General features: G+C 59.1%; 40 protein-coding genes and 1 riboswitch (1 of these 41 running past the window's edge). Of the genes, 16 read left to right on the top strand and 24 right to left on the bottom strand.

The features are described from left to right. From HMPREF2779_RS02510 to sdhC, 6 genes are all read right to left on the bottom strand, one after another. Positions 1 to 3296, bottom strand: partial view of an ornithinee aminotransferase gene (locus HMPREF2779_RS02510; RefSeq protein ID WP_070686222.1) — the 5' portion only. Its footprint begins 580 nt before the window's first position; the window shows 3296 of its 3876 coding nt (coding positions 1-3296); the start codon lies at positions 3294 to 3296; the stop codon falls past the left edge of the window. A 248-nt stretch (positions 3297 to 3544) separates the two neighbouring features. Continuing rightward, complete coding sequence (locus HMPREF2779_RS02505; RefSeq protein WP_070686220.1) at positions 3545 to 4795, bottom strand: amidohydrolase; 1251 nt, start codon at positions 4793 to 4795, stop codon at positions 3545 to 3547. 240 nt (positions 4796 to 5035) lie between these two features. Continuing rightward, positions 5036 to 5824, bottom strand: coding sequence for a succinate dehydrogenase iron-sulfur subunit (locus HMPREF2779_RS02500; protein WP_005508960.1), 789 nt, complete (start codon positions 5822 to 5824; stop codon positions 5036 to 5038). 1 nt (position 5825) lies between these two features. Beyond that, complete coding sequence (sdhA, locus tag HMPREF2779_RS02495) at positions 5826 to 7589, bottom strand: succinate dehydrogenase flavoprotein subunit (RefSeq protein WP_105360748.1); 1764 nt, start codon at positions 7587 to 7589, stop codon at positions 5826 to 5828. Between the two features lie 51 nt (positions 7590 to 7640). Continuing rightward, positions 7641 to 8126, bottom strand: coding sequence for a succinate dehydrogenase hydrophobic membrane anchor subunit (locus HMPREF2779_RS02490; protein ID WP_049338686.1), 486 nt, complete (start codon positions 8124 to 8126; stop codon positions 7641 to 7643). Positions 8127 to 8129: 3 nt separating this feature from the next. Then, entirely contained in the window at positions 8130 to 8588 is a 459-nt protein-coding gene (sdhC, locus tag HMPREF2779_RS02485; protein ID WP_005506819.1) for a succinate dehydrogenase, cytochrome b556 subunit, read from the bottom strand. A 346-nt stretch (positions 8589 to 8934) separates the two neighbouring features. Here sdhC and HMPREF2779_RS02480 point away from each other — a divergent pair, with 346 nt between their 5' ends. Beyond that, complete coding sequence (locus tag HMPREF2779_RS02480) at positions 8935 to 10044, top strand: mannose-1-phosphate guanylyltransferase (protein WP_105360747.1); 1110 nt, start codon at positions 8935 to 8937, stop codon at positions 10042 to 10044. A gap of 314 nt (positions 10045 to 10358) precedes the next feature. Continuing rightward, positions 10359 to 11786, top strand: coding sequence for a hypothetical protein (locus HMPREF2779_RS02475; RefSeq protein ID WP_233992218.1), 1428 nt, complete (start codon positions 10359 to 10361; stop codon positions 11784 to 11786). Between the two features lie 104 nt (positions 11787 to 11890). Here HMPREF2779_RS02475 and HMPREF2779_RS02470 read toward each other — a convergent pair whose 3' ends face one another. The 3 genes from HMPREF2779_RS02470 to HMPREF2779_RS02460 form a co-directional block, all read right to left on the bottom strand. Then, positions 11891 to 12469 carry a 2'-5' RNA ligase family protein gene (locus tag HMPREF2779_RS02470; RefSeq protein WP_070686214.1) on the bottom strand — a complete coding sequence of 193 codons (579 nt, stop codon included), beginning with the start codon at positions 12467 to 12469 and terminating at the stop codon, positions 11891 to 11893. Between the two features lie 51 nt (positions 12470 to 12520). Next, on the bottom strand, positions 12521 to 13585 hold the full coding sequence (gene trpS, locus HMPREF2779_RS02465) for a tryptophan--tRNA ligase (RefSeq protein WP_070686212.1): 1065 nt from the start codon (positions 13583 to 13585) through the stop codon (positions 12521 to 12523). An 86-nt stretch (positions 13586 to 13671) separates the two neighbouring features. Then, on the bottom strand, positions 13672 to 14547 hold the full coding sequence (locus HMPREF2779_RS02460) for an exodeoxyribonuclease III (RefSeq protein ID WP_070686210.1): 876 nt from the start codon (positions 14545 to 14547) through the stop codon (positions 13672 to 13674). A gap of 80 nt (positions 14548 to 14627) precedes the next feature. On the opposite strand from HMPREF2779_RS02460, the gene HMPREF2779_RS02455 reads away from it, so the two are divergent. After that, a complete protein-coding gene (locus HMPREF2779_RS02455; protein WP_070686208.1) occupies positions 14628 to 15461 on the top strand; it encodes a GntR family transcriptional regulator in 834 nt (277 codons plus the stop codon). Between the two features lie 104 nt (positions 15462 to 15565). On the opposite strand, the gene HMPREF2779_RS02450 is transcribed toward HMPREF2779_RS02455, so the two are convergent. The 5 genes from HMPREF2779_RS02450 to purN form a co-directional block, all read right to left on the bottom strand. Continuing rightward, on the bottom strand, positions 15566 to 16444 hold the full coding sequence (locus HMPREF2779_RS02450; RefSeq protein ID WP_005508973.1) for a bifunctional methylenetetrahydrofolate dehydrogenase/methenyltetrahydrofolate cyclohydrolase: 879 nt from the start codon (positions 16442 to 16444) through the stop codon (positions 15566 to 15568). Positions 16445 to 16649: 205 nt separating this feature from the next. Next, positions 16650 to 17924, bottom strand: a complete 1275-nt coding sequence (gene glyA / locus HMPREF2779_RS02445; RefSeq protein WP_070686204.1) for a serine hydroxymethyltransferase — start codon at positions 17922 to 17924, stop codon at positions 16650 to 16652. Between the two features lie 289 nt (positions 17925 to 18213). Further along, positions 18214 to 18795: a TetR/AcrR family transcriptional regulator gene (locus HMPREF2779_RS02440; protein ID WP_070686202.1), complete on the bottom strand. Its 582-nt coding sequence runs from the start codon at positions 18793 to 18795 to the stop codon at positions 18214 to 18216. 225 nt (positions 18796 to 19020) lie between these two features. Then, the gene (gene purH / locus HMPREF2779_RS02435; RefSeq protein ID WP_105360745.1) at positions 19021 to 20631 is read right to left on the bottom strand and encodes a bifunctional phosphoribosylaminoimidazolecarboxamide formyltransferase/IMP cyclohydrolase; all 1611 of its coding nucleotides are present in this window, start codon (positions 20629 to 20631) and stop codon (positions 19021 to 19023) included. Between the two features lie 217 nt (positions 20632 to 20848). Continuing rightward, positions 20849 to 21415 carry a phosphoribosylglycinamide formyltransferase gene (purN, locus tag HMPREF2779_RS02430; RefSeq protein ID WP_233992266.1) on the bottom strand — a complete coding sequence of 189 codons (567 nt, stop codon included), beginning with the start codon at positions 21413 to 21415 and terminating at the stop codon, positions 20849 to 20851. A gap of 224 nt (positions 21416 to 21639) precedes the next feature. Between purN and HMPREF2779_RS02425 the strand changes: the two genes are divergently transcribed. After that, positions 21640 to 22230 carry a 4-hydroxyphenylpyruvate dioxygenase gene (locus HMPREF2779_RS02425; protein WP_105360743.1) on the top strand — a complete coding sequence of 197 codons (591 nt, stop codon included), beginning with the start codon at positions 21640 to 21642 and terminating at the stop codon, positions 22228 to 22230. 12 nt (positions 22231 to 22242) lie between these two features. Here HMPREF2779_RS02425 and HMPREF2779_RS02420 read toward each other — a convergent pair whose 3' ends face one another. The 3 genes from HMPREF2779_RS02420 to HMPREF2779_RS02410 form a co-directional block, all read right to left on the bottom strand. Beyond that, positions 22243 to 24669: a cell division protein PerM gene (locus tag HMPREF2779_RS02420; RefSeq protein WP_233992210.1), complete on the bottom strand. Its 2427-nt coding sequence runs from the start codon at positions 24667 to 24669 to the stop codon at positions 22243 to 22245. A gap of 156 nt (positions 24670 to 24825) precedes the next feature. Beyond that, positions 24826 to 25260 (bottom strand): PIN domain-containing protein, encoded by a 435-nt coding sequence (locus HMPREF2779_RS02415; protein WP_105360741.1) that lies wholly within the window; start codon positions 25258 to 25260, stop codon positions 24826 to 24828. Positions 25261 to 25270: 10 nt separating this feature from the next. Next, positions 25271 to 25498 (bottom strand): nuclease PIN, encoded by a 228-nt coding sequence (locus tag HMPREF2779_RS02410; RefSeq protein WP_105360740.1) that lies wholly within the window; start codon positions 25496 to 25498, stop codon positions 25271 to 25273. Between the two features lie 35 nt (positions 25499 to 25533). After that, positions 25534 to 25668, bottom strand: a riboswitch (SAM riboswitch). A gap of 254 nt (positions 25669 to 25922) precedes the next feature. On the opposite strand from HMPREF2779_RS02410, the gene HMPREF2779_RS02405 reads away from it, so the two are divergent. Together HMPREF2779_RS02405 and HMPREF2779_RS02400 are read left to right on the top strand one after the other, a co-directional pair. Then, the gene (locus HMPREF2779_RS02405) at positions 25923 to 30074 is read left to right on the top strand and encodes a DEAD/DEAH box helicase (RefSeq protein ID WP_105360739.1); all 4152 of its coding nucleotides are present in this window, start codon (positions 25923 to 25925) and stop codon (positions 30072 to 30074) included. Positions 30075 to 30269: 195 nt separating this feature from the next. Beyond that, positions 30270 to 31106: an aldo/keto reductase gene (locus HMPREF2779_RS02400; RefSeq protein ID WP_105360738.1), complete on the top strand. Its 837-nt coding sequence runs from the start codon at positions 30270 to 30272 to the stop codon at positions 31104 to 31106. Positions 31107 to 31272: 166 nt separating this feature from the next. Here HMPREF2779_RS02400 and HMPREF2779_RS02395 read toward each other — a convergent pair whose 3' ends face one another. After that, positions 31273 to 33807, bottom strand: a complete 2535-nt coding sequence (locus tag HMPREF2779_RS02395) for a helix-hairpin-helix domain-containing protein (protein WP_199774550.1) — start codon at positions 33805 to 33807, stop codon at positions 31273 to 31275. A 412-nt stretch (positions 33808 to 34219) separates the two neighbouring features. On the opposite strand from HMPREF2779_RS02395, the gene HMPREF2779_RS02390 reads away from it, so the two are divergent. Then, positions 34220 to 35809 (top strand): dehydrogenase, encoded by a 1590-nt coding sequence (locus HMPREF2779_RS02390; protein ID WP_105360737.1) that lies wholly within the window; start codon positions 34220 to 34222, stop codon positions 35807 to 35809. Positions 35810 to 35954: 145 nt separating this feature from the next. On the opposite strand, the gene HMPREF2779_RS02385 is transcribed toward HMPREF2779_RS02390, so the two are convergent. Together HMPREF2779_RS02385 and HMPREF2779_RS02380 are read right to left on the bottom strand one after the other, a co-directional pair. Beyond that, positions 35955 to 37430, bottom strand: coding sequence for an amino acid permease (locus tag HMPREF2779_RS02385; RefSeq protein WP_105360736.1), 1476 nt, complete (start codon positions 37428 to 37430; stop codon positions 35955 to 35957). 460 nt (positions 37431 to 37890) lie between these two features. Continuing rightward, positions 37891 to 39357, bottom strand: coding sequence for an amino acid permease (locus tag HMPREF2779_RS02380; RefSeq protein WP_105360735.1), 1467 nt, complete (start codon positions 39355 to 39357; stop codon positions 37891 to 37893). A gap of 515 nt (positions 39358 to 39872) precedes the next feature. Between HMPREF2779_RS02380 and HMPREF2779_RS02375 the strand changes: the two genes are divergently transcribed. Continuing rightward, the gene (locus HMPREF2779_RS02375; protein WP_070600570.1) at positions 39873 to 40271 is read left to right on the top strand and encodes a hypothetical protein; all 399 of its coding nucleotides are present in this window, start codon (positions 39873 to 39875) and stop codon (positions 40269 to 40271) included. Positions 40272 to 40507: 236 nt separating this feature from the next. Further along, positions 40508 to 41314: a tRNA (guanosine(46)-N7)-methyltransferase TrmB gene (gene trmB, locus HMPREF2779_RS02370; protein WP_105360734.1), complete on the top strand. Its 807-nt coding sequence runs from the start codon at positions 40508 to 40510 to the stop codon at positions 41312 to 41314. A gap of 280 nt (positions 41315 to 41594) precedes the next feature. Here trmB and HMPREF2779_RS02365 read toward each other — a convergent pair whose 3' ends face one another. The 4 genes from HMPREF2779_RS02365 to dnaK form a co-directional block, all read right to left on the bottom strand. Next, entirely contained in the window at positions 41595 to 42101 is a 507-nt protein-coding gene (locus HMPREF2779_RS02365) for a heat shock protein transcriptional repressor HspR (protein WP_105360733.1), read from the bottom strand. A gap of 3 nt (positions 42102 to 42104) precedes the next feature. Continuing rightward, positions 42105 to 43097 (bottom strand): DnaJ domain-containing protein, encoded by a 993-nt coding sequence (locus HMPREF2779_RS02360; RefSeq protein ID WP_105360732.1) that lies wholly within the window; start codon positions 43095 to 43097, stop codon positions 42105 to 42107. Positions 43098 to 43439: 342 nt separating this feature from the next. Beyond that, a complete protein-coding gene (locus tag HMPREF2779_RS02355) occupies positions 43440 to 44018 on the bottom strand; it encodes a nucleotide exchange factor GrpE (RefSeq protein ID WP_070686168.1) in 579 nt (192 codons plus the stop codon). A 2-nt stretch (positions 44019 to 44020) separates the two neighbouring features. Continuing rightward, on the bottom strand, positions 44021 to 45853 hold the full coding sequence (gene dnaK, locus HMPREF2779_RS02350; protein WP_105360731.1) for a molecular chaperone DnaK: 1833 nt from the start codon (positions 45851 to 45853) through the stop codon (positions 44021 to 44023). A gap of 672 nt (positions 45854 to 46525) precedes the next feature. On the opposite strand from dnaK, the gene HMPREF2779_RS08945 reads away from it, so the two are divergent. The 7 genes from HMPREF2779_RS08945 to HMPREF2779_RS02320 all read left to right on the top strand — a co-directional run bounded on the left by HMPREF2779_RS08945 (position 46526) and on the right by HMPREF2779_RS02320 (position 57523). Next, the gene (locus HMPREF2779_RS08945) at positions 46526 to 47917 is read left to right on the top strand and encodes a hypothetical protein (RefSeq protein WP_158676574.1); all 1392 of its coding nucleotides are present in this window, start codon (positions 46526 to 46528) and stop codon (positions 47915 to 47917) included. A gap of 274 nt (positions 47918 to 48191) precedes the next feature. After that, positions 48192 to 49682 (top strand): pentapeptide repeat-containing protein, encoded by a 1491-nt coding sequence (locus tag HMPREF2779_RS02345; protein WP_233992209.1) that lies wholly within the window; start codon positions 48192 to 48194, stop codon positions 49680 to 49682. Positions 49683 to 50474: 792 nt separating this feature from the next. Then, positions 50475 to 52685 carry a pentapeptide repeat-containing protein gene (locus HMPREF2779_RS09110; protein WP_233992208.1) on the top strand — a complete coding sequence of 737 codons (2211 nt, stop codon included), beginning with the start codon at positions 50475 to 50477 and terminating at the stop codon, positions 52683 to 52685. 128 nt (positions 52686 to 52813) lie between these two features. Further along, positions 52814 to 54574 (top strand): pentapeptide repeat-containing protein, encoded by a 1761-nt coding sequence (locus tag HMPREF2779_RS02335; RefSeq protein WP_105360728.1) that lies wholly within the window; start codon positions 52814 to 52816, stop codon positions 54572 to 54574. A gap of 201 nt (positions 54575 to 54775) precedes the next feature. Further along, positions 54776 to 55267, top strand: a complete 492-nt coding sequence (locus HMPREF2779_RS02330; protein WP_105360727.1) for a low molecular weight protein-tyrosine-phosphatase — start codon at positions 54776 to 54778, stop codon at positions 55265 to 55267. After that, complete coding sequence (locus HMPREF2779_RS02325; protein ID WP_105360726.1) at positions 55264 to 55932, top strand: nucleoside/nucleotide kinase family protein; 669 nt, start codon at positions 55264 to 55266, stop codon at positions 55930 to 55932. Before HMPREF2779_RS02330 ends, HMPREF2779_RS02325 begins: the two co-directional genes overlap by 4 nt. A gap of 322 nt (positions 55933 to 56254) precedes the next feature. Further along, complete coding sequence (locus tag HMPREF2779_RS02320; RefSeq protein WP_105360725.1) at positions 56255 to 57523, top strand: multidrug effflux MFS transporter; 1269 nt, start codon at positions 56255 to 56257, stop codon at positions 57521 to 57523. Positions 57524 to 57671: the final 148 nt, after the last annotated feature.

The raw sequence follows: 57671 nt of genomic DNA, 5'->3' as shown, positions 1-57671 counted from the left end.
GAGGAGATACCTGCCGGGGTGCTCTCCTGCAGGGCAACCGGGATGGTCCCCACAGCGGGTGCCGCATCTGCAACCGGTGCTGCAGGGGTAGCCTGAGCGGTGGCCTCGGAGGCGGATGCAACCGTTGCGGGAGCCTCAGCAATCTTGGCTGCGGGGGTCACCTCAACGGTCTTGAGCTCAGCAACCTTCTCAGCGGGCTCTTCCTGAACGCCAGCAGCCTTTGCCTCGGTAGCCTTCGCAGCAGCACCGGCGGTACCCACTGCGGCAGCTGCAGCAAGAGCACCAGCCAAGCCGGGAGCCACAGATGCACTCTCAGCGGCAGGCTCAACGTCTACGAGGGCAGGTTCCTCGGCCGGCGCTTCAGCGGAAGCAGCGGAGGTTTCCTTCTCGGGCAGCAGTTCAGAGTCGTCCAGGAACGCGGGCAGGGCGGGCTCTTCGGCGCTCTCTGCGACCGGCTCATCTGCAGCTGCTTCAACGGGCTGGGTGCGATCCAGGGTGAAGGACTCTGCAACCACGGGGGCGGCAGCCTTCTGCTCCTCGACAGCCGAAGCTTCCTCAGCAGGTGCTTCCTCAACAGCTACGGGGGCTGCGGCTTCCTCAGCGTCCAGCTTCTTCTGAGCGTTGGCAACGATGGTAGCCAAGGCGGCTTCCATATCTTCGCCAGACTCATCAGACTCCAGGGCAGAGGTCTCAGAAATATCAGATGCTTCGGCTGCGAGCTCTTCAGCCTGCGCAGTTTCAGACTCTACGGTAGCCGCGCCGAAGACAGGGTCATTCTCGTAGTCGTACTCGAACTCAGCTTCAAGCGGCGCAAACTCAGTCTGGACAGGCTCGTCAGAAGCTTCAACAGCCTCCTCTACGTCTTCCTTCTCCTGCGCAGCAGCGGCAGAACCAGCCACAGCGGTACCGGCAGCGGCAAGACCAGCAGCGGTCAGCAGACCCGAAGAGGTACCCTCTTCAGCAGTCTCAACTACAGGCTCTTCAGCGGCTTCAACAGTAGCCTCAGCCTCATTTGCAGCCTGCTTCTTGGCGAGTTCCGCCTCAAGCTCACGCTCAATAGCTTCACGTTCAGCCTCAACCGAGTCGACGCTCTGAGCAGCAGCTTCCTGAGGCTCATCCTGCGAGGTAGCCTCAGTGGTCGCAACGGGCTTAGCCTCGACAGCGGAGCCTTCCAGCAGGAAGATTTCGCCGGTAGTCTGACCGTCCACAGCACCCAGGTAGGATGCGTGAACCTCCAGACTGTCGCCCAGACGCGGCTTCAGAGAGACAGCCGCCCGGTTCCAGGTTGCGCCGGCCTGCTGAGCCTCGGTGTACAGCGCCGCAACGGGTGCGAACCAGTCAACACCGGGCACGACAATGCCGGTTTCAACCTCACGGCCGCGGTGCAGCAGACGGTAGTGCATATCCTCATCAACCTGGCGCAGTTCCAGGCTCATGGTGCCCGAACCACGGGTGCGCATGAGCTCCGCCAGGCTGTAGAGAGCGCGTTCCTTGGGCAGAACGGGCAGGGTTGCAGCGCCCTCAACGGGCTCACTCAGGATGATGGATTCAGCAACCAGTTCAGCTTCATCTTCGCTGAGCTTCTGCTCAGTTTCCTTCAGCTCAGCAACGGACTCTTCACGAGCAGCGGATTCGTGCTTCTCTGCTTCCTTCTTATCGATGCCCTCTGCGGTCAGAGCGATGCCTTGAGAGGTACCCTTTTCGGTCTTCTCCTCAGCCTTTTCAGCCTTTGCGGCAGAGGCAACGGCAACTGCAGCAACCACAGGGGCGGCAGCAGCGGCAAGCGCAGGAGCTACAGAGAAGCTCTTGGCGGGCTCGTCTTCTTCAGAAGCAGTAGCCTCAGCCACGAGGTTCTCAACTTCAGAGTCCTCAACCTCGGTAGCGGTTGCTACCGGTGCGGGGGTCTTCTCTTCGGCTTCTACCACAGCGGTTTCTTCCGTAGCGGAGGCATCGAAGATCAGCTCGGCGGTGTTCTCCTCTTCGGCGTCGAAGTCTTCAGCCTCGGGGGTCTCCGCTTCGAGTGCATCAGAGACAGATACGGAGCCCTTCTCATCAACAGCCACAGTAGCCATCTGCTCAGTCTCAGCGTTGTTTTCTTCCTCAGTAAGTTCAGATGCCAGCAGCTCGGGCGCCTCAACGACGGCCTCAATCGGCTCTTCCTCAACGGCGGCAACAGGCTCATCAGCTTCTGCTACAGCAGCGGTGAGGTCAGCGGTTTCTTCAGCTTCAGCAGCCTCAAAAATTTCGGGTGCATCGGCAGTAGCCTCGGCATCCTCGGTAGCCTCAGTAATCTCTGAAACCCCGGTAGCTTCAGCGGAGTCTGCTACCTCATCAGCAGTAGCTTCTTCAGCGACTACCTCATCGGCAGCAACCTCGCTGAAAGTCTCTTCTTCGCTGTCGAGGGTGATGCCCAGTCGAGCAGCGTAGGCGGCAGCCAGATTGTCCAGACCGGCGTTCTGCGTCTCGGTGACAGCGGCTCCGGTGCCGTTAGCCTTCAGGTCTTCTGCGGTCAGGGAGTCCTCAGCACCTGCGGATGCGTCCTCAGCTGCAGATGCAGATTGAGCGTTCTCAGACTTGTTCTCGGTAGCTTCTACAACAGCGTCGGCAACCTCAAGCTCTTCGCTATCCTCTGCCTCGTCTGCAGTCGCTTCAGCAATCTCAGCGACCTCAGCGGCAGTATCTTCGGTGTTCTGGGCACGCAGAGCACGCAGGTGCTCCTCAAACTGGGAACGTGCCTCCGCTGCAACGTCCTTAGACTCCTGCACCTCGACAGATGCGTCCTCAGCTTCAGCCTCTTCGTCATCGCGCAGGAACGCGGGGGTAGCGGGCTGAGCAGCCTCAGCAACCGGGGCGGCGTCTTCTTCAACGTCCTGGTCCTCAGCTACCTGCTCGGCCTCAACAGGCTCCTCAGATTCCTGAGGGAAAACGCCAAGCGCAGCCAACAAGCTACGACGCTCCTGCTCCTCAGCCTGTTCCTCAGTCAGCTCATCAGTAGCGGAAGATTCTTCAACCTTCTCATCGCCGTGCAAGAGGGCACGCTTGAGGTCCTCAACAGCGCGGTGCTCTTCGTTCTGCTCTTCGTCGTGGTTCTGGTTCTGGTGGCGTGCGCTTTCAGACTTCACGAAGCGGCGCAGGGAGTCCTCCCACTGCTGCTGTTCCATAATCTTCTGACTCAGTCGCGCGCTCGTAGGAGCGTCTTCGCTTGCCTGTTCCTTCTGGACCCTAACAGTTTCGGCGCTCTGTTCTTCGCGCGACTGCTCATCCAACTTCTTCTTGCCGATTCCAAAGAAGCTCATTGGGTGTCCTCCTCCGGCGTGCGCCGTGTGATGATGCGCCATCTCCTTCAACCTCCGCAGGTGTGTGGGCACGGGGTCGGGAACATGGCGCAGATGTCCTCATAATCCTTTTAATTCTATCGCGTGCATAGAGTTTCACCCCGCTACTCGGTGAGAGGTAACGGGGTGAAACTTGTACAGTTTTCAAGGCTTAACGCGGCTATAGAGTTGTGCCTTCAAGACTGCAGCATATGCTTTCGAAAAGCTCTCTAGCGTGCCTCATCGCGGATGGGGTTCGCCGCCTTCGCAGCCTTCGCCAACTCAAAACGGACAGCGCGCAATGCGGTTGCCGCCATAACACGCACACCAATGCCGATCGCCTGCTCGCTCGGGGCGTAATCGCCCTGATGCAGATCATAGGTGGGGTCACCGAGGGCACGGGTACCCAGACGGAACATGGATCCGGGAACTTCCTGCAGCATCCAGGCGAAGTCTTCGCCGCCCATGGACTGCTCAACCAGCACAATGGAGTCTTCGCCCAGCTCGGCGCGAGCCGCGTTCTCCAGCATGGTGGTTTCCAGGTCGGTGTTGACGACCGGGGGCACACCGCGGATGTGCTCCACGCGCGCGTTCACGCCGAAAGGTACAGCGACCTGCTCGATGACTTCATCCAGCATATTGCCTGCCTGACGCCAAACCTCAACATCCAGGCAACGCATGGTGCCCGCCAGGTAGCCCTCGGCAGGGATAGCGTTGGGAGCAACACCAGCACTGACCTGACCCCAGGCGACCAGCACGCCCGAACGCACGTCGGTACGGCGGGTCAACACGGCGGGAACCTGCACAGCAATCTGGCTCATGGCGTAGATGAGGTCCTCGGTCAGGTGCGGGCGGGAAGTGTGGCCGCCGTGACCGCTCAGGTGAATCTTGATGGTGTCGGATGCGCTAGTAATCGCACCGATACGGGTACCAATCTGGCCCAGGTCCACCTTCGGGTCGCAGTGCAGGGCAAAGGCGCGCGGAATGTCCTGCAGCAGGCCCTGCGAAATCATCTGCACGGCGCCGCCGGGCAGCTGTTCCTCAGCGGGCTGGAAGAGAATACGGACGCTACGGCCCAGCGGGGTCTTCTCGTTCAGCTCGTGCAGTGCCAGCGCCACACCGAGCATGACGGTCTGGTGAATATCGTGGCCGCAGGCGTGCATCACGCCGGGCACGGTAGAAGCGTAAGGCAGATCGGTCTGCTCAACAATGGGCAGAGCGTCAATATCGGCGCGCAGAGCCACGGCAAAGGGGCCGTTCCCGATATCTACGTAGCAGCCGGTGCCTTCGCAGGCGACGGGGTTCATGCCGGCTTCTCGCAGTCGGTTCATGAGGCGCTCAGTAGTCGCCACTTCGCGGAAGGAAAGTTCCGGGTTGGCGTGCACTTCGCGGCGGAACTGCACGAGGGTACCCATCGTGCGCTCCACCCAGTCGTCGAAGACGGGGGTGGACAAATCGTAGCGAGAATTAGCGAAAACCATACACAGTAGAATAACGCCGTCCGCCGGGGTTTACCTACCCGTTGACCCTTTCTGACAGCCCTCGAGAATATCTATGACTTTATGACAGATTGTGAAGAGTACTCCTGCCCGCCGAAGCCCCGAAAATGCTCTGCCCCCACGAATTCCGGTCCTTTTCTGTTAAAAAGATTCAAGCCGCCACCCGGTATGGGTGACGGCTTGAATCGTCAATGCTGTATCTGCTGATACCGCGTACTCAGATTAGAGCGAGCGGCTCAGGATTGCCTGCTTCACCTCGGCAATAGCCTTGGTAATCTGGATGCCACGGGGGCAAGCCTCGGTGCAGTTGAAGGTGGTACGGCAACGCCATACGCCTTCCTTGTCGTTGAGGATCTCCAGACGCAGGTCGCCTGCATCATCGCGCGAGTCGAAGATGAAGCGGTGTGCGTTCACGATAGCGGAGGGGCCGAAGTACTGACCGTCGGTCCAGAAGACCGGGCAGGATGAGGTACATGCTGCACAGAGGATGCACTTGGTGGTGTCATCGAAACGTGCACGGTCCTCAATGGTCTGCAGACGCTCACGCTCAGGCTCGTTCGAATCGTTGATGAAGAACGGCATGATTTCGCGGTATGCCTGGAAGAAGGGCTCCATGTCAACGATGAGGTCCTTTTCGCAGGGCAGACCCTTGATAGGCTCAACGGTAATCGGCTTGGTCAGGTCAAGGTCCTTCAGCAGGGTCTTGCAAGCCAGGCGGTTACGGCCGTTGATGCGCATAGCGTCCGAGCCACAGATGCCGTGTGCGCAGGAGCGGCGGAAGGAGACGGAACCGTCTACTTCCCACTTGATCTTGTGCAGAGCATCCAGCACGCGGTCGGTGCGGTACATGGTCAGCGGGAATTCATCCCAGTACGCCTCGGAGGAAACTTCCGGGTTGTAGCGACGAATCTTGATGACCACATCGTACGTGGGGATGGAGTCGGAGTCGCCGCCGGTCATACCCTCAAACAGCTTGACGGATTCCGGTTCGGGGAGTTCGTTTTCAGCCATTTTAGTACTTACGCTCCTTCGGCTCGTAGCGGGTGTAGACAACGGGCTTGGTTTCGAATCGCAGACCCTTGACACCCTCAAACTCGGATTCGGGATCGAGGTAGACCATCGAATGCTCCATGAAGTTGACGTCGTCACGCTTCGGGAAGTCCTCGCGGTAGTGACCACCACGGGATTCCTTACGGTGCAGTGCGCCAACGGACATGACCTTTGCCAGCTCGATCAGGAAGCCGAGCTCAACAGCCTCAAGCAGGTCGAGGTTGAAGCGCTTGCCCTTGTCCTGGATAGCGATGTTCTTGTAGCGCTCTTCCAGTTCAGCAATAGTTGCCAGTGCTGCGCGGATGGTCTCGTCGGTACGGAACACCTGCATGTCAGCTTCCATAGCCTTCTGCAGGTCTGCGCGGATAGCGCCGACCTTCTCGGTGCCCTTACCTTCGAGGATGCCGTTGAGCATGTTGAGAACGCGATCTGCTGCGTCGTCCGGAACCGGTACGAACTCAGCGGATGCTGCGTACTCTGCTGCCTTGCGGCCTGCACGCTTACCGAACACATTGATGTCCAGCAGGGAGTTGGTGCCCAGACGGTTTGCACCGTGGACGGACACACAAGCAACCTCACCAGCTGCGTAGAGTCCGGGGATGGTCTCTTCGCTGTTGCGGTAGACCTCGGTCTCGTTGTTGGTGGGGATACCGCCCATTGCGTAGTGCGCGGTGGGGAACACCGGGATGGGCTGGTGGTGCGGTTCCACTGCCAGGTAGGTACGAGCGAACTCGGTAATGTCCGGCAGCTTCTCGTCGATGTGGGAGGGCTCCAGGTGAGTCAGGTCCAGCAGCACGTAGTCCTTGTGGGGACCGCAACCGCGGCCTTCGCGCACCTCGTTTGCCATTGCACGTGCCACGATATCGCGGGGTGCGAGGTCCTTAATGGTGGGTGCGTAGCGCTCCATGAAGCGCTCACCGTCAGCATTACGGAGAATACCACCTTCACCACGAGCACCCTCGGTGACGAGAATGCCCAGACCAGCCAGGCCGGTCGGGTGGAACTGAACGAACTCCATGTCCTCCAGGGGCAGGCCTGCACGCAATGCGATAGCCATGCCGTCACCGGTGAGGGTGTGTGCGTTGGAGGTGGTCTTGAAGATCTTGCCACAGCCGCCGGATGCGAAAATCACGGACTTAGCCTGGAAGACGTGGACCTCGCCGGTTGCCAGGTCGTAGGAGACGACGCCGGCGGGGCGGGGCTTACCCTCTTCGTCCTTGACCAGGATCAGGTCGAGAACGTAGAACTCGTTGTAGAACTCCACGTTGTGTCGAACGCAGTTCTGGTAGAGGGTCTGCAGAATCATGTGGCCGGTACGGTCAGCTGCGTAGCATGCGCGGCGCACAGCAGCCTTACCGTGGTCACGGGTGTGACCGCCGAAGCGGCGCTGGTCAATGCGGCCTTCGGGGGTTCGGTTGAAGGGGAGACCCATCTTTTCCAGGTCGAGCACAGCGTCAATAGCTTCCTTAGCCATGATTTCTGCTGCATCCTGGTCAACCAGGTAGTCGCCACCCTTGACGGTGTCAAAGGTGTGCCACTCCCAGTTGTCCTCTTCAACGTTTGCCAGAGCGGCGCACATGCCACCCTGTGCCGCACCGGTGTGGGAGCGGGTGGGGTATAGCTTGGTCAGTACCGCGGTGCGAACTCGCTGACCGGCCTCAATGGCGGCACGCATACCTGCGCCGCCGGCACCGACGATCACTACATCGTACTTATGTACCTGCATGATGTTCTTTCTGTGTTTTAGATGTTTTCGTTTGTCTCGGATACGTCGCCGTTAGCGTGCCGAGCAGAAGCTGGGGAGCAGTTCAGCCGCTGCGCCGGAGGGGCAGGGGTCGAACGCGAAGATGGTGAGGGTACCAATCAGCAGGACAAATGCGCATGCTGCGAAGAGGATGATCTTCAGCCAAACGCGCAGGCGGTCCTTCTCAGCGTAGTCATCGATGATGACGCGGATGCCGTTTGCACCGTGCAGCATAGCCAGCCAGAGCAGCAGCAGATCCCAGACCTGCCAGAAGGGGTTCGCCCACTTGCCGCCCACGAAGCCGAAGTCGATGGCGTGGATACCGTCGCCGACCATGAGGTTGGAGAAGAGGTGGCCGAAAATCAGCACGACGAGTACAACGCCAGACAGGCGCATACCGAGCCAAGCGAACATCTCAAAGTTGTTGCGCTTGGAGGAGGAGCGGTTGTACTTTACGCCGTCGATGCGGTTGTCACGCAGACGGGGTACATAGGTGCGGGGCTTGAGCGGAGTAGCCATTGTTTAGTGACCTCCCATGTGCGAGAAAACGATCGGCAGGTGACGTGCGGCGAAGCCAGCAACGGTAATTGCCCAGAGGAAAAGCACAACCCAAAGAATCTTGATGTGCGTGTAGGTTGCCTTCTGGCTGATTTCGACGTTGCCGTCCTTGTTCTTCGCCTGGATGTGCTCCACGTGCGAGTTGGTTGCCTTACCCCAGAAGTCAATGAGGATAATGCGGATACCGTTGAACGCGTGGTAGACGATGGCGGCGACAAGGGCGGTCTCACCCAGACCCATGATGGGGTTCTTGTACAGGCTCAGTACGCCATTGTAGGCCTCCGGAGAGATACGCACGACGGCAGTATCCAGGATATGTACAAGAAGGAAGAAGAAAATCGCGATACCGGTAATGCGATGAGCAACCCAGGACCACATGCCCCAGCGGCCGCGGTAAAGGGTTCCTTTAGAACCATTCAACACTGAATAACCTCCTGCTGCGACGGTGAGCGTCTGGGTTCTGGTGCCGCATTTTTAGGCCCCAGCTTCCAGGCACAGCTGTGTGCTCACCGACTGCTTTTGTTCGTCTGTTACTTCCAAGATATCAGGTAAATTCACAGCTTATTGACACCCTGTTCGGGGGTTTTTTACAGCTTCCAAAAGTGAATTAGGGCATATTTTTCTTACTATACCGTCTACTCCCCTGTGTTTGTGGGGAACTTACCTTATCCTAACCTCAAACATCACAACACTGAGAGTCCCCTGACACTTTCTGTCAAAACGTAAAAGAATTCGATATATGACAAATTCACAAGCTATTCTTGAATCGATGAATACTGCACTCACTCGATTCCGCCCGCTCATTCCCGCCGGCGGTGTTGGCTCGCGTTTGTGGCCTCTATCCCGCGCGCATGCCCCGAAATTCCTGCTCGACCTCACTTCGTCGGGCAATTCTCTGTTGCGCGACACCTACGACCGTCTCATCGATCTCAGCAACGGTTCCGTCATGGTAGTTACTGGCACTTCGCACGCCAATGCGGTCACCCAGCAGATTCCTGAACTGCGTGCCGCTGACCTGGTACTGGAGCCCTCCCCCAAGGATTCGGCTGCCGCTATCGGTCTGGCTTGCGCTATCATCCACCGCCGCGAACCGGACGCCATCATCGGCTCCTTCGCAGCTGACCACGTAATCAGCCCCGTGGATGAATTCCACCGTATGGTTACCGAAGCTGTCATCACCGCGGCAACCGGCAAGATTGTCACCATCGGCATTACTCCCACCGAGCCCTCCAGCGCGTTTGGCTACATTCACGCCAGCGAGTCCCTGGGCATTGAGGACGCTCCCAACGCTCAGGCCGTGGACACCTTCGTGGAGAAGCCCGATGCCGCTACCGCGCAGAAGTACCTGGATTCCGGTGAGTACACCTGGAACGCAGGCATGTTCGTGGCACCGGCGGCCCTGATGCTCAAGCACCTCGAGGCGAACGAGCCCGAACTGTACGCAGGCATCATGGAAATTGCTAACGCTTGGGACACCCCTGAGCGTGAGGCTGTTATGGACCGCATCTGGGAGACCCTACCCAAGACCGCTATCGACTACGCTGTGGCTGAGCCCGCAGCGGCAGCAGGCGACGTTGCAATGGTTCCCGGCTCCTTCAGCTGGGACGATGTGGGAGACTTCGACGCTGTGGCACGCCTGAACACCGAGAAGAGCGGCGAAGAGCTGACCATTCTCGGCAAGAAGGATAACGTCATGAACCACGGTTGCTCCGGTATTATTATCGCGAACACCGACCGCAAGATCTCTATCATTGGCCTCGACGATATCGTTGTGGTGGATACCCCCGACGCCCTATTGGTCGCTCCGCGCTCCAAGGCACAGGCTGTCAAGGATGCAGTGGGTGAGGTCAAGGCACGAGGCCTGAACACCCTCCTCTAAATTTTTGGCCCCCGAGCAGCTAGCTCTGAGTAGATACTTGAACCCTGCTCGAGCAAAAGATACCTCTAAGGAACCGGCTCTCTTCTTTTTGGAAGGGAGCCGGTTTTTTATGCCCCGATGATTATGCCTGATGGGTCATTTCACGGGTGGGTTCAAGGCTTTTGCCTAGCGGGGCACGAAAGAACGCTCCCTGCGGCTGGGCAGGAGCGGCAGAATACCTTACGCATCCCGCATAGACAGCACTTCCAGACTCTGACACACCAAGAATCATCCTATATAGAGAATCATTCTCATGTTACTCTTGGTGGATGCACATGACTCGTAAGTTTTTCCTCACCCGCGCCGGCGCACTCGGCGCAGTAGCCGCCCTCGCCCTGACCGCATGCGGTGCCCAGACCGGCCAGAATACACAGACCAGCCCCAGCACCTCCACCTCCGCGAGCGCAACCGCCGCACCCATCACCGAAGGCAAGGGCGCGGCAAGCCGCGTCGCCATCACCTACGACGGTGGCGTGCTCGTTTACGACGCCAAGGACATGAAGCTGCTCGCAGACATCCCCAAGGAAGGCTTCCTGCGCCTCTCCGACGCTGGCGATAACCGCCACCTCGTCGTTGCAGACGGCAACAGCTACACCTTCCTGGACACCGGCGTATGGTCCGTAGCGCACGGCGACCACTCGCACTACTACACCACTTCCCCGTCGCTGTCCTCGCTGTCTCTGGCGGCTGACCACACCGGTCACGTCATCAAGGACAACGGCAAGGTCGCGGCATTCGCTGACGGCACCGGCTCCTTCGCCGTGTACGACCCGGCGAAGCTGACCCACGACAAGCGCACCGCCTCCTCCCTGGAGACCACCACCGTCACCCTGCCGAAGCCGCACCACGGCTTCGCAATCCCGCTGCCCAACGACCAGTACCTGGTAGCGGTCGGCGACTCGAAGACCCGCACCGGCGCCGCTGTTGTGGATGCGCAGGGCAAGACCGTCACCGAGAGCCCCGCCTGCCCCGGCGTTCACGGTGAAGCTATCGCCAAGGACGGCGCATTCTCCATCGGCTGCACCGACGGCGCGCTGGTCTACAAGGACGGTAAGTTCACCAAGATCACCAACCCTGAGGACCCGTACTCGCGCTCGGGCAACCAGGCTGGTAAGGCTGACTCCCAGTACGTTCTGGCGGACTACAAGACCGACAAGGACGCTAAGCTGGAGCGCCCCGAGAAGTTCTCCATTATCGACACCGTTGCAGCAACCCGCACCGTCTACTCCCTGCCTTCTGGCGTGAGCTACACCTTCCGTTCGCTGGCTCGCGGCCCCCAGGGTGAGGCGCTACTGCTGACCACCGACGGTAAGCTGCGCGTCTTCGATCCGGCGACCGGTGCCAAGCTCGGCTCCGTACAGCTCATGGAGGCGTGGACCGAGTCTGAGACTTGGCAGGACGAGCGTCCGGCGCTATGGGTGGACGGTAAGACCGCCTACGTGACCGATCCGGCGACCAAGAAGCTCATTGCGGTGTCCCTGTCGAACCCGGCGGCTCCGAAGGAGCTGATGAGCGTGGAGCTTCCGAAGACCCCGAACGAGATCCTGGGTGTTTCCTCCTCGAACGCTGCACCGGTTGAGGCTGAGGCACACGGATCTGCGGCGTACGGCGCTGCTTCCTCCTCGGCTTCGGCTGACGCGCACGAGTCCAGCGAGGCTCATGATCACGAGTCCGGCGAGGCTCACGAGGGCCACTCCCACTAGGACTCTCACGCTGAGATAAACCTAGCGAAAACATAAAGAGAGATGCGACCGATAGGTTATCGGTCGCATCTCTCTTTATGTTTTCCAGGTTTATACGCCAGCTACTAACGCAGCGGCAGAACCGTCATCTCTTCCCAGTTCTGCCCGTCGTAGGAGTAGCAGTGCAGGTGATCCACGGTGAAGGTGCGCTGCTCAGCGGGCAGAGCATCAAACACCTCACGGGCGTTCGTCACCTGCTCTTCCGTGAGCCCGTGGCCTAATGTCACGTGCGGCACATAGGGGAAGGACGCCGCACCGGCACCGAATAGCTCAACCAGCTTCTGGTGAATCTGCTCGAACTCGGCCTTGCCCGCCTCCAGGTTCAGGTACTCCACCTCGGTTACCGGGCGGAAGGAGTGCACGGAACCCCAGCGCGCCTCAAAACGCGGCGTGTCCAGCGCCTCGCGGAACTGCGGGGAGTGCACCGCAGCCAATAGAGACTCGTTCAGCTCTGTCAGGTACACGGTCACGTGGGTGCTGATAGGCGCCACCGCACCACCAACTACCGAACGCTTCCACTCTTCCAGGCGCTGAACATTCTCACCGCTCACGTGCGCAATAACGCTCAGGTAGCGGCGGCCAGGTTTCAGGGTCGGGGATACAGGAGCCGTCGTGGGGCTCGAAGAGTTCTCTTGTGCTGTCATCTCAATCGTGCAGGTAATGCGGCGCCTCAGCCGAACTGGCTGAACAGCGGGCTAGATTGCAGCGGCAGGCAGGAAGCCAACCTTCTTGTACACGTTCTCAATGGTGACCGTAGCGATCTCGCGGGCAGCGGATGCGCCCACAGCCAGCAGGCGATCCAGCTCGGCGGGGTCGTCCATCAGCTCGAGGGTACGCTCACGCACCGGGTTGAGGCGCTCCACCACGATATCGGCAAGATCAACCTTCAGGTGGCCGTACATCTTGCCCTCGTAGCGTGCCACGATCTCGTCGATGCTCTCGCCGGTCATTGCCGAGTAGATGGAGAGCAGGTTGGAGACGCCGGGCTTAGCCTCGCGGTCGTAGGCGATGACGGAGCCGTCATCGGTCACGGCGGACTTAATCTTCTTCTGGGTTGTCTTGGGGGTGTCCAGAAGCTTGATCAAGCCCTTGTCGGTGGCTGCAGACTTGGACATCTTCGAGGTCGGGTCCTGCAGGTCGTAAATCTTAGCGGTTTCCTTCAGAATCACCGGCTCGGGAACCACGAAGGTCTCACCGAAACGGGAGTTGAAACGCTGAGCCAGGTTACGGGTCAGCTCCAGGTGCTGACGCTGATCCTCACCCACGGGCACGCCGTCCACCTGGTAGAGCAGGATGTCGGCAGCCATCAGAATCGGGTAGGTGAACAGACCCACGGAGGCGTTCTCGGCACCCTGCTTCTGGGACTTGTCCTTGAACTGGGTCATACGGGAGGCCTCACCGAAGCCGGTGAAGCAGTTCAGAATCCACGCCAGCTGGGCGTGCTCGGGCACGTGCGACTGCACGAACAGCGGGGTGCGGGTCGGGTCAATGCCGGAGGCGATGTACTGCGCCGCGGTCAGGCGGGTACGCTCACGCAGCTCCTCGGGGTTCTGAGGAACGGTGATGGCGTGCATATCCGGGATAAAGAACAGGCATTCGTTATTCGGGTCGTCCTGCAACGCCACCCAGTTGTTTACAGCACCAATGTAGTTACCCAGGTGCATCGAATCAGCCGACGGCTGCGCACCCGAGTAGATACGTGCCTTCTGCTGAGAGGCGTTAGGGATGAGGGACTTATCCTGCTTCTTTTCGTCTGCCATAGTTATTTCCTGTGCAGTTCTTCCTGTGCGGTGCTGCGGACGGTGCAGCACATCTTCAAAAACTTATCTGTAGGTGGGTCCGCGTCTTACTCACCGATGCGGTAGTCAATCACTAGCGGCGCGTGATCGCTGAAACGCTCATCGTAGCTTGCCGCGCGGTCCACGACCGCTTCCATGGCGCTTTCGGCGAGCGCCGGGGTCGCCATGTGGTAGTCGATACGCCAGCCTGCGTCATTATCGAACGCCTTGCCGCGGTAAGACCACCAGGTGTAGGGGCCGGACACCTGACCCGCCAGCTCACGAGCCACATCGCGGTAGCCGATATCGCCGAAGAAGCGGTCAAAGTAGGCGCGTTCCTCCGGCAGGAAGCCGGCACGCTTCTGGTTAGCCTTCCAGTTCTTAATGTCCAGCTCGGTGTGGCCCACGTTCAAATCGCCCACAATGAGCACGTGGTCCGAGTGCTTTGCCAGTTCAGGCATGCGCACCAGCATGCGCTCCAGGAAGCGGTACTTATCGTCCTGCTTCTGAGTGCCGACCTCGCCGGAGTGAACGTAGGCACTGACCACGGTAAGGGTCTTGCCGTTGGGCAGAACGTAGTCCGCCTCAACCCAGCGACCCGAATCGTCAAAGTACTCTTCGCCAATATTCGAGCGGGTCGCTACCGGCTGGTTCTCCAGGAGTTCACCGGCTGAGTTCGGGGTGCGTCGGGTCGCCACCAGCACGCCCGCACGGCCCTTCGCTGCCGCCTCCGTGTGCAGAATATGCCACTGGGATTCGTCCAGCAGCTCACGCACGATAGCGTCGGGGGCGCGCACCTCCTGCAGGCAGAGAATGTCGATGTCACGGCTCGCCAACCACGCCGCCATATCCTTCTTGTAGGCGGCTCGGATACCGTTCACATTCACGCTCGCCACGCGAAGCAGCCCGCTCGGGCGCGGTGCAGGGGTGTTAGAAAAATGCATAGTCTTAATTATGCCAGTTTGAGGGAAGAGAAATTTTCACTCATGCGCGTTTTTTCTCTGACTGAACGGTAAACTATTGGGTGATGAATTCACACTCCTCACAGACCACCGACCACGGTGCCCCCTCACATTCTGCGGGCACCACCGCATCCGAAAGTGCTGCTCACAACGCTGAGAGCCGCTACGAGTTACCCCCGATTCCCGGCCCGAAGTACGAGCAGGTCATCCACTACATTGAGCAGCGCTACATTATTCCCGGCAAGCCCGGCGATAAGCTACCCACCGAGCGCATGATCCAGCAGAACTTTGGGGTGAGCCGCCAGACGGTTCGTAGCGCCCTGAAGGTTCTGATTGAACGCGGCCTGATCTACAACGTGCAGGGCTCGGGCACCTACGTTGCCGAGCACACCGAAGCCACCTACATTCCGCGCGTGGGCACCTTCGTCGACGATATGCGCCGCCGCGGTTTTGAAGGCTCCACCCGCATGATTGCGACCCGCTGGATGGACGCCACCGAAGAAATTTCCACCCACCTATCCGTGCCGGTGGGCGAGCAGGTGCTGTTCGTGCGCCGTCTGCGTCTTGCCGACCACGAAGTCATTGGCTTTGAGCGTTCCTACTTTGTGAAGGCTGCCGCAAGCAGCATCCTGGACGCCATGATGGCGGAAATGTCCGGCGCTTCGAGCTCCTTCGACCAGCTTGCCGACACCCCCAACGCCATTAAGCACGCCCGCGTACGCACCAGCGCGGGGCTCTTCACCGACGCGGACGCCGAGGCGTTCAACCACCAGGTTCCCGTGGGCGAGGCGGCATTCAAGGTCTGCACGACCGGCTACACCGAAGAAGGTAGCCCGGTCGAGTACTCAGAGACCCTGTACCTCGCTGATGCCTACTTCTACGAGATGATTCTCTAGCATCTGCCTTTTCTTGTGATGACAGTGTGAAGGGCGGTGCCCCGGTAGATTGTTCTACCGGGGCACCGCCCTTTTGAGTTATTAGCTCTGAAATGTTGCGAGCCTTACGCCGCCTGACGCTCCGCAGTCTCAACCACGTTCACCAGCAGCTCCGCGCGGGTCATCGGGCCCACGCCTCCGGGGTTCGGGGAAACCCAGGACGCCTTCTGCGCAGCCTCCGGGGAGACGTCACCGAAGAGCTTCTTCTTGCCGGTCTCCGGGTCCTCAGCGCGGGAAACACCAACGTCCAGCAGGATTGCGCCGTCCTTGACCTGATGAGCCTTCAGCACGTGAGGAACACCCACAGCGGCAACAATGACGTCAGCCTCGCGCAGCACCTCGTCCAGGTTCTCGGTACCGGTGTGCGCCAGGGTTGCGGTCGCGTTCACCTCGCGGCGGGTCAGCAGCAGACCCAGCGGGCGACCCACGGTAATGCCGCGGCCGAGCACCACAACGTTCTTACCGTTCCAGTCGATGCCGTGGCGCTTGACCAGTTCAATGACACCGTTGGGGGTGCAGGGCAGCGGGGAGTCCAGCGGCTCAGAAACGTTCAGCACGAGCTTGCCGAGGTTGGTCGGGTGCAGGCCGTCAGCATCCTTCTCGGGGGCGATGCGCTCCAGCACACGGTTGGTGTCCAGGTGCTTGGGCAGGGGAAGCTGCACAATGTAGCTGGTGCACGCCGGGTCGTTGTTCAGCTTGTCGATCTCTGCGTCGAGCTCTTCCTGAGTGATGTCACCGGGCAGGTCCACACGGATGGAGTTAATACCGATCTCTGCGCAGTCGCGGTGCTTAGCGCCCACGTATGAGCGGGATGCGGGGTCGTCACCGACCAGCACGGTACCAAGGCCGGGGGTAATACCCTTAGCCTTGAGCGCCTCGACGCGCTCCTTCAGCTCTTCCTTGATGGCTGCGGCGGTTGCGTTACCGTCTAGAATCTGGGGCATTATTTTTCCTTCCATAGATTGCGGCGGGTTCGCCGAAACGGATGGTCTGTGTGTTGGGTTCTAGGGTGTGCCCCTAGAGGTACCACTCCCCCGCTACGTCCCTGAACGGGTGTAGCGGGCAGGGCGGTAAAAGTAAGAGGGCGAAATAACCCCGCCCGCTCAGCACCTACGAAGGGATGCTGAGCGAACGGGGTCATTCATGGGTCTACCAGTTCTCGCTGCCCTGGTAGAGGGGGTACTTGGCGCACAGTACCTCAACGCGGGCACGCAGCGCAGCGATGTCCGGGTTCGGCAGCAGTACGGAAGCGATAATGTTGGCTACCTCGGTGAAGCCCTCGGCGTCGAAGCCGCGGGTCGCCAGCGCGGGAGTACCGATACGCAGACCGGAGGTCACCATCGGCGGGCGCGGGTCGTTCGGCACGGCGTTACGGTTGACGGTAATGCCAGCGGCGTGCAACAGGTCCTCTGCTTCCTTGCCGTTGAGGGCGTGGTCGCGCAGGTCAACGAGCACCAGGTGAACGTCGGTACCGCCGGATGCGATCGACACGCCGGCGTCCTTCATGTCCTGCTGCAGCAGGCGGTTCGCCAGGATCTGTGCGCCCTCAACGGTGCGCTTCTGACGATCCTTGAACGCGTCAGATGCGGCGACCTTGAACGCGGTAGCCTTCGCAGCAATAACGTGCATGAGCGGGCCGCCCTGCTGGCCGGGGAACACTGCGGAGTCAATCTTCTTCTTCAGCTCCTCGGTGCAGAGGATGAAGCCGGAACGGGGGCCACCCAGGGTCTTGTGCACGGTGGAGGAGACCACGTGTGCGTGCGGGACGGGGTTCGGGTGCAGACCCGCAGCCACCAGGCCCGCGAAGTGAGCCATGTCCACCCACAGGTACGCGCCGATTTCGTCAGCAATCGCGCGGAACGCAGCGAAGTCCAGCTGGCGGGGGTACGCGGACCAGCCGGCAATAATGACCTTGGGACGCTCGGCAAGAGCCAGTTCACGCACCTGCTCCATGTCAACGCGACCGGACTCATCCACACCGTACGCCACGACGTGGTACAGCTTGCCGGAGACGTTCAGCTTCATGCCGTGGGTCAGGTGGCCACCGTGTGCCAGGGACAGACCCATGATGGTGTCGCCGGGGTTCAGCAGTGCATGCATGACGGCGTTGTTCGCCTGCGCACCGGAGTGGGGCTGAACGTTGGCGTGCTCAGCACCGAAGAGTTCCTTCACGCGGGAAATAGCGAGGGACTCAACGATGTCAACGAATTCGCAGCCGCCGTAGTAGCGGCGGCCGGGGTAACCCTCAGCGTACTTGTTGGTCAGTACCGAGCCCTGGCTTTCGAGGACGGCACGGGGGACGAAGTTCTCGGATGCAATCATCTCGAGGGTGTTCTGCTGGCGCTTGCGCTCCAGCTCAATGGCTTCTGCAACCTCGGGGTCGAGGTCGGCGAGGGGCATCTCGAGGATCTTCTGCTCGGACATTACGCTCCTGGGAGTGTTTTTTCGTTATCTTCGGTCGCTCATCATCGGGGCTACCGCAGCGTACGCCGGGCGGTCTTCAGGAGGCGGCGGGCGCCTCCAGTTGAAAACCCTGAATGAAAAAATATGAGCTACACCTCATAATACCGTAAAGCCCGCTTTCCTTCGAGAAGGAAAACGGGCTTTACAAAGCATCACGATGAAGTTTTTACGGCGTCGGCGCGACACCAGCGAGGGGCATAGAACACACCCCGGCAGGCTGATCGGCGGCCGTTAAGTGGGTCTACAAACCCTACGCCTGACGCAGGATAGCGGAAGCATACTCCAGGTACGCCTCGCGAGCGCTCTCCTTCTTACCGCCAGCCACCAGCTGGGTCTGCACCACGTAACCGGTCAGCACCGACAGCACCGCGGCACCGATAACGGTCAGCCACTCTTCAAGCTCCTCTTCGGTGAAGTCCAGCTCAGCGGCACCCCAGGCGCGGTAGCGTTCCAGGGACTGATCGCGCAGGTAGCTCAGCTGCTCAGAGACGACGGTCGCCAGCTGCGGCATTGCCACAGCCTCGCCCCAGGTGACGAGCAGGTGACGGCGAATCTTGGGAGTGTCCAGCACCTTCAGGCACCCGAACACGTAGTCCCAGGGCTGTTCGGCGCGGATGCGGTCGAAGGGCGCCATGTCCATACGGGCTGCCGCCAGGATGATCTCATCCTTGGAAGAGAAGTGGTTATAAATCGCTCCGGCAGACAGGCCGGTGGCCGCAATAATCTCGCTCATCGAAGCCTTTTGATAACCGTGCTTGATGAAGCATTCGCGGGCGGTCTCTACAATCTGAGAACGCCTGTTCTTTTTGTATTCTTCGCTGACTTTAGGCACAACCTAATCCTAGCGAATTTTTAGCCAATCCGTGCGCATCCTGGTCGCCGTTGACGCGCCCTCATGCGTAAATCCGGCGCAAAATAGAGCAAAAATTCTATAAATACGACTGCCCACAATACGGATGCACGGGCACCCGGTATAAAAGCGGGGCCCCCCGGGTTTACCCCAGGATGCCCCGCTCACAGCAGGCAGCTCAGCGCGTACTGAGCCCGCTACACGTGTTTAGTGGAAGAAGTGGCGGGTACCGGTCAGGTACATGGTCACGCCAGCAGCCTTAGCCGCCTCGATAACTTCCTCGTCGCGGATTGAACCGCCCGGGTGCACAACGGCACGCACGCCGGCGTCCAGCAGTACCTGCAGGCCGTCAGCGAAGGGGAAGAACGCGTCGGATGCGGCAACCGCACCGCGGGCACGCTCGTTACCTTCACCGCCGAGGGTGTTCGCACGCTCAACCGAGAGCTTGCAGGAGTCCACGCGGTTCACCTGACCCATGCCGATGCCCACGGCGGCACCGTTATCGGCAAGCAGAATAGCGTTGGACTTGGGCGAACGCAGTGCGCGCCACGCGAACTCGAGGTCGCGCAGGGTTGCCTCGTCAGCTACCTCACCGGCAACCAGGGCCCAGTTCTTCGGGTCGTCACCCTCAGCCTGCAGGCGGTCAGCCTCCTGGAAGAGTGCGCCACCGGAAATGGGGCGGTACTCGATAGCTTCACGGGCAAAGTTCTCGGGCAGAACCAGCAGGCGCAGGTTCTTCTTCTCACGCAGGATCTCCAGCGCCTCGGGCTCGAAGCCGGGAGCCACAATCACCTCGGTGAAGATGCCCTTGACGGTCTGAGCCATAGCGGCGGTCACCGGGCGGTTAGCGGCAATCACGCCACCGTATGCGGACAGCGGGTCGCAAGCGTGCGCCTTCGCGTGAGCGTCCGCAATCGGGTCAGCCGCGCCGGGGGTTGCCACAGCAATACCGCAGGGGTTGTTGTGCTTGATAACGGCAACAGCCGGCTCGTCGAAGTCGTAAGCGGCACGCAGAGCGGCGTCAGCATCAACGTAGTTGTTGTAGCTCATCGCCTTACCGTGCACCTGCTCCGCCTGAGCAATACCGGGGGCAGCGGCGGGGTCAACGTACAGGGCGGCACGTTGGTGCGGGTTCTCGCCGTAACGCAGGGTCTCGCTGCGCTCAAAGCCCAGGCCAGCGTACGGGGGCCAGAAGTTAGCGTCCTCATCCTGCAGGAACTGGGATGCGGTCCAGGTAGCCACAGCGGTGTCGTATGCGGCGGTGTGGGCGAATGCGCCAGCGGCTAGGCGGCGGCGCTCGTCCAGGGAGAAGCCACCATTCTTAGCGGCCTCAACGGTGCGCGCGTAGTCGGCGGGGTCCACCACAATAGCGACGGCATCGTGGTTCTTCGCGGCAGCGCGAACCATGGAGGGGCCACCAATGTCGATCTTCTCGATGATGGCGTCCTGACCGGCACCGGATGCAACGGTCTCAACGAAGGGGTACAGGTTCACAACCACCAGGTCGAACGCCTCAACGTTCAGCTCGTCGAGGGTGTCGATGTGCTCCTGCTTGCGGCGGTCAGCCAGAATACCGGCGTGGATGCGCGGATGCAGGGTCTTCACGCGGCCTTCGAGGCACTCAGGGAAACCGGTCACTTCGGTGACCTCGGTGACGGGTACGCCTGCTGCCGCGATGGTGGATGCGGTAGAGCCGGTGGAGACCAGCGCGACGCCAGCCTCGTGCAGGCCGCGGGCAAACTCCTCCAGACCGGTCTTATCGTAGACGGAAATGAGGGCGCGGCGCAGGGGCACGCGATCGAGCTCAATGAGAGACACAAATACTCCGATGCTTTAGACGTGCGCGCCGGTTCTCGGCGGCACAGCTGGTGGATGGACGTAGCCTGCCCGGACAGACAGGATATGTGTGGGGGGGGTATTCCCCGCCGCTGTGCGTGACGCTAAGGTGAGCGCGTCAAATGGGCACAACGGAACGTGTGTGGGCGGCGGGGTTTGAGCTCGGCTCATTCCGCCGCGAAAAATTTAGTGGGCGGAATTAGCTGTCAGATACAGTGCCGCGGGATTCAGCGAGAGATGCGATGGTCTGCACGAGCAGGCGGCGCTCCTGCACCTTAATGCGTTCGTGCAGGGTTTCTTCGGTGTCGTCATCCAGAACGGGCACTGCCGCCTGGGCGAGGATGGGGCCGGTGTCAACGCCCGCATCCACAAAGTGGACGGTCAGGCCGGTAATCTTCACACCGTGCGCCAGGGCGTCACGCACGCCGTGCGCACCCGGGAAGGAGGGCAGCAGGGCGGGGTGGGTGTTGATGATGCGGTTGCTGAAACGCTCGACCAGCTGCGCGTCAACAATGCGCATGAAGCCGGCGAACACAATGTAATCGGGGTCGTAGGAAGCGATCTTTTCTTCCAGCGCGCGGTTCCAGGAGAGGCGGTCGGCGTAGTCGCCGGGCTGCACCAGGAAGGTGGGTACACCCGCCGCCTGGGCACGTTCAATACCCAGACAGGGCTTGTCGGCGCCCACTGCCGCAATGTCGAGGGGAAGCTCGCCCGCTGCTACAGCGTCGAGGATGGACTGAAGATTCGTTCCGGAGCCGGATACCATAACCACAATTCGCACCCGACTAGTATAACCCGTCTCACACCCTTATCCAAAGGGGTAAGAGGTTCACAACAGGCCCAAAGGTAAGCACAAAGAAACCCCGGCGGGATGAATCCTCACCGGGGTTCGCTGGAGTTCATGGGGCTTCACCGGGGTTTGCTGGGCGCAAAATCAACAGGTCGCGAACTCAATAGGTCACGGGCGGACGGGGCGGTACCCTTATAGGTATGTCTACTTCCCCGCAGAACACTCCAAACAACGCACCGAACAACGCACCGCAGCAGCCCGCCTCGGACAACGGTGCACCGCAGAACCAGCAGGTTCCACCGCGAGCGCCACAACAGGCGCCGCAGAACATGATGCCGCAGCCTCGAGGACCTCAGGGTAAGAAGCCGCGCAAGCCCATCGACCCCATCGAACAGCAGAAAGCGAATATTCGCACCTCGCTCATGCTGATTGCTGCCGCGCTGGTAATTTTTGCGGCGTCTTCCTTCGTGCTCTCCACGATGCCGCTTTTCTTAGCGCTCTTCATCTTCGCGCTCGCCGGCATTACCCTGAGCATTATTGCGATTGTGCGCACCGCCGTCTACCGCGGCCCCTGGTTCTTCTACATTGCCGCGGGCGTCAGCATTATCTACGGCGCAATGACCCTGCTCGGCGGCATTGGTCTTGCCCTCATGCCCGGCGCGCAGGAGTACCGTGAGTGCCGCGCCGCCGCGCTGACCCAGACCGACATGTACACTTGCGACCAGAAGTTCCAGGGCACGATGGACAAGCTCACCGGCACGTCCAGCTCTAGCTCTTCTGCAGCTCGTTAGGGGTTCTGCGCGCTAGTTCTTCTTGCGGGCGTTAGAACCCTGCGCATTAGAGCCCTGGGACTTCGAGGAGCTGACATCCAGCGGGGGCAGCTCCACGGTAGACGCCTCATCGGTCACCAGCGGAAGGATGCCGGTCTGGCTACGAACCTCAAAGATGCGGCTCATCGCCTGATCAGCAGAGAGGACATCCAGCTCACGATCCACAAAATCACGCTCTAGGTCGTTCTTCTGCTTCTTGCGTGCCGCCTTGGCCGTCTTCTTCGCCTCACGCTTCTGCGCACGCTCAAGCGCGCGGTCGTTGGCGCGGTCCTGCGCGGCAGATTCAGCGTGGGCGGCATCAGCCGAGTTATCCTGCACTGATTCATCCTGCGCTGCGTCATTCTGTATTGCGGCGGGCTGCTCAAGACCAAAGCCGAAGTACGCCATGATGCGGCTCGCGCGGCCCTTAGAACGCAGCGCCTGCTCCGCGGGCTCTTCGACAGCGCTCGCACGCTCAGTAGCCACAGGTTCAGCAGCCTCGTAGACGGGCTCCTGGATCAGCTCGCGAGTCTCCTCCTCGGAGGGGTCATGAGCGTACACGGCGGGGTCATAGGTGCCGTATTCGTCAGCAACGTGCTCGTTGGAGGCAGGCTCAACAGATGCTTCAATGCTCTCGTAATCCTCAGCCTGCCCAGAGTCAACGTAGGCAGAGTCAGCGTGGGCGGAGTGCAGGTAATCGACCTGCTGAACGGCCTCAATCGGCTCGTACTCCTCAGCAGAATGCTCTTCAGTAGCAGCCTCTTCGGAGGCGGGCTCTTCAGCCGTCTCTTCGCGCTCTGCAACAATCTCGGCGAAAGCGTCCGCCGCCGCACGCTGCGCCAGCTGTTCGGTCGCCTCCACGGGGACGGCAACCACCGGCTCCTGCGGATGCACCGGAACATGACCGGTCGCCACCTCAGGCACAACAGACTGTTCAGATGCTACAGGCTGCCCAGATACTACAGGTAGCTCGGGCTCAGCAACGTTCTCGGAAGCCTCCGCACGTGCTGCTTCCTCAGCTTCACGCTCAGCAGCCTCACGCTCTGCAGCTTCCTCAGCCTCACGCTCCATACGCTCCGCACGCGCCTGCGCACGCTCCTCACGACGCTGCGCAAAACGCTCACGGGTCGAGGCAGTAAAACTCATCAGACGCTCACCCAGATTCGGGCGCTCATCCGCAAAACGAGGCAGCTCACGGCTGCTATCCGGCACCAGGGCGCGGCTCAGCAACATACCGAAAGTCACGCCGGCACCCACCGTCAACGCGGTATGCGCCGCAAACGTCAGCGGCTCAGCACCAACCTCCGTAAAACGACCAATACCCAGAGAGCCGTACGAAATCCAGCCCAGCCACAAGGCACCAAACGACGTCAGAATACCGGTCATCATGCCCAGCACCACCGCAGAAATCAGCGCAGACAGCGGGCGGAACGGAACCTTCAGGGCAACCCACTCATCCAGGTGATCCTCACCCTCACGCAAGAACCACCAGCCAGCAATCGCACCGGCACCCAGCGGCACCAGCAGGCCCACCAGACCGAACGTACCCATCGACTCGGGCACAGCACCCAGAATCGGAAGCATCGGCAAAGTACCGGCATTGCTACTGGTCAAACCAACCGAGGTACCCGCACCAAAGGAGAAACCGGCACCGGTCGACCACGCAATCGCATAAATCACCAGGTTCGGCAAGAAACCCAGCTGCAGCAAAGTCACTGCAGTATCGCCCACAGCGCCCGCATGCAGCTCCTGGTAGGTGGCAACAATCTGCGACCAACCCGCCAAAATACCGATACCCAAAAGCACCGCACCCAGACCGACCAGCGCAACAAAAGCAACCACCGCAGCACGCACCACAGCCCAGGCATACGAACCCGCCCAACGCGAATACTGACTCATCTGCGAAATCTGCTCCGCAGTATCAACACCCACCATGCGCGAGAGCGAACGCGCCTCACGGTAGCCACCCCACATCAGACCAGCCACCACAATACCCAAAGGCACCAGGGCAGCATTCAACGCCTGAAGAGGTTGCGGATGCGGGCTCGCCCAACCGTACATCGCCGAACTAATCAGCGCATACGTCACCGAACCGGACAGCACCGGAATCAAAAACTCACCCTCATACGAGGCGCGCGCCAGGCGACGACCCGAACGATAGCAGAGCAGCAGAGGCAGAATACTCAAGCCCAGCGGCACCAGCGTCATCGTGCCGGCAGAAGCACCAAAAGCAGCCGCAAGATCCAAGGGAACACCGTGAATCAGAAGCCACAGGTGCGCCGACATGGCGGCCACGGAGGAGAACTCCATGTCGCCAAAACCCTTGGTCGCCCACACGGCAGACATCGCCGCAAACACAGCAAGCGCAGAGAACAGGGCAGTAACAATTAGCTCAACAACACCCTGAAGCCACAGAGGCATGGGCATGGAATAACGCGAGATAGGTGAGGTGCTTTTCATCGTCCTTCAATCATGCCACGAATTAACGATGAAACCCGCCTCCGATTAACACTCGAAAGCGGGTTCTCACAACTATTCACACAGGGATGCACGTGAGGGCGTGCATCCGGCGAAGTTTTAATCCTCAGTCCACGGATTGGAAGCCTGAACACCCCAGGCGCGGTACACCTGCGCCTTAGAAGAAATCAGTTCCAAATCATAGGCGCTCGCGCTCGCCGCCATCAGACCCTCCAGAGCGGCGGTAGGCAGCGGACCGGCATCATCACGACCCACGGCATGCACGCCGAGCGGCGCCTGACGACCAGCCCACTCAAGGCTCACGCGCGCATCCACATTAATAACGTGGTCGCCAAAGCGCTCAAGAAGTTCGGTAATCCAGCGATCAGTTTCAGGGTAGGGGTACAGGCCCTTCAGCTCACCAATACTCAGCACAGAAATGTACATGTGCCGGAACGAGCGGCGGCGCAGAAAAGCGACCACGGCGGGGTCAGGATCCGCCTTACGGATCTCCGCAAGAACGTCGGAGTCCAGGAGCATACCGGAGAAATTCATACCCCTAATGCTACGCTACGCGCAGACCGGCGTACTGAATAGCGGGGATGCCCTCGGGGTTCGGCAGAAGAAGGAAGTTCAGGAACTCGTCGCGCTTAGAAGAAATGCGGGAGTAATCGTCAATGCTGACTGCGGTGTATCCGCCTCGCGCAGGGACAGCTGCGGCACGCAGGCTTTCCTGGTAGGAGCGGGAGGGGTTCAGAGAGATTGCTGATTCGGTTGCAGAGCCGTTGTACATGTGACAACCTGCGCCGTGAGTGGCGCGATCCTTTCGCATTGCTCTTGTCTGTACCAAATACCACCGGTTATTCCGGTGGTGAATACAAACCGCTTCGTCATCCGAGCCACCCGTGAACATGGGGTTGGCGTTCGACCATAGTCGGAGCTTATCAGTCGAAACTCTTGAAGCTGGGTTTAGCTTACAGCATTTTCTCAAGTTAAGTAAAGCGTTTTTTGAAAGAGATTTAGATTATTAGCATTTTGGCTTGTAGAAACGTTTTTAATAGCGGGAATTTTTGATACTGCGCGGAATATCTTATGTGAATACCGGTGTTTTTATGCGTTAAAAACTCCCCCACCACAAATACGAAATACGCCCTAAACCACCGCTCAATAGTCGCCCCGGCAGCCAGCCCGGCTGTCAGCCCGACAGCAGCCAGCAAATGACCGGCAACAAGGCGCATACCCGCACAATACGCGATAATGAGCTGGTGAGCGCCAACATCCCCTTCCCCGAAATTCCCGTCACCGTACCGCAGATCATTCGCCAGGCCGGGCACCGCACCTACCAGCGCGGTGTCGCCTACCAGCGCAACCGCGAAGTCATCCGCTACAGCTACGACGAAGACGAGCGAACCCTCACCGGGCTCGTCAACGGAAGCACCATCATCCCCTACGAAGTGACCATTCGCTTCTTCCCCGCCGTCAGCGGCTCCGCAACCTTCACCGCCCGCTGCACCTGCCCCGTGCTCACCGACTGCAAGCACGCTGTAGCGCTCATGCTCACCGCGCTCGACCGCGCCTCCGTAGCGAAAAAGGCACTCAGCGAACACCCCGGACCGGTCGGTGTGCCCGGTGCCGAGGCAAAGGAGGCGACAGAGGCAAAGGGATCCGCAGATTCAAAGAGCGCGGACGTTGCGGAGGCGAAGAAAGCCGCCGACCCGCTCGCGGCGCTACGCGCCTCCGGTGCACTCACCACCGCGGCAAAACTGCCCACACCCGATGCAGCGACTGCCGAGCCTGAAAACCCCCAGGGAAGCTTTGCGCTCAACGAGCTAGGAACCTCCCCGAGCCTGCAGGCAGAGGCATCCGCCACCAAAATCTCGGCATGGCGACGCGACCTCTCCTCCGTTCTTTCCGCACGTCAGGACCTTGCGGGCATTGATTCGATGCGTGTGAGCGGTGCCCTGGATTTCTCGCTGAGTGTCTCCGGTTCCTACGCGCGCGGCCGCAATATGCCCGGCGCAACCCCCAGCATTAACCTGCTCGCCCGCCCGCTCATGGCGTCCAAAACCGGGCGCTGGATCAAGGGCGGACTCAGCTGGGAAACCTTCGCCTCCAGCGTGGGCGGACCCGTCGGGCGGCACGAAATCTACCCCGAACACGAGCGATTCTTCGCCGAGCTCTACTCGATTGCCCGCCCCTGGCAAAACATGTATTCCTCACACCGCGACTGGATCTCAATCAGCGCTTCTGCCTCCACTCTGCTCTGGGATGTACTCGCCCGCGCGGAGGATATTGGCCTGCCTCTGCTCGTCAACGGTCGCGAAGTGAACTACGCCGTGCTGAGCCCCGCGCAGGTGCGCCTGCACGCCGCCGCCAGCGAAGAGAAACACGCAGAAGGTACCGGGCTGCAGCTTCAAGCCGCGCTCAGCTGGGAAGGACGCGAAGGCGAACTACTGCGCCAGCTCTGGCTGCCCGCCGCGCACTGCCACCCCATCGGCACCCCGCGCACCGGCTTCTTTGCCCTGGGCGGGCTCGCCCAGCAGGAGTACGAGCAGGCGGCAAAGGCGGTGCACTGGAAGACCGTGCGCCCCGGCGCACTGGATGAAGTGGGGCGCGAATCTTTCGTGCAAAAGGACGCGCAGGAGGCGCCGACTGAGGAAGCTGAGAATAGCGCACCGACGATTGCCCCAGTACAGGGTGAACGGGTGCGCTACTCCCCCGCCGTGCCCGAACTGCCCGAGGGCGTGGAGCTGGCGCTCATCCCCCTGGTCGAGCCGCTCGATGCCGCCTCCGAATCGCTCATTAGCGCCGGAACCGTGCACATTCCCGCCGCGGAACGCGCCACGTTCCAGAAGGAGTACCTGCCCGCGCTCAGCCGCTCCATTCCCTCGCTGACCCCCGATCCGGCGCTGGCACTACCTCGCGTGAAGCCACCGCATCTGGTGCTTGACATCAGCTTTGACGAGCAGGTACGCCACGACGCGCAGCTGAGCTGGCGTTGGGAGTACCCGCTGAACCCCTTCGCTGAGGACAGCGTGGATGAGGCGAGCGCAGAGGAGGCGAGCACCCAGAATCCTGCGGCGGGCTCCGATGTGTACTCCCTGCCCGTTTTCGGTTACCCCGGTGAAGAGGGTGGCGAGGTTCGCGATGAGCGTTTTGAGGCGCGCATACTGCGTTCGGTGCGCGCCATTCTTGCCGCTCACCCGGCGCTTTCCGGGCTGGAGGAGCGCCGCATCGAAGGCTGGGAAACTCGCGAGTTGCTCAGCGCGATTCTGCCGAAGCTTCGCCGTGTTTCCGCTGTTCAGGTGCGTTTTAACGGCACCCCACCGGAGTTCGTGGAGGCAACCGACGCGCTCATTGAAATCACCGTGAACGAGGGCAATTCTCGCGACTGGTTCGGCCTGGGCATTGCGGTGAAGGTCAATAATTGGACCGTGCCGTTTGCCCAGATTTTTGAGGCGCTCGACCGCGGGGCGGACCGTATTCTGCTCGGTAACGGCACCTACTTCTCGCTGCGTCGACCCGAGTTTAAGACCCTGCGCACCCTCATTGCGGAGGCTCGGGAACTCGACGATGCGGGCGGTGAGCTGCGTATTAACCGGCACCAGGCGGGGCTGTTCTCTGAGCTGGAGTCGCTGGCGGCGAGCGTGCATACGACCGCGCGGTGGGATGCTCAGGTGCGTTCACTGCTGGAGCTGGTTGAGGGCTTGGAGGATGCCGAGGAAAGCACCGAAGAGAACTCTGAAAAGGGCACTGAAAAAGCACTCGACAAGGGCACTCAGGGTTCCCCCGCGCCGCAGAAGGCTTCCCGCCGGGTTATCGCTCAGCGCCCGGTACCCACCGGCCTGCAGGCAACCCTACGCCCCTACCAGGTGGAGGGTTTCCAGTGGCTGTCGTTCCTGTACGAGCAGCGTCTGGGCGGTATTCTCGCCGATGATATGGGTCTGAGTAAGACCGTGCAGGCTCTCGCCCTGCTCGCCCACGCGATCGAGGAGCACCGTGCCGCCTCCGAACGTACCACCGAGCGCGGTGAGAGCGTCGAGCCGTTCGCACCCTTCCTCGTGGTTGCGCCGACCTCCGTCATCACCAACTGGGCGGCGGAGGCGGAACGCTTCCTACCCGAGGCGAAGGTCGTGACCATCACCGAAACCACCGCCGGTAAGACCCCGCTGGCCGAGCGGGTTGCCGGGGCGCACCTGGTGCTGACCAGCTACACGCTGCTGCGCATGGACGAGGACGCATACACCGGCTACGCCCGCACGCTAGGCCGTACCGTTGACGAGCGCACGGGCGAACAGTCCGCCCCCGAAGGCTGGGGTGCACTCCTGCTGGACGAGGCGCAATTCGTCAAAAACACCGGCACCCGCGCCTGGTCCATCGCCCGCGCGATGCCCGCCCGCACCAAGATCGCGATGACCGGCACGCCCATTGAGAACAACCTCATGGAACTGTGGGCGCTGCTGGCGATTGTAGCGGACGGCCTGTTCCCCTCCGCCCGTGCGTTCCGTGACCTGTACGCTCGCCCGGCGGAATCCGGCGAGGACCCTGCTCACGCCGCGGCGACGGCTGCTCGTCTGCGCCGGCGCATCCGCCCGCTCATGCTGCGCCGCACCAAGGAGCTGGTGGCGGCGGAGCTTCCGGCGAAGAACGATACGCGCGTGAACCTACCGCTGGCTCCCGGTCACCGCCGCATCTATGACACGCACCTGCAGCGTGAACGCCAGAAGGTGCTGGGTCTGCTGGAGGATATGGACAAGAACCGGTTCACGATCTTCCAGTCGCTGACCCTGCTGCGCCGCCTGGCGCTTGATGCCGCGCTGATTGATCCGGACGCCTACGCCGGGGTATCGTCGGTCAAGCGCGACTACCTGGTTCAGCAGCTACCCGATCTGCTCGAGAAGGGCCACCGTGTGCTGGTGTTCAGCCAGTTCACCGGCTACCTCAAGAGCATTTCGGCGCGCCTGGCGGAGGAGGGCATCAGCCACCTGTACCTGGATGGTTCGACCCGCAACCGTGCCGAGGTCATCGAGGCGTTCACGAGCGGTCAGGAGCCGGTGTTCCTCATATCGCTCAAAGCTGGCGGTTTCGGTCTGAACCTGACCGAGGCGGATCACGTGTTCATTATGGATCCGTGGTGGAACCCCGCCGCCGAGCAGCAGGCGGTGGACCGTATTCACCGCATCGGCCAGGACAAGGAGGTGCACGTCTACCGCCTGGTTGCCGAGGGCACGATTGAGGAGAAGGTCATGCAGCTCAAGGAGTCGAAGGCCGCGCTCTTCGATGCGGTGGTCGGTGAGGGCGAGTTCGCCTCCGCGGCGGTGACGGCTGAGGATGTGCGTGAGCTGTTTGCGCCGGCTGTCGAGCGGTAGTCGCCCTCGAGTCTGAGCGGTAGCCCTCGAGTCTGAGCAGTATTTATGGCCCCCGTCATTTTTGTCATTTGGTTACGCCTCCGGCTAGATTCACGCCCGATTCTGGCCCGGCCCTTCTCAACGGGGGCTCTGAGGCGTAGCCTTGAAAGACTACTTACGGAGGCGCCGCCTCCCCATAGATTCCAAAGGAGCATCATGAGCTACAACGTACCCAACGTAAAGTTCAACGACGGCCGATCCATTCCGCAGCTGGGCTACGGCGTGTGGCAGGTTGAGGACGAGGTCGCCGAGAAGGTTGTGGGCACCGCCCTGGAGACCGGCTACCGCCACATCGACACCGCCGCTATTTACGGCAACGAGGCGGGCGTAGGCCGCGCTATCGCTAACTCCGACGTGGCTCGCGAAGACATCTTCCTCACCACTAAGCTGTGGAACTCTGACCAGGGCTACGAGCGCGCTTTCGAGGCGTTCGAGGCTTCCCTGGAGAAGCTGGGCACCGACTACGTTGACCTGTACCTGATTCACTGGGCTAAGCCGCAGCAGGGCCTGTACCTGGATTCCTGGCGTGCGCTGATTGAGCTGCAGAAGCAGGGTAAGGTCCGTTCCATTGGTGTTTCGAACTTCCCCGAGGAGCAGCTGCGCGAGATTATCGAGGAGACCGGCGTGGTTCCGGTCATCCACCAGATTGAGTTGCACCCCTACTTCTCGCAGGAGGCGCTGCGCGCCGTTCACGCCGAGTACGGCATCGCGACTCAGGCGTGGAGCCCGCTGGGCAACGGCAGCGACCTGCTGCAGAACCCCGTGCTGGCTGAGATTGCGGAGCGCCACGGCGCGACCCCCGCGCAGGTTGTGCTGGCGTGGCACCTGGCTAAGGGCACCGTGGCTATCCCGAAGTCTGTGACCCCTTCCCGCATTGAGGAGAACCTGGCGTCAGTGAACGTGAAGCTGACCGCCGAGGACATCGCGGCCGTGGATGCGCTTTCCACCCCCGAGGGTCGTATTGGCGCTGACCCGGCGAACATCGACTTCTAAGGTATAGCTCGGGCGTATAGCTCGATACACACCTACATAAAGCCCCGACAAGCACTATCTGTGCCTGTCGGGGCTTTATTGTGTTCTCAGGCTTGAGTTTTTAGCGAACGTACGTTCTCGGATTGCTCAATAAGTCGGCGAGCGCTCTGTATCTAGCTCTCGCCCGCTAGTTCTCGTCCTCTACCAGCAGGGAGAGGGAGATGCGGCGGCGCGCCGGGTCGACCTCCACCACACGCACCTGCACGATGTCGCCGCTGCGCACAATGTCGTGCGGGTTCGCCACGTAGCCGCGGCTCATCTGCGAGATGTGTACGAGGCCGTCCTGGTGCACGCCAATATCCACGAACGCGCCGAATGCCGCCACATTCGAGACGGTGCCCTCGAGCACCATGCCGGGGCGTACGTCCTCGAAATGCGAGACGGACTCGGAGAATCGGGCGGTGCGGAAGCTACCGCGCGGGTCCAGGCCGGGGCGGCGCAGCTCGGCGAAGATGTCCTCGACCGTGTACACGCCGGCGATGCTTTCTTCCGCACTGCCCTGTTCGTGGCTGTCCTGCACGTAGTCGGCGGGGTTCAGCCCGGCGAGCGGGTCAGTTCCATCCGAGGTACCCAGGGCGCCGGCAACCCAGTGGGCGCCGTTGCGCGCCTGCGCGTCAGCAATAATGCGGCGCGCGAGCGGGTACGCTTCCGGATGCACGGCGGAGGCGTCCAGCGGCTCCTCACCGCCACGGATGCGGATGAATCCTGCCGCCTGGCGGAAGGTTTTCGCGCCCAGTCGCGGCACGTTCATCAGCTGCTGACGGTTCGCGAAGGGACCGTGTTCGGTGCGGTAGGCGACGATGCGTTCGGCGGTTGCGGTGCCCACGCCCGCCACGTGCGCGAGCAGCTGCACGGAGGCGCTATTGAGGTTCACACCCACGGCGTTCACGCAGTCTTCGACGGTGTCATTGAGGGCGCGGCGCAGGGCGGCGGGCGGCACGTCGTGCTGGTACTGGCCCACGCCGATGGACTGCGGGTCGATTTTGACGAGCTCGGCAAGCGGGTCCTGCAGGCGGCGGGCAATGGAGACGGCGCCGCGTACGGTCACGTCGTAGTCGGGCAGCTCGGCGGCTGCGAGCGCGGAGGCGGAGTAGACGGAGGCGCCCGCCTCGGAGACGGTCACCTTCTGGGGTGCTTCTGTGCCTTCCTCTCGCAGGGTGCGGATCAGTTCGCTGGCGAGTTTGTCGGTTTCGCGGCTTGCGGTGCCGTTGCCAATGGCGATGAGTTCCACGCCGTGCTCGCGGCAGGCGGCGGCGAGCTCGCGCAGGGCTTCTGCCCACTGGTTGCGCGGGGCGTGCGGGTAGACGGTACCCACGCGCAGCGGCTCACCGGTGCCGTCGACTACGGCGTATTTCACGCCGTGGCGCAGGCCCGGGTCCAGGCCGAGGGTGGTCTTGTGTCCGGCGGGTGCGGCGAGCAGAATATCGCGCAGGTTGGAGGCGAACACCTCGGTTGCGTGCTGTGCGGCGGCGTCGAGTAGCTGGTGGCGGATGCGTTCGGCAAGGCGCGGGCGCAGGTGGCTGCGCCATGCGGTGCGCACGGTGGCGGCGAGCCAGCCGAGCACGCGGTCTTCGTCGTCGACGGTGTTGAGCACCTGCACGGGGATGCGCAGTGCGGCGGCGACTTCACGCTCGTATGCAGAACGGACGTTCTCGTAATTTTCGGCGGCAGCCTCAGCTTCGGCACGGGCGGCACCACGCAGGCGGCTGAGCGCCACGGGGGCGGGTGCCACATCCACCTTGAGGCGCACCACGCCGGCGTCCTTGGCGCGGTGCAGCGCCAACACGCGGTGCGGCGGAATAGAACGAATACGGTCCGAGAAGGCGAAATAGTCGGAGAACTTCGCACCGATGCTTTCCTGACCGGCAATCACGCGGGACTCGATCACGCCGCCTTCACGCAGGCGCTTGAGGAGCTTTTCGCTCAGCACCGGGTCGGTGAGAGCACGGTCAACCAGGATCGCACGGGCACTGTCGAGGGCTTCTTCGGCGCTGTGAATCTGCAGGGCTTCGTCTGCCTCAGCGGCCTCAATGCCCTCGTCTTCATCCTCTTCGGTGCCGTCGGTAATGTACGCGGCGGCAATGGCGTGTGCCTCGGCGAGGGGCACCTCCAGCAGGTCTTCGACGAGGGAATCAAGCCCGGCGGCACGCGCCATCTGGGCGCGGGTCACACGCTCGCTGCGGTACGGGGCGTAGATGGCGTTCACGTCTGCAATGGTGGCGGCGTTCATGAGCGAGGAACGCAGCTGCAGCAGGGTGAGCGGGTCGATGAGGCCTTCGTCGGCGCGTTCGGCGAGCGCTTCGAGCACGCGGTTGCGGCACTCTTCGAGGGCACGGAGCTGGCCCAGGCGCGACTGGATGGTGCGCAGCTGGGTGTCGGTGAGTGCGCCCGTTGCTTCTTTGCGGTAGCGGGCGATGAAGGGTACGGAGTTGTCGGCGTCGAGCAGCGCCACGGCTGCGCGGATGCGGTGCGGCGCGATGCCGGTTTCTACGGCGAGCGCGTTGATGAGGTGCTCGGCGGGCTGCTCAGTCTTGCCGCCGGTTTCGTGTTTTTCGCGGTGTGCGGCGCTGCTGGGTTCGTTGCCGGCGGCGCTGCTGGGCGCGGGGTCTGCAGCTCGATCCGCGCGCGGGCGGATGCTGCTCGGGAGGGGGTGTTCGCTCATCCTTCCAGTTTCGCATATTTCGCCGCGGCTCATGGGTTGGCCGGTAATGCTGAGAAAAGAGTCAGCGCGGGGCGTATTTTGCTCGCCTGTGCGGGTGCGGGTAAGCGTATTTTCTATCGCATCTTCTAGTGCAGATTACGAGTCTTTACGCACATTTTGCCCTGTGGGTGCGCTAAACATTGTCATCTTTCCGAAAGAAACCGTGTTAGGGGTTCACATATTTGAATAGTGCTTAGTTTCAGCGATAAATTTAGATAAAAGAGCATATTTTTTTGAAAAAATATCGCTTATTCGTGCAGATAAGAGCTGGACTCACACCACGCAAACACCCTTATCTGCGTGCACACGTTCAGGGTTTTGGCGGCACGGTACGACATGGTGCCGCCACATCCTGCAGATGAAAGAGGGACCCATGCGCGAACAAGCCGCGCTATCAAACGCCCCGGAGGGCTACTTAGATTTTCACGACGAGTACGCGGAACTCATCGCCGAACTCGCCGCGCTGGGGTTCACCCCTACCCAGGTTCTCCGCCGCCTCAACTTTCTGTACCCGCACATCAACAAGAAGCACCTGAACTATGCGCTGGACTCCGGCATCTGGCAGTTTGGCCCGGTCACGGCAGACGCCCCGAGCTACACGGTGCTCGCCTGCGGCCTCTGGTACGTTTTCGCGGAAGCCTACGATCTGCCTCCGGAGCCCGAGTACGCGGCACTAATTCTTGATTGCGATATTATTCACGACCTGCCGTCCGCGCTGGAGGCACGCCACTTCAACAACGAAGACATTGCTCACGTTCTGGCGAAGATTGGCGCAACGCTCAAGTACCTTGCCGCACACCCCTACTCCCAGCTGGAAGAAGAAGCCTACGCGCAGACCCTCGAGGACATCAGGCAGCGCGGTATGAAAGAAATCGGTACCGAGGGCGGTAGCCTGTACACCCTGCTCGCCGCCAGTATGGAGGGCGAATCCGCGTGGCCTGCCCCCGCACAGACGGTCAACGATTACCTCGGTGACGGCGACTGGTCCCTGGGTATGCTCCGCACCGGCATTTACCCGGCGGAGGCGCTCGAAAACGAATGGTACATTGACGCCGCGGCGGTACCCGAGGATTTTGCGTCGAAGACTCTGAGCCTGTTTTTGAGCTATTGCGCCCGCTACGACCGCGAGCCGACGGCGCTGAACTACGGCTACTGGTCTACTATTCCCACGCTCATTGAGCAGGTGCCGCCCCTGGGTGCGGTACGTGCCAAGTTCGGCTCCTGGCAGACGACCCTGCACCGCGGACGCACGCAGATTGCCCGCGAGCTGCGACTGTGGACGAGGAACGAAGCCAACGCAGCTGCCCTGGAGTCGGGTGCCGCTGAGTCGAACGAGGCCGAGGCGAGCGTTGCTGAGTCGAGTGCCGCTGAGGAGCTTGAGCTCCTCGATGCTAAGCTAACTAACGCTGACGCTGAGCTGACTAACGCTGACGCTGAGCTCCCCGAAACAGAACTAGCAGAGCCGGCAGAGCCCGCGCGTCTGAGCGCCCGCGAACTCACCGAGCAGGGCATCGGCGTGGTGCAGACCGCCCACACCGACCTGGCGGCATACCACCGCACCCAATGGGAGCAGACGGTGGAAGTCTTCGGCGAACGCCTCGCGCAGCTTGCCTGGAACCGCCGCCTGAGCACCTACTACTTCTTCGATGGAGCCTGCCTGGAAGATGCCGACCCGACCCCCGTGGTGACGGTTTTCCGCTCCCCCACCGGTTTCCTCTGCGAGCTTGAACCCACCGTCGAGGCGTTGCCCGCCTTCGACCCGGAGTTCCTGCAGGAGCACGGCTGGAGGCACCCGGTACCGGTGCATGCGCTATGGAATCTGCACGCGCTCGATCCGCTGGAGGCAGCTGCCGCCGTCATTGAGGCGATGCGTTCCGGTTGCGGTTGTGAACGCTGGGATTTCTACCGCACCGATGATGACAACGACCCGCTTGCCGAAGAGGCGGAGGCGACGCCCCTCTAAGCGCGCACTCCCGCAGCCTCTCGGGTTCATCCCTGGAGACAGTGAAAGCCCGCGTCCCCGCTCCCTGAAAGGAGCAGGTGACGCGGGCTTTACGCATGCGCTGATAGCCGGTACCGAGATAACCGGCACCGATAGCCGGCGTGGCTTAGCGTGCCGAGAAAATCTCGGACGCCTCCACAATCGCAATCTGCGCGGTGAGGGTCGAGATTGCCTCTTCGCGGCGTGCATCAGCGCGGCGCTTGAAGACCCAGCCGATACCCAGAATCACGAACCAGATGGGCATCGCGAGCAGACCCATGAGGGTTTCCTCGTTCATGGTCAGCACACCAATGGTAAAAGCGAAGAACGCCAGAGCCAGCCATGCGGAGAAACGGCCGCCGGGCAGACGGAACTTCGACTTCCTGTGGCGCGAGGGGAACTTCTTGCGGTACATCAGGTAGCTGACCATAATCATGGTCCACGCAAAAATCACGAGCACCGCAGCCACGGTGGTGACAAGGTTGAACGCACGAGAGATCGAGTCGCCCGCATAGAGCATCACAATCGAGGACAGCAGCATCACGGCGGAGAGGAACAGCGCGTTACGCGGCACACCATTCTTGGAAATCTTGCCCAGGAACTGCGGTGCACTGCGCTCGCGTGCCAGGCCGAATGCCATACGCGAGGTGGAGAAAATACCGGAGTTCGCCGAGGAGGTCGCGCTGGTAATCACCACAAAGTTAATGATGTGCGCGGCGATACCCAGGCCCGCCATGGTGAACATGGCGACGAAGGGGCTCTTATCGGGGCTGACCAGTCGCCAGGGGGTGACCATCAGGATGACGGCGAGCGCGCCCACGTAGAAGACCATAATACGTACCGGTACGGCGTTAATTGCCTTGGGCAGGGTCTTTTCGGGGTCCTTGGTTTCTGCGGCGGTGGTACCGACGAGCTCTGAGCCCATGAACGCGAAGACTGCGATCTGGAATGCACCGAGGAAGCCAATGAAGTGGTTGGGGAACATTCCGCCGTCATTCCAGAGGTTTGCGACGGATGCCTGCGCGCCACTGGGCGAGTTGAAGCCTACGGCGATCATACCGCCACCAACGATAATCAGGGCGACGATGGCGACGATCTTAATCATGGAGAACCAGAATTCGATTTCGCCGAAGTTCTTCACGGAGACCAGGTTCAGGGTCAGCAGAACAGCGATGACAGCGAGCGCCGGAATCCATGCCTGCAGGTCAGGCCACCACATGTGCAGGTAGCCGACGATTGCGATGATGTCCGCGACGGCGGTGACCACCCACATGAACCAGTAGGACCAGCCGAGGAAGAAGCCCGCCATGGGGCCGACGAGGTCGGTGGTGAAGTCAGAGAAGGACTTGTACCTCAGGTTGGAGAGCAGAATCTCCCCCATAGCTCGCAGCACCAGGAAGATGACGGCGCCGATGAGCATATACACGAAAATAACTGAGGGACCCGCCATGGAGATGGCGCGACCGGAGCCCATGAACAGGCCGGTACCGATGGCACCGCCGATTGCGATGAGCTGGATGTGGCGGTTGCTCAGACCGCGGTGCAGTCGCTCTCCCTGTTCGGGAGCTTTAGGATTCAGGGTGACGTTGTTCTGTTCAGTCACGACGTCCTCTTTTCAGCGGTTGTACCCCGTGCCGCATGTGCCGTTACTGGAATAAGAATCGTTAGATCGCAGCGGGCACGGTCACTGTATGAATATGCGGCCATTTGCTTGCGGGGTGTCCCCGGATTTCGGGGCGAGGCTAGAGCTCTATCAGATACCGCGCGGCATTCGGAAGTGTCACGCTATCGATTGACGCGGAGTTTTTCTGAGAGCCCTCACAGCTACTTGGATAGTTATTCTACAGGTGTTAAGTGCAAGAAAACAGGATTTACGGCAAAAATGTGACCTATTTCTATTATTCACGTCATATCAAGCGGTGTAAAAAATGCCGCCCGGAACGTAAACAGGCAGGCACGAGGGCACGCGAAAGCCCCGCCTCCGCATCCTCAAAGAATGCAGAAACGGGGCTTACCAACAGCGCCGCAGAAACACTACATAAACGCTACAGAAAGAGCAGAAACTACTTCTGACCAGCCTTGTCAACAACATTGCCAGCAGCCAGCACACGAGCACGCTTCGCCGCGTGGCGGCGGGTCAGAATCTCGTAGCCAATAGCCAGAGCGATGAACCAGATGGGGGTCAGCGCCAGACCGATTGCGGTGTCCGGATACAGGCTCAGGGCGTAGACCATGACGGCGAAGAAGACCAGGCCAAACCAGCTCATGCCAATACCCCAGGGCATCTTATACTCGGACGCCTCGTGGCGCTCCGGGAACTTCTTACGGTAGACCAGGTACGCAATCAGGATCATGCTCCAGGTGAAGATACCCATCATCGACGCCACGGAGGTCACCACGGTGAACGCCTCCATAATGCCGCTACCGGCGTACAGCATGACCAGACTAAACAGCAGCATCACGGTGGTCAGGTACAGGGCGTTGGCGGGCACACCGTTCTTGGTGAGCTTACCCAGCGCGGAGGGTGCGGCGCCGTCATGCGCCAGACCGTAGACCATGCGGGAGGTCGAGAAAATACCGGAGTTCGCCGAGGACGCCGCGGAGGTCAGCACCACAAAGTTCACCAGGGAGGCGGCAACAGCAATGCCAGCCAGGGAGAACATACCCACGAAGGGGCTCATGGACTTATCCAACTTATCCCAGGGGGTGACGGCGAGGATGGTCAGCAGCGGCAGGGCGTAGAAGAGGCCAATGCGGAAGGGTACCGCATTAATCGCCTTGGGCAGGGTGCGTTCGGGGTGTTCGGTTTCCGCCACGGCGGTACCGACCAGCTCAGCACCCACGAAGGCGAAGAGCGCAATCTGGAAGGCACCCAGGAAGCCCGTCAGGCCCTGGGTAAAGATACCGCTACCGGAGGGGCCGGGGCGATCCCAGAGATTTGCTACGGAGGCGACGGTACCGTCGGGCGCGGTGAAGCTGAAGGCAACCATGAGCGCACCAACAATAATGAGGGCGACAATCGCGACGATTTTAATGACTGCGAACCAAAATTCGATTTCACCGAAGTTCTTCACCGAGGGCAGGTTCAGCAGCAGCAGAGCCACGATAACGGTCAACGCAGGGATGAATTTGGGCATGTCAGGTAGCCAGTATTGCACGTAGCCGGTAATCGCGATGACGTCCGCAATACCCGTGACAACCCAGAAGAACCAGTACGACCAGCCGACGAAGAAGCCGGCGCGCAGACCGAGGATGTCGGTAATGAAGTCGGTGAAGGACTTGTACTTGGGGTTGGAGAGCAGAATCTCGCCCATGGCGCGCAGAACAAAGTAGATAACGCTACCGATAATGGCATACACAAAGACGATGGAGGGGCCGGTCAGGGCGATGGTCTTTGCTGAGCCGAGGAAAAGGCCGGTGCCGATGGCGCCGCCAATAGCGATCAGCTGGATGTGTCGGTAGCTTAGTCCGCGCTGAAGCTTAGAGTGCTCAGCTTCGGAGTCTAGGCCAGTGACGGAGTTGTGCTGCATTGGCTGCTGTGTCACGTGTTTCTCTTTCCTGCGTCGATTCGCCCTAAATTTCACTCGGGGGCGAGTCCGGGTGGTTGGTATTCATGCATAATCCTGAACGGCGCGCCAGGAGGCGGTTCCCGCGCTTCCCGAGCTGGCGCGGTGCGCTTGGGCTTGTGGGCTCCGATTTCGCGGGGCTTCCGATTTCTTGTATCGCCAATAAAAGGTTATGCAGAGAATGCATAATTTCAAATTTTACCCCCTCATACCCACACAAGTACAAGGAATACAACATCACCAGATTTTTGAGACGGGGTGATTGAGACGGGGCGAGTCTGCGGCATACCTCAGCCTCCACCCGAAACACGCCCCGCACCACCCTTAGACTGCACCCCTTCTCTGCAAGCTTCTCCCGGGTTTTCAAAAATATTTAGAAACTTTACGCGTAAAACTTTACAAGGCGAGAAACCGGGTCTAGAGTAGAAACCGTTCAACAAAAGCCTAACCAACCAGCTACAGAACAGAAGGACAACATCATGGGCAAGTTCTCCAACGCAGCACTGCGCATCACCGCCGGCGCACTCATCCTCGATGCAGGTGTCAAGAAGCTCAAGGCTGACGAGGGTACCTACGCCTTCCTGCAGCAGATGGCGGCAACCGGTGTTCCCGCAGTCTCCAAGCTGGACGCAGCAACCTTCGGTAAGCTCATCTCCGGCGCAGAAACCGCACTCGGCGCAACCCTGCTGACCCCCTTCATCCCCGCACGCCTGGCGGGTGCAGGCCTGACCGCATTCGCGGCAAATCTGATGACCATGTACTTCCGCAACCCGGATATGCACGACAAGTACTTCCGCCCCACCCAGGACGGCCAGCAGCTCGCAAACAACATCGTGATGCTCGGCGCGGGTCTGGCACTGCTGGGCTCCAAGAAGTAAGCCCCACAAACTAAACTCACTCAACAACCTCACGAAAGTGCGGCGGGAACAGTATTCGTTCCCGCCGCACTTTTGTATGCAGGCTAAATTTCTATGTTTCTCAGACCGGCATACGCCCGGCTAGTTCAGTCTCACGCCCGGCTAGTTCAGTTTCACGCCCGGCTAGTTCAGCGTCACGCCAGCCCCGCACACTGCGAAACCGCACGGTATAGCGGCGCTACGCTATTCTTTTAGGTATGTCTACTGAGAACACGCAGCCTAGCCAGGCACCCGAATCCACCGAAGAAAAGGCCATGAAGCCGGTTCCCGAGGAGTTCTTCCGCCAGCCCTACTCCTTCGTCCGCCGCGGTGACCGCCTCACCGCACGCCGTCAGAAGGCGTGGGACACCTACTCCCCCACCCACGTGCTGGACATTCCGCGCCTGCGCACCGACACCTCCGTCGCGCCTGAGGCGACCTTCGACCCGGTCAAGATTTACGGCCGTGAGGCGTACCAGGTCGTCGAGATCGGTTCCGGTCTGGGCGAGGCGATTGTGCACCGCGCAGCTGAGGTGCCCGAGGCGAACTTCCTCGCCGTTGAGGTGTACACCCCCGGCATTGCGGACCTGCTGCTGAAGATGGGCAACGCCGGCGTGGAGAACGTGCGTGTGGCTCAGGCGAACGCACCCGAACTGCTCGACAACATGCTTGAGGAGAACTCCGTGGACGAGCTGTGGGTGTTCTTCCCGGATCCCTGGCACAAGTCCCGCCACCACAAGCGTCGCCTGGTGTCCCCGGCGTTCGCTGATAAGGTTGCGCGCGTGCTCAAGCCCGGCGGCATTTGGCGTCTAGCGACTGACTGGGAGGAGTACGCCCTGGTCATGCGTGAGGTTCTAGAGGCGCACCCCGACTTTGAGAACGTGAACCCCGGCGCCGGTGCGACCGAGGAGGATCCGCAGGGTGGTTGGGCTCCGCGTTGGGAGGGTCGTACCCTCACCAGCTTTGAGCGTAAGGCTCAGGAGGCGGGCCGCCGCGCGCACGATCTGACCTACCGCCGCAAGTAAGCACCGCTGCAAGTAAGCGGAGCAGCTCCAGTTACCGCCAGGTGGTTTCCCGCCACCGCGCAAAGTGCATACGTTAAAGCAGGTGAGGCTCCCCGAATATTCGGGGAGCCTCACCTCCTTGTGCGTGGGTCCAAGTGCATACGGGGCGGGGGTCTACCCTACCTCGCGGCGTATGACACAAAGACGCACAAGTCTATATGGGCGGCTGACCAGCTCAAATGAACTAGAAGCGAGCTAGAACAGCCGAACCGTTTCTCCCAGTGTAGCGGGTTTAGCCGGTTTAGCGCTGCGGCTTCGTATCATCCGCCGTAGCCGACTGGTGCCGCTGACGGTACAACACCACAGCCGAAGAACGCTGACGAGGCGCCGGGCGGGTACCGCGGGCAATATGCACCACGTCGCCACTGGTACCGGCAGCGAACACGCGCTCCGCCAGGCCCAGCTTCACCTTCGCATCCTCAACTTGACGCTGCAGCGCCGCAATCTGCTCCTGTTGCGCCTCCACGAGGGACTCCAGCTCAATAATGCGGCGAATACCCTCCAGGGAGACGCCCTCCTGCGAGAGCTGCTGAATCTGCTGCAGACGGTTTACGTCACGTTGCGAATAGCGGCGCGCCTTACCGGGTGCACGCGAAGGCTGGACCAGACCGATGCGGTCGTACTGTCGCAGGGTCTGCGGGTGCATGCCCGCCAGCTCAGCCGCCACAGAAATCACGAAAACCGGCAGGTCCACGCTGTGCAACGGCTTGCCGCTACGGGACTTAGATGATGATTCTCGAGATGCCATGGTTTACTCAGCCTTCTTCAACAGATCCTTACGCGGGTTCTCCTGCGGTGCCAGTTTTACGAACTTATCGAATGCTTCCTGCGCCTCTGCGCTCAACTCGGCGGGCAGCACAATCTCCGGGATGACCAGCAGGTCGCCGTCGCCGCCCTTAGCCTTGAAGCCGCGGCCCTTAGCGCGCAGTCGGCGGCCGACCTGTCCGGGTGCCAGGCGCAGCTTCACGGTGGATGCGTCGGGCAGGGGCACCTCAATCACTGCGCCGTCGACAGCCTCGGCGAGGGTGACGGGTGCACGCAAAATCAGGTTGTTGCCCTCGCGGGAGTACAGGGAGTCATCGGAGACGCGCACGGTGACCTTCAGGTCGCCGCCGCGCAGGCCCTTGCCGCGCAGGCGGACCTTCTGACCGTCCTTAATGCCTGCGGGAATGCGTGCCTCGGTGTGGGAGCCATCCGGCAGGAACACGGTCACGGTCGCACCGGTGTATGCCTGGACGAGGCTGATGCGGGTGCTGGTAGTGCTTTCTTCGGGTGCCGCGTGCTGTGCACTGCCGAAACCGCCGCCGCCCATGCCGCCAAAGTCGGCGCTCGTGAAGCCTGCGGAGCGTCGGGAGCCGCCGGCGCTACCGCTGAAGAGGCCGCCTAGCAGGTCGTCAATATTGATGCCTGCGCCGCCGTTGCTGAAGCCGCCGAATGCATCCGCGCCGGGGTACCCGGTGTAGCTGCCACCGCCGAAGCCACCTCCGCCGAATCCGCTCATGCCTGCAGCACCGTAGCGGCGGATCTGGTCGTACTCTTCGCGCTGCTTCTTGTCGGAGAGCACGTCATATGCTTCCGAGATTTCCTTGAATTTCTTCTCTGCTGCAGCGTCGCCGGGGTTCAGGTCCGGGTGGTACTTGCGGGAGAGCTTGCGGTATGCCTTCTTGATGTCGCTTTCGCTTGCGTCTTCGCTGACACCCAGTGCCTTATAAAAGTCGTCGGTTAGCCAGTTTTCACTTGCCATGTTGTGTTTCTCCTTCTGCGGTGATGCGCCGCCCTCCTCGGTTACGGGACGGCTTGCAGGGGCACCGCGTGCTTGTCTTAATGCTCTATATAAAAGTTTAGTCTACTTGACTCAATTTTGAAAGGGCTGAGCCCAAAAAATAGCGCCCCTACAAGCCTTTTAACCGCCACTGCTACGAGCCAAAACCCGCGCCAACAACCGGGTAAAGCAGCCCCGGCAGATCAGGCGCGCCAGGCAGAACAGCCCGGATAAATAACCCTGGCAAACAACAGGGCGGGCACTCCCCACTAGGGAGAGCACCCGCCCGTCGTTAGTTATTCAGCCATTGCTGAGCCGACCACCTTACGGTGCGACAGCCACAGCCACCTGAGCGGTACGAACCACACGGTCGTTCACGCGGTAGCCGTAACGCAGAACCATGGAGACATGATCCTCAGCCACCTCGTCGGTGGGCTGCTGCAGTACAGCTTCGTGGATGTTCGGGTCGAAGGCGTCGCCTACTTCACCGAAGCGCTCCACGCCCTGCTTGCTGAGCAGCTCTTCGAGCTTCGCAGCGATGGAGGCGAAGGGACCGTCCTGCAGGTCGCCGTGCTTGCGTGCGGCGTCAATGTCGTCGAGCACCGGCAGCAGTGCACCGACCAGGTCACCGATTACGAAGTTTCGCAGCTGCTCCTTTTCGCGGGCGGTGCGGTTCTTGTAGTTGGTGAACTCTGCCTGCAGGCGAAGCAGGGAGTCCAGGCGCTCTGCGGCGAGTGCCGCATCCGCAGATTCTGCTTCTACGGCATCCTGGAGCTCAGCCTCGACGGCTTCCGCAGCTTCCTCGGGGCTTTCGGCCGATTCAGCTTCGGGGTGGCCTTCCGCTGCGGGGGCGTTGAATGCCTCCTCCAGCGGGTCGGGGGTGATGTTTTCCTGCTCAGCCATGATTACTTCTTCTCGTCTTCGTCGATGACCTCGGCGTCGACAACGTCCTCGTCAGCGGCGGGCTTGGACTCGGATGCCTCAGCCTGTGCTGCTGCGTAGAGTGCCTCGCCCAGCTTGGACTGGGATGCCTGCAGCTTCTCGAATGCGGACTTCACTGCTGCGTCATCGTCGCCCTCGAGTGCCTTCTTCAGCTCGTCGACATCGCCCTGGACCTCGGTCTTGACGTCCTCGGGCAGCTTGTCGCCGTTCTCCTTCAGGAGCTTCTCGACGGAGTATGCGACGGACTCAGCTGCGTTGCGGGTGTCAGCAGCCTCGCGGCGTGCCTTGTCCTGCTCAGCGTGTGCCTCTGCATCCTTGACCATGCGGTCGATGTCGTCCTTGGAGAGGGAGGTGCCGCCGGTGATGGTCATGGACTGCTCAACACCGGTACCCTTGTCCTTTGCGGAGACGTGGACGATGCCGTTTGCGTCGATGTCGAAGGTAACCTCAATCTGGGGCACGCCGCGGGGTGCGGGGGCGATGCCGGTCAGCTCGAAGGTACCCAGGTTCTTGTTGTCGCGAGTGAACTCACGCTCACCCTGGAAGACCTGAATGGTCACGGAGGGCTGGTTGTCCTCTGCGGTGGTGAAGGTCTCGGAACGCTTGGTCGGGATTGCGGTGTTGCGCTCGATCAGCTTGGTCATCACGCCGCCCTTGGTCTCGATACCGAGGGAGAGGGGGGTGACGTCGATCAGCAGAACGTCCTTGCGGTCGCCCTTCAGCACGCCTGCCTGCAGTGCTGCACCCATTGCCACAACCTCGTCGGGGTTCACGCCCTTGTTGGGCTCGCGACCGGTGAGCTCCTTGACGAGCTCAGCGACGGCGGGCATACGGGTGGAGCCACCGACCAGAACGACCTCGGAAATCTCGGAGATGGACACGCCAGCTTCCTTGATTACGTCGAGCACGGGCTTCTTGGTGCGCTCGAGCAGGTCGCGGGTCAGTTCCTCGAACTTTGCGCGGGTCAGCTTCTCATCCAGGTGGATGGGGCCCTCGGGGGTGACGGACAGGTACTGCAGGGAGATGTTGGTGCTGGTTGCGCTGGACAGTTCCTTCTTAGCCTGCTCAGCTGCTTCCTGCAGACGCTGCAGCGCGATCTTGTCCTTGGACAGGTCTGCGCCGGTGTTTGCCTTCACCTGTGCGAGCAGCCACTCGACTACGCGCTGGTCCCAGTCGTCACCACCGAGGCGGTTGTCACCGCTGGTTGCGCGAACCTGAATGGTGGAGAAGCCGTCGTCGTCCTTGCCGACTTCCAGCAGGGAGACGTCGAAGGTACCGCCACCGAGGTCGAAGACCAGGATGAGCTCATCTTCCTTACCCTTGTCCAGGCCGTATGCGAGTGCTGCGGCGGTGGGCTCGTTGACGATACGCAGGACATTCAGGCCTGCAATCTCGCCGGCTTCCTTGGTTGCCTGACGCTCAGCGTCGTTGAAGTATGCCGGGACGGTGATGACAGCGTCGGTGACGGTGTCGTTCAGGAATGCCTCTGCGTCGCCCTTCAGCTTCATGAGGGTTCGTGCGGAGATTTCCTGCGGGGTGTACTTCTTGCCGTCGATCTCGGTGGTCCAGTCGGTGCCCATGTGGCGCTTGACGGAGGAGATGGTGCGGTCGACGTTGGTTACTGCCTGACGCTTTGCGACGCTACCGACCAGAACCTCGCCGTCCTTGGAGAATGCGACGACGGAGGGGGTGGTGCGGGTGCCTTCTGCGTTGGCGATAACTACGGGGTCGCCGCCTTCGAGAACCGAAACGACAGAGTTGGTGGTACCGAGGTCAATGCCTACTGCACGTGCCATATTTATTCACTCCTTGTGATTAGTGCCCCGCTTCTTCTAATGCGAGGCGGGTTAGTTTGAAAGTTTTGGAGGCGGTCAGTGCTGCGCATGCCGCCCCGTGTGGGGTGGCCTGCGCGACTCCTTGAGCCTCATGTACTCAAGTATGCACCCTCTCGAAGGGACTGTCAATAGAGTTGAGCGAACTTTACTCAACTTTTTTTCGCGGATGTGTGTTAGGGGCGGGTTTTTCGGGGTTCTGGGGCGGCGTTTTGCGGGGGATTTTGGGGTGGCGGCGAGGCGCGAATGGGCGGTTCTGCCGCGGAATTCCTGGGGTTTCGGGCTGGGCAAGGGTATGGCGAGGCGATTCAGCGCACGGCGGACAGTACCGGGGCGATTGGGCGAAAAAATTTTTAAAAAATTTTTTAAAAGGGGTGAAAAACCCAAAAATGGGGGTGCAAGAGCTGCTGGAAGGTGACCCGAGGGCACCTTATATAGGACTGGGAGTGTCCTCATTGACGGTAGGACATCACCCCATACGTCTCCTTTGACTTATCCCCTGCCGAGCACAACCCGGAGCAATCTTTCCGTTTGTGTTCACTCGCCCAGACCGAGCACTCTAACTCTTCGCCTGAGGATGAACCTCTGCCGTATCCTAGTGATGACCATTGCTATCAGAGCAGACAGGAGACCCCTGTGCCACAGAAAAATACACCAGCATCCAAAGGCTTCCCCGCTACCACAGCTCATCTCACTTCCGAGGACTCCAACCCGCTTGCAAATTCATCACGTTTATCAATAGCGCTTTTTTACCTATGGCACTGGGGAAAAGTATGCATTCTTCCATTCTTATATTCAATCGCTATATGCATACTCGCAGTATTTATATCAGACAATAATCTAAGGGCCTTAAATAATCTAAATATTCCTGAACTTATTGTTTATATCTTACTATTTTCAATAATCAACTATTCTCCGGCAAAATCAATTGCAGATACACTATATAAAATACGCAAGACAGCAACTAAGCCGAGAATTAAATACAAAGACAAGCAGGGGGCTAAAAATGGCATTCGAGATTTATTGTCCCTTCAGCTAAAATACACTTTATCAACAATTCCACTTAGCGCTTCCGTAGTTTTTATAATCGCCCTCATTCACAATAAAGACCTAACGAAAGGCGACCTTGGAACGGCTATTCAAATTACAGCAATCCAATTTACCGACAATAAATACTCATGGACAACAATAGTAATTACCTTTATAGCCCTGTTCTACATTGCAATTATACCCGCATTCCTCCTTCTTCCCATCAATAAAGCCATATTAAGCTCCTCAGGGCAAGCCCACTCAAGGGACAACTATAAAAGATCACTCAGCATACTCTTCAGGCTCAATTCAATAACTATAGGTCTTTTACTTCCCGTCTCCTACATTGAATATCAGATATTAAAAATAGTATCCGGCAGGGAAAAGTTTATAATTCTGTTCTTATTAATTGCAATGTCTTATACGATTTGCATTTACTCAATAAAAGACATATTTACCAAATCGTGTAATTTTACGCGAGAACAGAACATTAACTCGAATAAAGACACCCCTGCATGGCGAGAAAAAGTACAGCAATTTATTGCTATTCTACTAATGTCAGCAGTTGCTATTGCTAGCCTAAATAGTTTCATGAATGGAATTATTAAAAATATAAGCGATATTGCCGCCAGCCCTGGAGAAACACTCGATTCCACAAGGTCTGACTACTCCTGCATTTTCTCAAACGACAATAAATCTAAGACATCCATTGCATTTGGGGTAGTTGCCGAATCGAAACCAGATTCAATTCACATCTTTACTCCAGAATACAATCATGGAAATATGACATACGGCAAGCAACACGATAGTGGATGGATTGATTTAAATCCGCTAGTAGAGACTCAAATAAAAATCCCTACTGGATACCATATTGAAAAATTTAACAGTATAAAACATCACTACAATATATCCACAGGAAAATGTGAATACACTGAAACCCGATATTCAATTATTATAAATAACCAGGAAAATCAGAATCGGCCTCCTCGTAAGTATTAAACATTTGTTGCCAGCCCCGCCTGCGTGAGATACGCAGGCGGGGCTTCTAGCGCGCAAGGGTGAGGCTCTCCCCTATGCTGGTTATAAGCCAGCACCGGAGCAGGAAGGGCACACCACCCTGAACCTCAACAAACTCTTAACTGCGCTGCGGCACCGCCAAAACGCCCCGGCGCGCACCCAGCAGGCCGGGCGGCACGAACGCTACACGCACGCCCTCGAACAATTCCTCGACGGGCACCAGCCCGCCGTACGCCTCGGCGGGGCGTACACGCTCGTGAACCTCGCAGACGAATGGCTCACCGACACCTCCTTCCCCGAACAGGTGCGCCGCGAAGAAGCCCAGACCATTATCAACGCGCTGACCGGGTGCATCCGCACGCCCTACCCTCTCGCGCAAAAGCGGCAGGTTCTAGAAGCAGACGAAGCCCCCGAAGGGTACGAAGGCGACTTTACACGCGATCAGGAGGCACTACGCGAAGAGCAGCTGGTGCGCCGCACCGTCTTCACGGAGTTCAGCCGCCGCCTCGCCGCAGTCGCTGAGAGCACCAAGAAAGACAACGAGGAAAGCCAGCACGCTGTACCGCCAATATCGCCCATGTGGGCTGATCTGCGCTTCGACTTTAGCGGCGCACCCATCTTCTACCCGCTGCGACAGCTGCACTTTCAGAACGCCGATTTCGCCTCCGCAGCCTTCTACGGCCCGGCGGATTTCTTCGGCGCAACCTTCCACGGTGACACCAGCTTTTCGGCAGTACAGTTCACGGCTAACGCATCCTTCAACAGCGCGAACTTCAACGACTGGGTGGGCTTCAGCGCCGCACACTTCGCGGGCGCGGCAGAGTTCAGCGGGGCACGCTTTGCGGACGCGGCAAGCTTCGCAACCGTAACCTTCACCGGCGAGACTGACTTCTCAGACGCCGTCTTTTCAGCTGCGGCTGACTTCGCGGTAGCCTCCTTCGAGTCCGACGCCAACTTTTCACGCTTGAACACCGCGGGCATAGCCAGCTTCACGGCGGTCACCTTCGGCGGAAAGGCAGTATTCACCGCCTCCACGTTCCACGATGAAGCGCACTTCGCCGCGTCGGTCTTCAACCGTCCGGCGGTGTTCTCCAAGTCGCTGTTCGGCGGGGTCGCGCGCTTTGCCGGTGTAGTCACCAAGCAGTCCGCAATGTTCAGCAACGTACGCTTTGCGGGCGCGGCGGACTTTAGCGGGGCGTCCTTCACGCAGTTCGCGGATTTTGGTGAGGCGAGCTTCGACGGCGACGCCACGTTCAGCCGGGCGTCGTTTATTGCGCTTCCGAGGACAAGCTATGAGATGGACTTCCCGCAGTACGCGAACTTCAGTAACGCGACCTTCGCGCAGGATGCCGACTTTAGTGAGGCGACGTTCACGGCGTGCGTCGGCTTCTACAAGGCGACGTTCGCGCGGGAGGTGAGCTTCAACGGGGCGAGCTTTGAGGGTGCCTACTTCGCGGATGCGACGTTCGGTCAGCGGGCAGATTTTAGGCAGACTAGCTTCATGTATGTTAAGCCATCCTTTGAGGCTTTGGAGAGGCGGCTGCGGAGGGCACGGTTCTCGGCACAGGCGGATCCGCAGGATTACCTGTTCGAGGCGTGCCCGGAGAGCCCGCACGGTTTCAGCTGCGGCGAGGCAACGCTTCTTAATAGAACGTTCGTTCTCCCTCTCGGTGCTGTGCTGTACGACCCGGATTCCTGGGACGAAGAGAAGCAGGACTACACCCGCTTCAGTGAGCCCGCGCAGTAATTATCTTGAGGCCCCGCCGCATTGAATATGTGGTGGGGCCTTTGCGCGGGTTGTGGACACCGCCGAGCAGCTGCGTCAAAAATAAAAAACGGTGCGAAAAACCCCCGCTTGAGCGAGTAGGCTCTAGCGGGGGTTTTTCGATTCTTATCTACCCGGATTCGTTTATCGCTTTCCAGTGGTATTACGCCATGCCTGAGATAAATAAAACTTAAATTGGGTAGCAAAAATCCGCAGAATGTGTGTCATCTGCTAAAATCAGCAGTGACAACGCAATTCCGCGTTGCCTCTATACCTCTAATCAAATAGAAAGGAGGTGAATCATATGGCCAAGAATTTTTGGCTGATTATCGAACGGGGTAGTTATGTAGCTACCTTGTTCGTCGGTCTGGTAGAGATGTTTGAGTTCGCATCTTCTCATCTCTTCTAGACTCCCTAGTGTGGGGCTGCTGGCAATGGTTCCAAGCATTGCTGGTGGTCCCACTTTTATTTTACTGTCATTGTACATAAGGACATTCCCTGCACATATGACCGTATACCTAATAATGTAGCGCATTTCTTAAGACATAACAACATGACGACACTAATTACGTGACCATTGCGCCTACCGTGAGAAACAATATCGGTCATTTTGAGAACTTCCAATCTTCAGCGCTTACTGTAGCCGCAGAGAAACCCCGCCTGCATCTCTCAAGCAGACTGTTTCCTCATTGATGACCGAGCGCGACTCACGGCAAGTAGCTTTACCCTATGCTGGAAGGTGAACGTTCCTATCAGAGAGGACAGGAGAATCTCGTGCCCAGCGATAACACATCATCCATTCCAGAAAGCCAGGTAATCCCAAAATCTCATGAGATGCCTTGGTATATCCAGCACTTTACTAAGCTTCTCATTGGCTTTGGCCTGGGCGGTGGTGCAGCTGCGATTCTTCTACCCTGGTTTCTCTGGCTGCACTGCGGCATGAGCTCTGGCAGTTCGGATCAGCTGCGTTTACATCTTCTGTACGTCACGGGCGGCATTATTGCGGTTCTGACTCTTCTGCAGACTAATTGGAAGAACCAGGGTGACCGCCTCAAAATTGATGCCGACATCAAGAAGAATGAGCAGGACGCAGAGAAGAACGAACGCGATCATATCCGTCAGGTTCATGCAGAGCGTCGTAGCCGCTACACCAGGGCTGTAGAGCAACTAGCTGATGAGAAAGCGACTGTCCGTCTGGGTGGTATCCACACCCTCGTGGGGCTTGTGGATGAATGGCTTGCTGACGAAACTCTCGACCCAGAAGAACAACAAAAAGAAGGACAGGTTATTATCAATAACCTTTGCTCCTACATTCGTTCACCTTTTCCCTTAGCGACAAAGATAGAAGATCTTCAGGCAGATACAGTGCCTGCTAGCTACATGGGAGACTTCATTTCGGATCAGGCAGCGCTCCGTGAAGAACAAGATGTACGCCGAGCTATTTTTGATGAAATGAGCAAGCGAAGCAGCACATTCAATAAAGATAATGAGATAAATGTAACTCCTGGCATTTGGAGCAACTTTGAGTTTAATTTCAGCAGGGCACCGATTTTCTATACTCTGAGCAATCTCACCATTGAAAAAGCCAATTTCTTTTATGCTACTTTCTATGGTGATGCACGTTTCAGATGGGTAAATTTCATAAAGAACGCTAATTTCTTTCGAGCAAAATTTAACCGAAATACGCACTTCTTCCGATCAGTCTTTACCGGGGAAGCAAATTTCGCCGAAGCTAATTTCACTCAGAATGCAAATTTCGGCGAATCTATTTTCATCCAGAATGCGAATTTCGACAGAGCTAATTTCACACAAAATGCGAATTTCGGCGAATCTATTTTCACCCAGAATGCGAATTTCGGTGAAGCTATTTTCACCCAGAATGCAAATTTCTTCCGCTCGACCTTTAATCAGAATGGGGAATTCTTGCGGACAATTTTTTCCCACGACGTAAATTTTGGTGAGGTATCTTTTGAAGAAAAGACTAACTTCTTTCGAGCAGTTTTTACTCAAAACGCAAGCTTCCGCAAAGCAGTTTTCAACCAAAACGCAAACTTCAACGAAACGACTTTCACCCAAAATGTGAGTTTCCGAGAGGCAACTTTCATCCAAGGCGCAGATTTCTGTATGGCCACCTTCACCCAAAAAGCTAAATTCTATCGGACAGTTTTTACTCAAAACGTAAGCTTCCGCAAAGCAGTTTTCAACCAAAACGCAAACTTCAACGAAGCAACTTTTACCCAAAACGCGAACTTCAATAAAACGGTCTTTGGACAGAATGGAAGCTTCGACGAAACGTTCTTTGGGCAGAACGCAAACTTCCGCAAAGCAGTTTTCGGCCAAAACGTAAGCTTCCACAAAACAGTTTTCAGTCAGAATGCAAACTTCTACCGGGCATTCTTTACCCAAAGTACAAGTTTCTACCAAACAGTCTTCACCAAAAATGTAAGTTTCCAAGACGTTTCCTTCGCCTGTGAAACACACTTCGATAGAGCAGTCTTCCTTGGGAATGCTAATTTCTACAAATCTATATTCAGGGGCAACGTGGGTTTCATAAAAGCTACCTTCGCAAGAAAATCCAGATTCTTTGGAGCAATTATTACAGGAAATGGGGACTTCAGTAAAACTACCTTTGAAATGTATGTTTCATTCCGCAATGCAACTTTCGAGGGAGATGCAGAATTCAGCGGAGCATCCTTTATGCGCAATGCAGATTTTCAAGATGCTTGTTTCACACAGAGTCATTCAAAATTTATCGCCATGGACGAAGACTCTGGCAAACTCTGCAGAGCACAGTTCGCTGCTCTACCTACTGACTGGGAGAAGCATAACTTCACCGTGCATGAGGGTAGCCAGCCCATTCCACTGGGTACAACCGAGCTAGACGGTGTGCGCTACAGTATTCCGGTCGGTACGGTGCTCTTCGACCCGGATTCGTGGGATGAACGTCAGAAGGAATACACACGCCTGAGTGAACCCGCGCAGTAATATCCAAAGGCCCCGCCACATTGAATGTATGGTGGGGCTTTTGTCTATGACCTGTAGAAGTACAAGTCAGCCAATTATGTACTATGCTGAAGAGTGACCATTCCTCTCAAAGTAGATAGGAGATTGTCTTGGCAGACAATAAGACCTCAACAGAGAAACCACCTTTTTATATTCGGCGCTTCTTCCTAATACTTGTTCTACTCGGGTTTCTTGGAGGATTCCTAGCGCTTACAGTCCCCTCGTGGAGATCTTGGGCGGAGATTCCTTGTATAGGCTTCATAGGCTCTTTTTTACAGTCTTTTATCCCGCCTTCTGACGCTGAAAAATACCCGGAAGGTAAGGTAATTGCCGATCTTCGTCAGCATATTCTCTACATAACTGGCGGTATCATCGCTATTTTGACCCTTCTACAGACTAATTGGAAGAATCAGGTCGACCGCCGTAAGGTCGAGGATGACATCCAGAAGAACAAGAATGACCACATCCGCCAGGTGCACGCTGAACGCCCTAGCCGCTATACCAAGGCTGTTGAACAGCTCGGCGATGAGAAGGCAACCGTCCGGTTGGGCGGTATCTATACTCTTGTGGGTTTGGTCGATGAGTGGCTTTCTGACGACGCCCTCGGCTCAAAAGAACAGCAGAAAGAAGGGCAGGTTATTATCAATAACCTTTGTTCCTACGTCCGTTCGCCTTTCCCCCAAGCAGAAAGGATAGAAGAATATGAAGCCCATAAACAGTTAGAAGAGTTTAAGTCAAAAGATCATGGACTTCTCAGCGACGAAGAGTCTTGGAAGTACCAAGTTCTTCTTGAGCGCTTTAAAGATTCGGATAAATATAACGAACCTACTGAACTCACGCAAGACTATGCAGACTATCGAGAAGAACAGGATGTACGCCGAACCATCTTTACTGAAATGAGTAAGCGCAGTAGCACCTTCGATAAGGATAATACAGCTCGCACATTCGGCATTTGGAGTAAATTTGATTTTGATTTTAGCCAAGCGCCTATTTTTTACTCTCTCGACGACCTCACGATTGAAAAAGCCTTTTTCCCTTCAGCTAAATTCTACGGTGATGCTAGCTTCGCCCGGGTAACCTTCGCACAAGATGCGTTCTTCCACAATGCGCTATTCACTCAAGATATATATTTCTTCAAGGCAACTTTTGCTCAAGACGCAGACTTCTGTACGGCGACCTTTGCTCAAAAGGCACGCTTCTTCGAGGCAACCTTCTCCAGGCGTGTAAGCTTTCATAAGACAACTTTTAGCCATGGTGCAAACTTTATCAAGGCCACTTTTACTCAGGATGCATATTTCACTAATTCAACTTTCTCCCAGGATACATATTTTGGACATGCTACATTCATTCAAAATGCAATCTTCAACAATGCAACCTTTACACAGAAAGCTTATTTCGAAGATGCCATATTTACCCAAAATGCAATATTCAAACACACAATATTTAAATATGCGATTTTTACCGGTGTTACCTTCCATAAAAACGCAATCTTTAATAAAACAATATTCAATGAATGTGCAGATTTTTACGAAACAACTTTTACTCAAAATGCGCACTTCCTCGGGACAGTTTTCAACCAAGAGGCAGATTTCTTCGAGGCAAACTTCAAAACATATAAGCCGGCATTTACTCGCGGAAGTTGTAGAGCCCTTTTCTCTGCTCAGGCTGACCCACAGGATTATATCTTCTCAGTCTGCAAAGGTAGCCAGCCTATTGATCCTGGAACAGCTAGGCTCCTCGGTAAGCCGTTCGAAATCCCTGTCGGAGCAGTGCTCTTCGACTGGGATGATGAGACACAGGGCTACATTACTAGTGAGCCTGCAGAGCCTCTAGATAATTCCGATGGCGGCGAAGAAAACAAAACCGAATAAGGCTCACCCCTAAAGGCCCCGCCGGCCCTCGTCGGCCGGGCCTTCGCGCGCCCTCGTGCGCCCGCGCCAAGTGCGCCTCCGCGAGTGCCTGCCGGCGAGCGCATCCGTCCGTCCCGCATCCGCCCATCATCGGACCAACAAAAGGCCCCCCGAACACCCACCGCGTCCGGCCACCCACCACCCCACCGATACACTAGAACCATGTACCGAATCATGACTGTCTGCACCGGCAACATCTGCCGCTCCCCCGTCGGCGAATACCTCATCCGCCAGCACGCCCAAGAAGCCGGCGTGCCCGTCACCGTCACCTCCAGCGGCATCAGCAACGAAGAAGAAGGCAACCTCATCGACCCGCGTGCCGCCGCGCAGCTCGCCACCCGCGGTATCGACCCGTCCGCGCACCGCGCCAGCGTCTTCACCGTCGAGGACTTCGACCGCAACGACCTCATCCTCGCCATGGACGCACCCCACTACTTGCGCCTCAAAGCCCTCGCCCGCAACGAGGCCGACAAGGCCAAGATCCGCATGATGCGCAGCTTCGACCCGAAGGTCGCCACCACCCACCTGGACCAGCTCGGTATCTACGACCCCTGGTACGGTAGCGAACGCGATTTCGTGTACACCACCGGCCTCATTGACGCCGCCGCACGCGGCCTCATCAACCACCTCAAGCAGGAAGGCGACGCGCAGTGACTCAGCGTATTCCCCTGAACCAGAACCGCCGCGTCACCGGCACCACCGAAATCCTTGAGCTCTGCAAAGACATGCTGCGCCTGGAGCACGGCATCGGCAACGTCTTTGACATGGACACCGCCGAATTCACCGAATTCCGTGCGCAGTTCCTCGCGGACTTCGCGCAGATCCCGCTGATCATCGGCATTGACGGCCGTAGCGGCACCGGCAAAACCAGCCTCGCCGCGCAGCTTGAGCAGGAGCTCACCGCCGCCGGGCACAGCGTGCACGTGCTGCACCTGGACGACTTCTACCCCGGCTGGGACGGCCTCTTCGACGGCGTGGAGGCGTGGGACGCACTATCCGTGCAGCTGACCGAGGGTATTGCCGGGACCTACACCCCGTGGGATTGGGAGGCGGGCGCCCCCGGTGAGGTGCGCACCGTCGACCCGGCGGCTACGCAGGTCATCATCTGTGAGGGTGTCGGCGCGATTGCGGGCGCTTGTGAGGTGCGTATTCTCGCAACCGCCCCCGACGAGGTGCGTTACGAACGCGCTATGGGTCGTGACGGTGACACGTTCCGCCCGCACTGGGAACGCTGGGCGGCGCAGGAAGAGGCGCTACTCGCCGAAATCCCGGAGGACTACGCGACCGTGGACTTCATCTACGACAGCGCGGCACAGTAGCAGCCGCACGGTAACCGCCAAGAAGGGGCGGTGTTATCCGTAAGCGACATCAGGGTGTCCGAAGCGAAGCGAGGACGGGTGCCCCTGTAGGAGCGTGGATAACACCGTCCCTTCTGCATACCCTCTGCGTACCCGTCCCGCTCCCAAATTAAAAAATGTCAAACGTTTAACTTACGAAGCCACCCCCGATTCTGCTACCGTGGAAAAGTTGTGCCTCCAGCCTGCGCAAGCTCATCCCCGGTGCGGTATTACCGCATCCACGTCTTGTAAGAGCCGCAGGCGCCGTTGCACGCGCATCACACAGAAAGAAAAACTAAGACTAATGTCTTCGAAGTCGACTAAGACCTCCTTCGGGCTATCACCCCTTTTCATTGTTGTTCTGGCGCTGCTGACCGCTATCGCGCCGCTTGCCACGGACATGTACCTGGCGGCGCTTCCTGCAGTCGCTGAGAACCTGAACACCACCAGCACGAACGCCTCCCTGACTTTGAGTGCGTTCATGGTGGGTATGGCGCTCGGCCAGCTGGTCGTGGGTCCCCTGTCGGATAAGACGGGCCGCCGCAAGCCGCTGCTGATCGGTGCGGTCATCTGCTTTATTGCGACGGTGTCGTGTGGTTTCGCGCCGAATATTGAGCTGCTGATTTTTGCGCGTTTCATGATGGGTTTCACCGGTTCGATTGGTGCGGTGTTGGCGCGTTCTATCGTGGCTGATACGACTGAGGGCCTGGCGACCGCTAAGCTCATGGGCGTCATGATGATGATTAACGGCTTCGCGCCGGTGCTTGCGCCGCTGTTTGGTGGCTGGGTGCTGTCGTGGGGTAGCTGGCGCGATATTTTCCATGTGCTCGGCGTGGTGACCGCGGTTATGATGCTCGGCGTGATCTTCGTGATTAAGGAGACCCTGCCGGTGGAGGAACGCTACCAGGGTACCGCCCTGAGCGTGTACTCGGAACTGCCGAAGGTCTTCAAGATTCGCCGCTACCTGGGTTTCATGCTGACGATGTGCTTCGCGTTTGGTGCGCTGTTCTCGTACATTTCCGGTTCGACGTTTGTGTTGCAGAAGATTCTGGGCTTGTCCGAGACTGAGTTCACGATCGTGTTCGGTGTGAACTCGATTGGTATTGTGCTGTTCAGTGCGATTGCGACGAAGCTGGTTGGTCGTGTGGCGCAGCGCCGCATTGTGAATGTTGGCGTGGTGAGCCTGCTGGTGGTGTCTTCGCTGCTGTTGGTTAGCTTCCTTGTCGGTATTTCGCTGGTGCCGACCCTGGTTCTGCTATTCCTGCTGACCAGCTCGTGCGGCCTGATTTTTGGTAATGCTTCGGCGTTGGCGCTGAACGAGGCGCGCCACATGGCGGGTAGTGCTTCGGCTGTGATGGGTACGGTTCAGGCGATGCTGGGTGCGTTGGCGGCGCCGCTGGTGTCGTTTGCCGGTGAGCATGAGTACCTGCCGATGGGCTTCTCCATTTTTGGTTTCGCGATCCTGACGGCGCTGGTGCTGTGGACTACGCCGCGTAAGGATTCGGACTACTCGGCTGACGGCAAGAGCCACGGCGCTGGTGAAGGTCAGGGTGCTCCGGCGGCGGGTCACTAGCCTGTTGTTGATTTTTGTGTAGCTAAAGCCCCGGATGGGCGACCTGCTAAGGGTTGCGCGTCCGGGGCTTTGCTGTGCTCGTACATGAAGCGTAGGGGCTGCCGCGTTTTCCGGATGCGCCCTCAGGGTGTCAGCCCGGACGCTCTCC

The organism is Rothia sp. HMSC069C03, assembly GCF_001811075.1.
Classification (GTDB): domain Bacteria; phylum Actinomycetota; class Actinomycetes; order Actinomycetales; family Micrococcaceae; genus Rothia; species Rothia mucilaginosa.
The sequence above is the reverse complement of the archived record's forward strand: the minus strand, read 5'-3'. Positions and strand labels throughout refer to the sequence as shown.

Excerpts from the sequence above, each read along its gene's own strand:
- HMPREF2779_RS02505 (WP_070686220.1), bottom strand. The coding sequence starts at position 4,795 with ATGGTTTTCGCTAATTCTCGCTACGATTTGTCCACCCCCGTCTTCGAC.
- HMPREF2779_RS02500 (WP_005508960.1), bottom strand. The coding sequence starts at position 5,824 with ATGGCTGAAAACGAACTCCCCGAACCGGAATCCGTCAAGCTGTTTGAG.
- sdhA (WP_105360748.1), bottom strand. The coding sequence starts at position 7,589 with ATGCAGGTACATAAGTACGATGTAGTGATCGTCGGTGCCGGCGGCGCA.
- HMPREF2779_RS02490 (WP_049338686.1), bottom strand. The coding sequence starts at position 8,126 with ATGGCTACTCCGCTCAAGCCCCGCACCTATGTACCCCGTCTGCGTGAC.
- HMPREF2779_RS02480 (WP_105360747.1), top strand. The coding sequence starts at position 8,935 with ATGAATACTGCACTCACTCGATTCCGCCCGCTCATTCCCGCCGGCGGT.
- HMPREF2779_RS02475 (WP_233992218.1), top strand. The coding sequence starts at position 10,359 with ATGACTCGTAAGTTTTTCCTCACCCGCGCCGGCGCACTCGGCGCAGTA.
- HMPREF2779_RS02470 (WP_070686214.1), bottom strand. The coding sequence starts at position 12,469 with ATGACAGCACAAGAGAACTCTTCGAGCCCCACGACGGCTCCTGTATCC.
- trpS (WP_070686212.1), bottom strand. The coding sequence starts at position 13,585 with ATGGCAGACGAAAAGAAGCAGGATAAGTCCCTCATCCCTAACGCCTCT.
- HMPREF2779_RS02460 (WP_070686210.1), bottom strand. The coding sequence starts at position 14,547 with ATGCATTTTTCTAACACCCCTGCACCGCGCCCGAGCGGGCTGCTTCGC.
- HMPREF2779_RS02450 (WP_005508973.1), bottom strand. The coding sequence starts at position 16,444 with ATGCCCCAGATTCTAGACGGTAACGCAACCGCCGCAGCCATCAAGGAA.
- glyA (WP_070686204.1), bottom strand. The coding sequence starts at position 17,924 with ATGTCCGAGCAGAAGATCCTCGAGATGCCCCTCGCCGACCTCGACCCC.
- purN (WP_233992266.1), bottom strand. The coding sequence starts at position 21,415 with ATGGTATCCGGCTCCGGAACGAATCTTCAGTCCATCCTCGACGCTGTA.
- HMPREF2779_RS02425 (WP_105360743.1), top strand. The coding sequence starts at position 21,640 with ATGTCTACTTCCCCGCAGAACACTCCAAACAACGCACCGAACAACGCA.
- HMPREF2779_RS02420 (WP_233992210.1), bottom strand. The coding sequence starts at position 24,669 with ATGCCTCTGTGGCTTCAGGGTGTTGTTGAGCTAATTGTTACTGCCCTG.
- HMPREF2779_RS02415 (WP_105360741.1), bottom strand. The coding sequence starts at position 25,260 with ATGAATTTCTCCGGTATGCTCCTGGACTCCGACGTTCTTGCGGAGATC.
- HMPREF2779_RS02410 (WP_105360740.1), bottom strand. The coding sequence starts at position 25,498 with ATGTACAACGGCTCTGCAACCGAATCAGCAATCTCTCTGAACCCCTCC.
- HMPREF2779_RS02405 (WP_105360739.1), top strand. The coding sequence starts at position 25,923 with ATGACCGGCAACAAGGCGCATACCCGCACAATACGCGATAATGAGCTG.
- HMPREF2779_RS02400 (WP_105360738.1), top strand. The coding sequence starts at position 30,270 with ATGAGCTACAACGTACCCAACGTAAAGTTCAACGACGGCCGATCCATT.
- HMPREF2779_RS02395 (WP_199774550.1), bottom strand. The coding sequence starts at position 33,807 with ATGAGCGAACACCCCCTCCCGAGCAGCATCCGCCCGCGCGCGGATCGA.
- HMPREF2779_RS02390 (WP_105360737.1), top strand. The coding sequence starts at position 34,220 with ATGCGCGAACAAGCCGCGCTATCAAACGCCCCGGAGGGCTACTTAGAT.
- HMPREF2779_RS02380 (WP_105360735.1), bottom strand. The coding sequence starts at position 39,357 with ATGCAGCACAACTCCGTCACTGGCCTAGACTCCGAAGCTGAGCACTCT.
- HMPREF2779_RS02375 (WP_070600570.1), top strand. The coding sequence starts at position 39,873 with ATGGGCAAGTTCTCCAACGCAGCACTGCGCATCACCGCCGGCGCACTC.
- trmB (WP_105360734.1), top strand. The coding sequence starts at position 40,508 with ATGTCTACTGAGAACACGCAGCCTAGCCAGGCACCCGAATCCACCGAA.
- HMPREF2779_RS02365 (WP_105360733.1), bottom strand. The coding sequence starts at position 42,101 with ATGGCATCTCGAGAATCATCATCTAAGTCCCGTAGCGGCAAGCCGTTG.
- HMPREF2779_RS02360 (WP_105360732.1), bottom strand. The coding sequence starts at position 43,097 with ATGGCAAGTGAAAACTGGCTAACCGACGACTTTTATAAGGCACTGGGT.
- HMPREF2779_RS02355 (WP_070686168.1), bottom strand. The coding sequence starts at position 44,018 with ATGGCTGAGCAGGAAAACATCACCCCCGACCCGCTGGAGGAGGCATTC.
- dnaK (WP_105360731.1), bottom strand. The coding sequence starts at position 45,853 with ATGGCACGTGCAGTAGGCATTGACCTCGGTACCACCAACTCTGTCGTT.
- HMPREF2779_RS02330 (WP_105360727.1), top strand. The coding sequence starts at position 54,776 with ATGTACCGAATCATGACTGTCTGCACCGGCAACATCTGCCGCTCCCCC.
- HMPREF2779_RS02320 (WP_105360725.1), top strand. The coding sequence starts at position 56,255 with ATGTCTTCGAAGTCGACTAAGACCTCCTTCGGGCTATCACCCCTTTTC.